Origin of the sequence: Cytobacillus sp. FSL R5-0569 (genome assembly GCF_038007265.1) — a bacterium.
In the GTDB taxonomy this organism is placed as follows: Bacteria; Bacillota; Bacilli; order Bacillales; family Cytobacillaceae; genus Cytobacillus; species Cytobacillus kochii.
Genome location: NZ_JBBOWW010000001.1, coordinates 3,056,586 through 3,114,256, shown reverse-complemented (window position 1 = coordinate 3,114,256; position 57,671 = coordinate 3,056,586). Strand labels below are relative to the sequence as shown.

The 57,671-nt window shown below is 37.1% G+C and carries 65 protein-coding genes and 1 other annotated feature (2 of these 66 cut by a window edge); of the genes, 54 read left to right on the top strand and 11 right to left on the bottom strand.

Annotated features, from left to right (window positions below):
- From meaB to MKX78_RS15760, 7 genes are all read left to right on the top strand, one after another.
- A protein-coding gene (gene meaB, locus MKX78_RS15790) for a methylmalonyl Co-A mutase-associated GTPase MeaB (RefSeq protein WP_095372652.1) crosses the window boundary here: on the top strand, positions 1–458 show its end. Its footprint begins 652 nt before the window's first position; 458 of the gene's 1,110 nt are visible here — the last part of the coding sequence; the start codon falls outside the window, past its left edge; the stop codon is at positions 456–458.
- 245 nt (positions 459–703) lie between these two features.
- On the top strand, positions 704–1,141 hold the full coding sequence (locus MKX78_RS15785; protein ID WP_307312956.1) for a BrxA/BrxB family bacilliredoxin: 438 nt from the start codon (positions 704–706) through the stop codon (positions 1,139–1,141).
- A gap of 307 nt (positions 1,142–1,448) precedes the next feature.
- Positions 1,449–2,222, top strand: a complete 774-nt coding sequence (locus MKX78_RS15780) for a transporter substrate-binding domain-containing protein (protein WP_095372654.1) — start codon at positions 1,449–1,451, stop codon at positions 2,220–2,222.
- A 106-nt stretch (positions 2,223–2,328) separates the two neighbouring features.
- Positions 2,329–2,988 carry an amino acid ABC transporter permease gene (locus tag MKX78_RS15775; protein ID WP_095372655.1) on the top strand — a complete coding sequence of 220 codons (660 nt, stop codon included), beginning with the start codon at positions 2,329–2,331 and terminating at the stop codon, positions 2,986–2,988.
- A complete protein-coding gene (locus MKX78_RS15770; protein WP_095372656.1) occupies positions 2,981–3,703 on the top strand; it encodes an amino acid ABC transporter ATP-binding protein in 723 nt (240 codons plus the stop codon). The genes MKX78_RS15775 and MKX78_RS15770 overlap by 8 nt, the downstream gene beginning before the upstream one ends.
- Positions 3,704–3,953: 250 nt before the next feature.
- The gene (locus tag MKX78_RS15765) at positions 3,954–4,949 is read left to right on the top strand and encodes an aromatic acid exporter family protein (protein WP_224936034.1); all 996 of its coding nucleotides are present in this window, start codon (positions 3,954–3,956) and stop codon (positions 4,947–4,949) included.
- 34 nt (positions 4,950–4,983) lie between these two features.
- Positions 4,984–5,481, top strand: coding sequence for a L,D-transpeptidase (locus MKX78_RS15760; RefSeq protein ID WP_095373650.1), 498 nt, complete (start codon positions 4,984–4,986; stop codon positions 5,479–5,481).
- 90 nt (positions 5,482–5,571) lie between these two features.
- On the opposite strand, the gene prli42 is transcribed toward MKX78_RS15760, so the two are convergent.
- Positions 5,572–5,649, bottom strand: coding sequence for a stressosome-associated protein Prli42 (gene prli42 / locus MKX78_RS15755; protein ID WP_218971988.1), 78 nt, complete (start codon positions 5,647–5,649; stop codon positions 5,572–5,574).
- A gap of 189 nt (positions 5,650–5,838) precedes the next feature.
- Between prli42 and mce the strand changes: the two genes are divergently transcribed.
- From mce to MKX78_RS15730, 5 genes are all read left to right on the top strand, one after another.
- The gene (gene mce, locus MKX78_RS15750) at positions 5,839–6,252 is read left to right on the top strand and encodes a methylmalonyl-CoA epimerase (RefSeq protein ID WP_328197499.1); all 414 of its coding nucleotides are present in this window, start codon (positions 5,839–5,841) and stop codon (positions 6,250–6,252) included.
- Positions 6,252–7,802, top strand: coding sequence for an acyl-CoA carboxylase subunit beta (locus MKX78_RS15745; RefSeq protein ID WP_307312961.1), 1,551 nt, complete (start codon positions 6,252–6,254; stop codon positions 7,800–7,802). Before mce ends, MKX78_RS15745 begins: the two co-directional genes overlap by 1 nt.
- A gap of 112 nt (positions 7,803–7,914) precedes the next feature.
- The gene (locus tag MKX78_RS15740) at positions 7,915–9,033 is read left to right on the top strand and encodes a M20/M25/M40 family metallo-hydrolase (protein ID WP_095372660.1); all 1,119 of its coding nucleotides are present in this window, start codon (positions 7,915–7,917) and stop codon (positions 9,031–9,033) included.
- 599 nt (positions 9,034–9,632) lie between these two features.
- The gene (locus tag MKX78_RS15735; RefSeq protein WP_157733941.1) at positions 9,633–10,109 is read left to right on the top strand and encodes a chemotaxis protein CheW; all 477 of its coding nucleotides are present in this window, start codon (positions 9,633–9,635) and stop codon (positions 10,107–10,109) included.
- A 47-nt stretch (positions 10,110–10,156) separates the two neighbouring features.
- Positions 10,157–11,431 (top strand): DNA polymerase IV, encoded by a 1,275-nt coding sequence (locus tag MKX78_RS15730; RefSeq protein WP_328197505.1) that lies wholly within the window; start codon positions 10,157–10,159, stop codon positions 11,429–11,431.
- Positions 11,432–11,559: 128 nt separating this feature from the next.
- Here MKX78_RS15730 and zwf read toward each other — a convergent pair whose 3' ends face one another.
- Positions 11,560–13,023, bottom strand: a complete 1,464-nt coding sequence (gene zwf / locus MKX78_RS15725) for a glucose-6-phosphate dehydrogenase (RefSeq protein WP_307313734.1) — start codon at positions 13,021–13,023, stop codon at positions 11,560–11,562.
- 236 nt (positions 13,024–13,259) lie between these two features.
- Between zwf and rnz the strand changes: the two genes are divergently transcribed.
- Positions 13,260–14,183: a ribonuclease Z gene (gene rnz / locus MKX78_RS15720; protein WP_340975431.1), complete on the top strand. Its 924-nt coding sequence runs from the start codon at positions 13,260–13,262 to the stop codon at positions 14,181–14,183.
- A gap of 160 nt (positions 14,184–14,343) precedes the next feature.
- Positions 14,344–14,570, top strand: a binding site (T-box leader).
- A 139-nt stretch (positions 14,571–14,709) separates the two neighbouring features.
- Complete coding sequence (locus tag MKX78_RS15715; RefSeq protein ID WP_095372664.1) at positions 14,710–16,062, top strand: sodium-dependent transporter; 1,353 nt, start codon at positions 14,710–14,712, stop codon at positions 16,060–16,062.
- Between the two features lie 174 nt (positions 16,063–16,236).
- Here MKX78_RS15715 and proC read toward each other — a convergent pair whose 3' ends face one another.
- Positions 16,237–17,064, bottom strand: a complete 828-nt coding sequence (gene proC, locus MKX78_RS15710; RefSeq protein ID WP_095372665.1) for a pyrroline-5-carboxylate reductase — start codon at positions 17,062–17,064, stop codon at positions 16,237–16,239.
- A gap of 509 nt (positions 17,065–17,573) precedes the next feature.
- On the opposite strand from proC, the gene MKX78_RS15705 reads away from it, so the two are divergent.
- From MKX78_RS15705 to MKX78_RS15685, 5 genes are all read left to right on the top strand, one after another.
- Positions 17,574–18,542: an MBL fold metallo-hydrolase gene (locus tag MKX78_RS15705; protein ID WP_095372666.1), complete on the top strand. Its 969-nt coding sequence runs from the start codon at positions 17,574–17,576 to the stop codon at positions 18,540–18,542.
- 4 nt (positions 18,543–18,546) lie between these two features.
- The gene (locus tag MKX78_RS15700; protein ID WP_307312967.1) at positions 18,547–19,341 is read left to right on the top strand and encodes an SDR family NAD(P)-dependent oxidoreductase; all 795 of its coding nucleotides are present in this window, start codon (positions 18,547–18,549) and stop codon (positions 19,339–19,341) included.
- Between the two features lie 85 nt (positions 19,342–19,426).
- Positions 19,427–20,542 carry an NADH-dependent flavin oxidoreductase gene (locus MKX78_RS15695; protein WP_095372668.1) on the top strand — a complete coding sequence of 372 codons (1,116 nt, stop codon included), beginning with the start codon at positions 19,427–19,429 and terminating at the stop codon, positions 20,540–20,542.
- 469 nt (positions 20,543–21,011) lie between these two features.
- Positions 21,012–22,271: a Y-family DNA polymerase gene (locus MKX78_RS15690; protein ID WP_095372669.1), complete on the top strand. Its 1,260-nt coding sequence runs from the start codon at positions 21,012–21,014 to the stop codon at positions 22,269–22,271.
- Positions 22,272–22,294: 23 nt separating this feature from the next.
- A complete protein-coding gene (locus tag MKX78_RS15685; RefSeq protein ID WP_095372670.1) occupies positions 22,295–22,624 on the top strand; it encodes a YolD-like family protein in 330 nt (109 codons plus the stop codon).
- 17 nt (positions 22,625–22,641) lie between these two features.
- Here the strand turns inward: MKX78_RS15685 and MKX78_RS15680 are convergent, their stop codons facing one another.
- Positions 22,642–23,556: a LysR family transcriptional regulator gene (locus MKX78_RS15680; protein ID WP_095372671.1), complete on the bottom strand. Its 915-nt coding sequence runs from the start codon at positions 23,554–23,556 to the stop codon at positions 22,642–22,644.
- A 153-nt stretch (positions 23,557–23,709) separates the two neighbouring features.
- Here MKX78_RS15680 and MKX78_RS15675 point away from each other — a divergent pair, with 153 nt between their 5' ends.
- From MKX78_RS15675 to MKX78_RS15645, 7 genes are all read left to right on the top strand, one after another.
- Positions 23,710–24,447, top strand: coding sequence for an SDR family NAD(P)-dependent oxidoreductase (locus tag MKX78_RS15675; RefSeq protein ID WP_095372672.1), 738 nt, complete (start codon positions 23,710–23,712; stop codon positions 24,445–24,447).
- A gap of 97 nt (positions 24,448–24,544) precedes the next feature.
- Positions 24,545–25,801, top strand: a complete 1,257-nt coding sequence (locus MKX78_RS15670; protein WP_095372673.1) for an L-lactate MFS transporter — start codon at positions 24,545–24,547, stop codon at positions 25,799–25,801.
- A 211-nt stretch (positions 25,802–26,012) separates the two neighbouring features.
- Complete coding sequence (locus MKX78_RS15665) at positions 26,013–26,342, top strand: PadR family transcriptional regulator (protein WP_095372674.1); 330 nt, start codon at positions 26,013–26,015, stop codon at positions 26,340–26,342.
- Positions 26,339–26,677 (top strand): DUF1048 domain-containing protein, encoded by a 339-nt coding sequence (locus MKX78_RS15660; protein ID WP_307312973.1) that lies wholly within the window; start codon positions 26,339–26,341, stop codon positions 26,675–26,677. Before MKX78_RS15665 ends, MKX78_RS15660 begins: the two co-directional genes overlap by 4 nt.
- 108 nt (positions 26,678–26,785) lie before the next feature.
- Positions 26,786–27,112, top strand: coding sequence for an iron-sulfur cluster biosynthesis family protein (locus MKX78_RS15655; protein WP_307312975.1), 327 nt, complete (start codon positions 26,786–26,788; stop codon positions 27,110–27,112).
- A gap of 86 nt (positions 27,113–27,198) precedes the next feature.
- Entirely contained in the window at positions 27,199–27,942 is a 744-nt protein-coding gene (locus MKX78_RS15650; RefSeq protein ID WP_095372677.1) for a DUF2087 domain-containing protein, read from the top strand.
- A 12-nt stretch (positions 27,943–27,954) separates the two neighbouring features.
- Complete coding sequence (locus MKX78_RS15645) at positions 27,955–28,314, top strand: GIY-YIG nuclease family protein (protein ID WP_322909571.1); 360 nt, start codon at positions 27,955–27,957, stop codon at positions 28,312–28,314.
- 170 nt (positions 28,315–28,484) lie between these two features.
- On the opposite strand, the gene MKX78_RS15640 is transcribed toward MKX78_RS15645, so the two are convergent.
- Complete coding sequence (locus tag MKX78_RS15640) at positions 28,485–29,432, bottom strand: alpha/beta hydrolase (protein ID WP_095372678.1); 948 nt, start codon at positions 29,430–29,432, stop codon at positions 28,485–28,487.
- Between the two features lie 96 nt (positions 29,433–29,528).
- Positions 29,529–30,422, bottom strand: coding sequence for a hydroxymethylglutaryl-CoA lyase (locus MKX78_RS15635; RefSeq protein WP_445662664.1), 894 nt, complete (start codon positions 30,420–30,422; stop codon positions 29,529–29,531).
- 133 nt (positions 30,423–30,555) lie between these two features.
- On the opposite strand from MKX78_RS15635, the gene MKX78_RS15630 reads away from it, so the two are divergent.
- Both MKX78_RS15630 and MKX78_RS15625 read left to right on the top strand, forming a co-directional pair.
- Positions 30,556–31,746, top strand: a complete 1,191-nt coding sequence (locus MKX78_RS15630; RefSeq protein WP_095372680.1) for an acetyl-CoA C-acetyltransferase — start codon at positions 30,556–30,558, stop codon at positions 31,744–31,746.
- Positions 31,747–31,820: 74 nt separating this feature from the next.
- A complete protein-coding gene (locus MKX78_RS15625; protein ID WP_341051563.1) occupies positions 31,821–32,072 on the top strand; it encodes a YqkE family protein in 252 nt (83 codons plus the stop codon).
- Positions 32,073–32,133: 61 nt separating this feature from the next.
- Here MKX78_RS15625 and MKX78_RS15620 read toward each other — a convergent pair whose 3' ends face one another.
- Positions 32,134–33,045: an aldo/keto reductase gene (locus MKX78_RS15620; protein ID WP_341051561.1), complete on the bottom strand. Its 912-nt coding sequence runs from the start codon at positions 33,043–33,045 to the stop codon at positions 32,134–32,136.
- Between the two features lie 93 nt (positions 33,046–33,138).
- On the bottom strand, positions 33,139–33,309 hold the full coding sequence (gene mciZ, locus MKX78_RS15615; protein WP_307312985.1) for a Z-ring formation inhibitor MciZ: 171 nt from the start codon (positions 33,307–33,309) through the stop codon (positions 33,139–33,141).
- Positions 33,310–33,385: 76 nt separating this feature from the next.
- Here mciZ and MKX78_RS15610 point away from each other — a divergent pair, with 76 nt between their 5' ends.
- The 3 genes from MKX78_RS15610 to MKX78_RS15600 all read left to right on the top strand — a co-directional run bounded on the left by MKX78_RS15610 (position 33,386) and on the right by MKX78_RS15600 (position 36,243).
- Positions 33,386–33,940, top strand: a complete 555-nt coding sequence (locus MKX78_RS15610) for an NUDIX hydrolase (RefSeq protein ID WP_095372684.1) — start codon at positions 33,386–33,388, stop codon at positions 33,938–33,940.
- Positions 33,937–35,109 (top strand): endonuclease Q family protein, encoded by a 1,173-nt coding sequence (locus MKX78_RS15605; RefSeq protein WP_341051559.1) that lies wholly within the window; start codon positions 33,937–33,939, stop codon positions 35,107–35,109. The genes MKX78_RS15610 and MKX78_RS15605 overlap by 4 nt, the downstream gene beginning before the upstream one ends.
- Before the next feature lie 225 nt (positions 35,110–35,334).
- Positions 35,335–36,243, top strand: coding sequence for an EamA family transporter (locus MKX78_RS15600; RefSeq protein WP_307312989.1), 909 nt, complete (start codon positions 35,335–35,337; stop codon positions 36,241–36,243).
- A 93-nt stretch (positions 36,244–36,336) separates the two neighbouring features.
- Here MKX78_RS15600 and MKX78_RS15595 read toward each other — a convergent pair whose 3' ends face one another.
- On the bottom strand, positions 36,337–36,906 hold the full coding sequence (locus MKX78_RS15595; protein WP_095372687.1) for a GNAT family N-acetyltransferase: 570 nt from the start codon (positions 36,904–36,906) through the stop codon (positions 36,337–36,339).
- A 217-nt stretch (positions 36,907–37,123) separates the two neighbouring features.
- Here MKX78_RS15595 and spoIIM point away from each other — a divergent pair, with 217 nt between their 5' ends.
- The 17 genes from spoIIM to MKX78_RS15510 all read left to right on the top strand — a co-directional run bounded on the left by spoIIM (position 37,124) and on the right by MKX78_RS15510 (position 52,089).
- Positions 37,124–37,765 (top strand): stage II sporulation protein M, encoded by a 642-nt coding sequence (spoIIM, locus tag MKX78_RS15590; RefSeq protein WP_307312990.1) that lies wholly within the window; start codon positions 37,124–37,126, stop codon positions 37,763–37,765.
- A 251-nt stretch (positions 37,766–38,016) separates the two neighbouring features.
- A complete protein-coding gene (fur, locus tag MKX78_RS15585) occupies positions 38,017–38,481 on the top strand; it encodes a ferric iron uptake transcriptional regulator (RefSeq protein WP_224936064.1) in 465 nt (154 codons plus the stop codon).
- Positions 38,482–38,676: 195 nt separating this feature from the next.
- Positions 38,677–38,904 (top strand): YqzK family protein, encoded by a 228-nt coding sequence (locus tag MKX78_RS15580; RefSeq protein ID WP_095372690.1) that lies wholly within the window; start codon positions 38,677–38,679, stop codon positions 38,902–38,904.
- Positions 38,905–38,911: 7 nt separating this feature from the next.
- Positions 38,912–39,805, top strand: coding sequence for a site-specific tyrosine recombinase XerD (gene xerD / locus MKX78_RS15575; RefSeq protein ID WP_095372691.1), 894 nt, complete (start codon positions 38,912–38,914; stop codon positions 39,803–39,805).
- A 249-nt stretch (positions 39,806–40,054) separates the two neighbouring features.
- The gene (gene deoB, locus MKX78_RS15570; protein WP_095372692.1) at positions 40,055–41,251 is read left to right on the top strand and encodes a phosphopentomutase; all 1,197 of its coding nucleotides are present in this window, start codon (positions 40,055–40,057) and stop codon (positions 41,249–41,251) included.
- Entirely contained in the window at positions 41,251–42,069 is an 819-nt protein-coding gene (locus MKX78_RS15565; protein ID WP_095372693.1) for a purine-nucleoside phosphorylase, read from the top strand. The genes deoB and MKX78_RS15565 overlap by 1 nt, the downstream gene beginning before the upstream one ends.
- Before the next feature lie 23 nt (positions 42,070–42,092).
- Positions 42,093–43,397: a pyrimidine-nucleoside phosphorylase gene (locus MKX78_RS15560; protein WP_095372694.1), complete on the top strand. Its 1,305-nt coding sequence runs from the start codon at positions 42,093–42,095 to the stop codon at positions 43,395–43,397.
- A 270-nt stretch (positions 43,398–43,667) separates the two neighbouring features.
- Positions 43,668–44,846 (top strand): D-alanyl-D-alanine carboxypeptidase family protein, encoded by a 1,179-nt coding sequence (locus MKX78_RS15555; protein WP_341051556.1) that lies wholly within the window; start codon positions 43,668–43,670, stop codon positions 44,844–44,846.
- A gap of 177 nt (positions 44,847–45,023) precedes the next feature.
- Positions 45,024–45,374, top strand: coding sequence for an anti-sigma F factor antagonist (gene spoIIAA / locus MKX78_RS15550; protein ID WP_095372696.1), 351 nt, complete (start codon positions 45,024–45,026; stop codon positions 45,372–45,374).
- Positions 45,375–45,815 (top strand): anti-sigma F factor, encoded by a 441-nt coding sequence (gene spoIIAB / locus MKX78_RS15545; RefSeq protein ID WP_095372697.1) that lies wholly within the window; start codon positions 45,375–45,377, stop codon positions 45,813–45,815. It begins immediately after the preceding gene.
- A gap of 11 nt (positions 45,816–45,826) precedes the next feature.
- A complete protein-coding gene (gene sigF / locus MKX78_RS15540) occupies positions 45,827–46,582 on the top strand; it encodes an RNA polymerase sporulation sigma factor SigF (protein WP_095372698.1) in 756 nt (251 codons plus the stop codon).
- Positions 46,583–46,749: 167 nt separating this feature from the next.
- Positions 46,750–47,370: a stage V sporulation protein AA gene (locus MKX78_RS15535; RefSeq protein ID WP_095372699.1), complete on the top strand. Its 621-nt coding sequence runs from the start codon at positions 46,750–46,752 to the stop codon at positions 47,368–47,370.
- A complete protein-coding gene (locus MKX78_RS15530; protein WP_095372700.1) occupies positions 47,360–47,782 on the top strand; it encodes a stage V sporulation protein AB in 423 nt (140 codons plus the stop codon). Before MKX78_RS15535 ends, MKX78_RS15530 begins: the two co-directional genes overlap by 11 nt.
- A 28-nt stretch (positions 47,783–47,810) precedes the next feature.
- Positions 47,811–48,377, top strand: a complete 567-nt coding sequence (locus MKX78_RS15525) for a stage V sporulation protein AE (RefSeq protein WP_307313000.1) — start codon at positions 47,811–47,813, stop codon at positions 48,375–48,377.
- Positions 48,374–49,855 (top strand): spore germination protein, encoded by a 1,482-nt coding sequence (locus MKX78_RS15520; RefSeq protein WP_095372702.1) that lies wholly within the window; start codon positions 48,374–48,376, stop codon positions 49,853–49,855. Before MKX78_RS15525 ends, MKX78_RS15520 begins: the two co-directional genes overlap by 4 nt.
- Before the next feature lie 182 nt (positions 49,856–50,037).
- A complete protein-coding gene (lysA, locus tag MKX78_RS15515) occupies positions 50,038–51,357 on the top strand; it encodes a diaminopimelate decarboxylase (RefSeq protein WP_307313001.1) in 1,320 nt (439 codons plus the stop codon).
- Positions 51,358–51,726: 369 nt separating this feature from the next.
- Entirely contained in the window at positions 51,727–52,089 is a 363-nt protein-coding gene (locus MKX78_RS15510; protein ID WP_095372704.1) for a GNAT family N-acetyltransferase, read from the top strand.
- 13 nt (positions 52,090–52,102) lie between these two features.
- On the opposite strand, the gene MKX78_RS15505 is transcribed toward MKX78_RS15510, so the two are convergent.
- Both MKX78_RS15505 and MKX78_RS15500 read right to left on the bottom strand, forming a co-directional pair.
- The gene (locus MKX78_RS15505; RefSeq protein ID WP_095372705.1) at positions 52,103–52,615 is read right to left on the bottom strand and encodes a DUF309 domain-containing protein; all 513 of its coding nucleotides are present in this window, start codon (positions 52,613–52,615) and stop codon (positions 52,103–52,105) included.
- Positions 52,616–52,726: 111 nt separating this feature from the next.
- Positions 52,727–52,861, bottom strand: coding sequence for a YjcZ family sporulation protein (locus tag MKX78_RS15500; protein WP_095372706.1), 135 nt, complete (start codon positions 52,859–52,861; stop codon positions 52,727–52,729).
- 216 nt (positions 52,862–53,077) lie between these two features.
- Here MKX78_RS15500 and MKX78_RS15495 point away from each other — a divergent pair, with 216 nt between their 5' ends.
- The 6 genes from MKX78_RS15495 to MKX78_RS15470 form a co-directional block, all read left to right on the top strand.
- Positions 53,078–53,830: a segregation/condensation protein A gene (locus MKX78_RS15495; protein ID WP_095372707.1), complete on the top strand. Its 753-nt coding sequence runs from the start codon at positions 53,078–53,080 to the stop codon at positions 53,828–53,830.
- A complete protein-coding gene (gene scpB, locus MKX78_RS15490; RefSeq protein ID WP_095372708.1) occupies positions 53,831–54,412 on the top strand; it encodes an SMC-Scp complex subunit ScpB in 582 nt (193 codons plus the stop codon). It begins immediately after the preceding gene.
- 223 nt (positions 54,413–54,635) lie between these two features.
- Positions 54,636–54,992 (top strand): hypothetical protein, encoded by a 357-nt coding sequence (locus MKX78_RS15485; protein WP_341051554.1) that lies wholly within the window; start codon positions 54,636–54,638, stop codon positions 54,990–54,992.
- Between the two features lie 72 nt (positions 54,993–55,064).
- On the top strand, positions 55,065–55,553 hold the full coding sequence (locus MKX78_RS15480) for a YpuI family protein (protein WP_095372710.1): 489 nt from the start codon (positions 55,065–55,067) through the stop codon (positions 55,551–55,553).
- A 171-nt stretch (positions 55,554–55,724) separates the two neighbouring features.
- A complete protein-coding gene (locus MKX78_RS15475) occupies positions 55,725–56,606 on the top strand; it encodes a superoxide dismutase (RefSeq protein WP_341052766.1) in 882 nt (293 codons plus the stop codon).
- 290 nt (positions 56,607–56,896) lie between these two features.
- Positions 56,897–57,671 carry the 5' portion of a D-alanyl-D-alanine carboxypeptidase family protein gene (locus MKX78_RS15470; protein WP_307313009.1) on the top strand. It continues 368 nt past the right edge of the window, so the window shows 775 of its 1,143 coding nt (coding positions 1–775); its start codon is at positions 56,897–56,899; its stop codon lies off the right edge, out of view.

Here is a 57,671-nt window from a genome sequence, read left to right as displayed (position 1 = left end):
CTGGAGCTGGTGACGAACTGCAAGGAATGAAAAAAGGAATTATGGAGTTAGCAGACACGATTATCGTTAATAAAGCAGATGGGGAAAATAAACATGCAGCCAAAAAAACGAAAGCTGAATATGAAAAGATTCTTCATTTCCTTCAACCTGCAACGAAAGGATGGCCATCTAGGGCTTATGTTTGTTCTTCCCTTTATGAAGAAGGTATAAAAGAAGTGTGGGAAGTGATTCAACAATTTATTGCCAATACACAAACTTCTGGTGTCTTCGAGCAGAGAAGAAGAGAACAAGCGAAAGAATGGATTTATTCCATGATCACAGATCAACTTCATTATCGTTTTTTTGGTTCACCTGTCGTGAAAGAAATGCTGCCTAAAATTGAAAATGATGTGATTGCAGGTAACCGAACCGTAACAGCGGTTGTCGAGGAACTTTTTAGGCGGTATACAAGAGAATAAAAAAAGCTGCCCCTTCACCGTGATAGGGGCAGTTCTAGTATATATAAGCCTGCTTTACTAGCAGGAACACCCAGGGGGAGGGTTATATATTGTATGTTACCCCAAAGTTTTTCTTTTAAAACTAAAAGATAAAAGTTTCTATACTGTTAAAAAACTCACGACCTTGGTATGATATAATTATACGTAAACGAATAAAACGTATAAGGACACTTTGATCCTAATTATTCTTTAGGGGGAATGAAATCATGAGTATGGATTTTAATTTGTTTATGAATGATGTTGTGCAACAAGCTCGTAAAGAAATCGTTCATGCAGGATATACAGAGTTAAGAACAGCAGACGATGTGAAACAAGCATTAGATAAAAAAGGAACAACGCTCGTAATGGTTAACTCTGTTTGTGGGTGTGCAGGGGGAATTGCTCGTCCTGCTGCAGCACACTCTATTCATTATGATAAGCGCCCTGATCATTTAGTAACAGTATTTGCTGGTCAGGATAAAGAAGCAACTGCTGAAGCACGTTCATATTTCACAGGTTTTCCACCATCTTCACCTTCCTTTGCTTTGTTAAAAGATGGAGAAATTATTACGATGGTTGAACGCCATGATATTGAGGGACACGATCCAATGGCAGTTGTTCAAAAGCTTCAAGCATCATTCGAAGAACATTGTGAAGAAGTATAATATCATTATTTTATCATGGAAAGAATAGCCGTTCCGTACGGTTATTCTTTTTTTTGCATTTAACACTTCTACCATTTTTTAATAGAGAATTGAAAACTAGTAAACTTTTTCTTTCCATATACAATTCCTTCCTTTATAATACTGAAAATTAGTTAGAAAAATCAAAAAAATATTATAAAAATATAATTATGCAAATATATCATTGCATATTCATGCGAATGTGTTAAAATACATCTAGATGAATAAATATTAATTGATTAAAAACGAAATTTATTTTCATACTATATAATTTTTAGGAGGAAAGATTGTGAAGAAACAATGGATACTTTTAAGTGCGTTATTGGTATTAATTGCAGGATTTTTAGCTGCATGTGGATCAAGTGAAGAAGCGGGTGGCGATAACGATAAAAAAACATTAGTAATGGGTACGTCAGCCGATTATCCACCATTTGAATATATCGATACAGCACAAGGAGAGGAAATTATTGGGATTGATGCTGATATCGCAAAAGCAGTGACTGAAAAGCTAGGATACAATTTAGAAATTAAAGATATGGATTTTGGTGGACTGATTCAAGCACTTAACTCCGAACAAGTTGATTTTGTTGCATCAGCCATGTCTGCAACGGATGAAAGAAAAGAGAATGTTGACTTTACTGAAATCTACTATACTTCTAAACATATGATTATCTCTAAAGAAGGTAGCGGTATTGAAACAGCTGAAGATTTAGAAGGAAAAACAGTTGGTGTACAATTAGGTTCTATTCAAGAGACAAAAGCAAATGATTTAGCTGAAGGGATAGATATGAAGGTTGAAAGCCGTAATCGTATTCCTGAGATCATTCAAGAGATTAAAGCAGGTCGCTTTGAAGCAGCCATTATTGAAGATACAGTTGCACAAGGCTTTCTTGAAAAAGAGAAAGATTTAGCTGGTGTAACGATTGAGGATGCTGACGGCGGCTATGCGATTGCTTTACCAAAAGGTAGTGAGCTAACAGAAGAATTTAATAAAGCCTTACAAGAAATGATTGATAACGGGGAAATCGAGGACATTATCACAAAGTGGTTCTCTGAGCAGTAAACCCAAATCAACGTTCAGAAGGGAAAAAACCTTCTGGGCGTTTTTTCCCTTCAATGGGTGGATCAAATGAATTTCAAATATTAATTACTGAGAGGAATGGCAATATATGAATTTAGATTTTACCTCTGTCCTCCCTTCTCTACCTTTCATTTTACAAGGGCTCGGTGTCACACTACAGATTGTTTGTTTAGCGGGTATTTTAGGGTTTTTATTAGGAATTATCCTTTCTTTATGTAAGATTAGTAAAATTAAGCTATTAAATTGGTTAGCGAATGCTTATACTTCCGTTTTTAGAGGTACGCCATTAATTTTACAATTGATGATTATTTATTTTGGCTCACCACAAGTACTAGGCTTTCAAATAGAGGGTGTAACAGCAGCCATTATCGGATTTGCATTGAACTCGGCCGCTTATATTTCTGAGATTATTCGAGCAGGCATACAAGCAATTGATAAAGGACAGCAAGAAGCGGCAATGGCTTTAGGCGTTCCGTATCGTCCGACAATGGTAAATATTATTCTCCCACAAGCAATGAAGAATATTTTACCTGCGCTTATGAATGAATTCATTACATTAACGAAAGAATCTGCCCTTGTGACGACAATTGGGGTAATGGATGTGATGAGACGAGCGTATCAAGTAGGAGCGAATCAGTATCAATTTATGGAACCACTCCTTCTTGCCGGAATTATTTACTATATCTTAGTAACGATACTCACATTCTTAGGCAAACTAGTTGAAGGGCGGTTGAGATCCAGTGATTAAAGTGGAAAAATTGCATAAATCCTTCGGGAAGAATGAAGTGCTAAAAGGTATTTCAACACAGATAAATAATGGTGAAGTTGTTGCTATTATTGGTCCATCCGGTTCAGGTAAATCCACTTTTTTGCGTTGTATTAATAAATTGGAAGAGCCAACAAACGGGAAGATATGGATTAAAGATGCGGATATTACCGATCGACAAACAGATATATTAAAAGTCCGACAAAATGTAGGGATGGTGTTTCAGCATTTCCACTTATTCCCTCATATGACCGTGTTGGAGAATTTAACTTATGCACCATTAAAGGTAAAAAAAATAACAAAATCAGAAGCGGAAAATAACGCTATGAAATTACTAGAAAAAGTCGGATTAGCTATAAAAGCACAGGAATATCCTAACAAATTATCAGGGGGTCAAAAGCAGCGGGTAGCGATTGCTCGCGCACTTGCGATGAATCCAGAAATTATGCTATTTGATGAACCAACCTCAGCACTTGATCCTGAAATGGTAAAAGAAGTGTTAGATGTAATGAAAACACTCGCACATTCAGGTATGACAATGGCTATTGTTACCCATGAAATGGGGTTTGCGCGTGAGGTGGCGGATCGAGTATTATTTCTAGATGGTGGCGTGCTAGTAGAAGATGCCCCGCCTAACGAATTCTTTTCCAACCCTAAGTCTTCGCGTGCGCAAGATTTCTTACAAAAAGTATTATAAAAGCGGAAAAAGATGGTCAAACTGATCATCTTTTTTTCATTATTGAAAAGTGAATATTGTATAATAATAAAACATAGCATTATATGAGGGATGAGAGGACAATCTCTGTTAAATGAATGGTTGATATGTTATAATCATATATTTTGTAGGGAATGGTTATGAAGGATGTTGAATGATACATTTCGCTTTAGAATACGAGACTGATTCGTTCTTAATGCACTAGCATGATGAACATACGAGGAGTAATAAGATGAAATTTAGAATAGGCTATAGAACAGTGAAAACGGCAGTCGGAGCAACTCTTGCTATTATGATTGCGCAAATGCTTGGTTTGGAGAATTATGTCTCCGCCGGTATTTTAACAATTTTATGTGTGAAGGTGACAAAAAAAGATTCCTTGCGTGCTTCATGGGATCGGATATTCGCGTGTTTCATTGCTATATTTGTTGCGTCTCTACTCTTTGAAATACTTGCCTATCATCCATTAGTTATTGGTATCGTCTTACTTGTGTTTATTCCATTAGCGGTGATGTTCAAAGCTAGCGATGGAATTGTTACAAGTTCCGTTATTATTCTACATATTTATTCAGCTGAACAAGTGACAGTGGGACTTATTTTAAATGAGGTAGGAATTATTATCATTGGGGTTGGAATTGCATTATTAGCCAATTTATACATGCCTAGCCTTGACGTGAAATTAAAGGAATATCAAGTAGAAATTGAACAAAATTTCAAACTGATTTTTGATGAGATTGTCATATATTTAAGAACAAATGAAAGTACTTGGGATGGTAAGGAAATCACGGAGACGTATCAATTAATTGAAGAAGCAAAAGCATTAGCATTCAGAGAAGTGGAAAATCATGTATTAAGGAACGAGAGTCTCTATTATAGTTATTTCAAAATGAGAGAGAAACAATTTGAAATCATTGAGCATGTTTTGCCAGTGGTGACAGCGATAGATGAAAATGTTGAGCAAGCAGAGATGATAGCTGATTTTATAGAGGATTTATCCGAACATATTCATCCAGGAAACACGGCCAGTCTCTTCATCGATAAGTTACAACAAATGCGGGCCCAATTCGCTGAAATGCCATTACCACAAACAAGAGAAGAATTTGAAGCACGCGCGGATTTACTTTATTTTATTAAAGAAATGGAAGAATATCTCTTTATCAAAAGTCAATTTGCGGGGTTAAAAGGAAGCAAGAGTTTGTATCAAAATACAGCCACTGGAGAACAATAAAGGGAAAAAGGATGTGATTCTATTGCTAAATGTGATGAGTCATCTTTTTCTAGTGTTAATGATTTCTCCACTTTGGCCCATTGGCCCAAACCCGTTACCGGGAGATCCTTTCGTGATTGTAAATAAGCGCACAAATGAGCTAACTTTTATTGATAATAGGGAGGTTCAACAGGTTGTTCATGTTGCTACAGGAAAGACTGATAGCTTAACACCAGAGGGTATGTTTACAATTATAGTAAAAGCGGAAAATCCTTATTATCGAAAAAAAGACATTCCAGGAGGAAAGAAAAATAATCCGTTAGGCACACGCTGGATGGGGTTTGATGCGAAGGAGACAGATGGCAGAATTTATGGCATTCACGGCACCAATGACCCAGAGTCGATAGGTCACTATGTCTCTAATGGTTGTATTCGTCTGAAGAATGACCATGTTGAAGCTTTATTTGAGAGAATTCCTATTGGAACGAAAATATTAATTGTTTCAACTGATGAAACCACAGAACAATTAGCGAAAAAATATGGCGCGTTATAAAAGGACGGCTCAACATTCGGAATTTCCGAGTGCTGAGCCGTCCTTTTTCTTGTTAAGCTTCAAGTAGTTCCATGCTTTTTTAATTTTATATTAGAAGAACATCGTTAGACCCATTAGAAGTGTTGATGCAAGCATAACGAAAATCATCAAATAGACTATGATCTTCATTGTTTTTTTCGGCAATTTCTTTCACCCTCTCCCTTGAGTGGTATTCCTCTTTATTTTACTAGGATTTTCTCATTTGAACAACATAGAGTTTTTTTCTCGTATATTCGACATATTCGTGGAAAATTATTATAATTATATATAGTTAGAAAATAATGATATTTTTAAATAGATAGAATAGGGGGGATTTCGTTGATCAAAAAAATTGATCATATTGGTATCGCTGTTCGATCATTAGCGCAATCATTACCTTTTTATACGGAAACATTGCAATTACCTTTGTTAGGAATTGAAGAAGTGAAGAGTGAAGGCATTAAAGTAGCCTTTATTCAAATTGGGGAGACGAAACTTGAGTTATTAGAGCCGCAAACAGATGAAAGCGCTGTAGCGAAGTTTATCGCTAAAAGGGGAGAAGGTCTTCATCATGTGGCATTTGGCGTCCATTCTATTCAAGAGAGAATCGAAGAAATGAAAACAAAAGGCATTCAAATGATTCAAGATCAGCCAAAATTGGGTGCAGGTGGAGCGAGTGTAGCCTTCATGCATCCTAAATCAACTGGCAGTGTTTTATATGAATTATGTGAAAAGAAGGGAATGACAAGCTAATGGCAGACATCTATGAAAAAATTAACGAACTTTATGATCGTAGAAGAGAAGTAGAGCTTGGTGGCGGAGACGAAAGAATTGAAAAACAACATGAAAAAGGAAAACTAACAGCAAGAGAAAGAATTGCTTTATTAGTCGATGATGGTACATTTGTGGAATTAAACCCGTTTATTGAACACCGTAGCAATGATTTTGGTTTAGATAAACAAAAAGGGCCTGGTGATGGGGTTATTACTGGATATGGAAAAGTGAACGGGCGTCCGATCTTTCTTTTCTCACAGGATTTTACCGTTTTTGGTGGTGCACTAGGGGAAATGCATGCAAAAAAAATTGTGAATGTTATGGACTTAGCCGCAGAGAACGGAGCTCCGTTTATTGGCTTAAATGATTCTGGTGGTGCCCGTATACAAGAAGGTGTCGTTTCTTTAGATGGATATGGACAGATTTTTTATAGAAATTCAATTTATTCAGGTGTTATCCCACAAATATCTGTTATTTTAGGTCCGTGTGCAGGTGGGGCTGTTTATTCGCCAGCTATTACTGACTTTGTTTTTATGGTCGAGAATACGAGCCAAATGTTCATTACAGGACCAAAAGTGATTGAGACCGTTACTGGAGAAAAAATTACGGCAGAAGATTTAGGTGGAGCAAACGTACATAATACGATAAGTGGCAATGCTCACTTTAAAGGAAAGACAGAGGAAGAGGTCATTGCGCAAGTTCGGGATTTATTAAGTTATCTCCCGCAAAACAATGAAGAACGCACACCAAGAAAAGCAGATGAATCAACAGATGATTATCGACCAGATTTAACGGATATCATTCCATTTGATGCAATTAGACCTTATGATGTTCGTAAAGTAATTGATCAAGTGGTGGATGCTGATTCTTTCTTAGAGGTGCAACCTGATTTTGCCAAGAATATTGTTGTTGGCTTAGCTAGGATAAAGGGAGAATCAATTGGACTTGTTTGTAATCAACCTAAAGTGATGGCTGGCGGGTTAGATATTGATTCATCTGATAAAGCAGCCCGCTTTATTCGTTTCTGTGACTCATTTAATATCCCATTAGTGACTTTTGAGGACGTAACTGGGTTCTTTCCTGGGATTAAGCAAGAACATGGGGGAATTATTCGTCATGGCGCAAAAATTCTTTATGCCTATTCAGAAGCAACGGTACCTAAGTTAACCGTCATACTGCGAAAAGCGTTCGGAGGGGCTTATGTAGCGCTGAATAGTAAATCTATTGGGGCAGACTTGGTTTTTGCTTGGCCAAACGCTGAGGTGGCTGTCATGGGCCCTCAAGGGGCAGCTAATATTATTTTTGCTAAGGAGATTGCCACGAGTGAAAATCCTGAACAAACGAGAGCGCAAAAAATAGAAGAGTATCGTGAAAAATTTGCCAACCCATATGTCGCAGCCAGTCGGGGTATGGTAGATGATGTCATTGATCCAAGAGAAACAAGAATAAAAATCATCCAGGCGTTAGATATGTTAAAAAATAAAAAGGAAACACGCCCGTTTAAAAAGCATGGGAATATGCCTTTATAGAATAAAACATTCTTTATTTGCTGATAAGTTTCGTTAGGAGTATACTAATTAGTGTTGAAGAGAACTGTTTAAAAGCATAATAAGGCTCGTGATATTTGGAGGTTATTGACGGATGATTAATGAAGAAAGACTGTTAAATGAGTTTTTAGAACTTGTGCAAATTGATTCTGAAACAAAGGATGAAGCACAGATTGCAAAAGTATTAAAAAAGAAATTCCGTGACATTGGAGTAGAAGTATTTGAAGATGATACGACTGCGGTGACAGGGCATGGAGCGGGCAACTTAATTTGTACACTTCAAGGAAATAAAGAAGGCGTTGACCCTATTTATTTCACATCTCATATGGATACGGTTGTGCCTGGTATCGGGGTCAAACCTTCAATTCAGGATGGTTATGTAGTTACAGATGGCACAACGATTTTAGGTGCTGATGATAAGACTGGGTTAGCGGTAATGCTTGAAATCGTCAAAGTACTTAAAGAGCAAAATATTGCTCACGGTACAATCCAATTTATAATTACTGTCGGTGAAGAATCTGGACTAGTTGGTGCAAAAGCATTAGACTCTTCTCTCATTCAAGCAAAATTCGGCTATGCTCTTGATAGCGATGGAAAAGTAGGTAATATTATTGTTGCTGCGCCGACACAAGCGAAAGTGAGAGCAACGATGATTGGCAAAACGGCACATGCTGGAGTAGCACCAGAAAAAGGTATTTCTGCAATTACGATGGCATCAAAAGCGATTTCTAGAATGCCTTTAGGTAGAATTGATGAAGAAACAACAGCCAATATCGGTCGCTTTGAAGGCGGAAAACAAACAAATATCGTATGTGATCATGTCGACGTTCTTGCGGAAGCACGCTCTCTCATTGCTGAAAAAATGGAAGCGCAAGTTGAGAAAATGAAAGTGGCATTTGAAAGTGCAGCAGAAGAAATGGGTGGCAGAGCAGAAGTTAATATTGAAGTGATGTACCCAGGATTCAAATTTGCAGACGGTGACCATGTTGTCGAAGTTGCCAAAAAGGCGGCGGAAAAAGTAGGGCGTAAACCGGAATTATTGCATAGCGGTGGTGGCAGTGATGCCAACATTATTGCTGGATTTGATATTCCTACAGTAAACTTGGCAGTAGGTTATGAAGAAATTCACACAACGAATGAAAGAATGTCTATCGAAGAGCTCAATAAGTTAGCTGAAATGGTAATAGCAATTATCGAGGAAGTAGCAGCTTAAATCCTCACGATAGAGCATAGCTACAGCTCAAGTAAGGCCAACCTTGAAAGTCGCAGAGCACATTTTAATTTGTGCTAGCGGCTTTCTTTTTTGTTGATGAAAAATTATTCTTAGAGTGGTTTTGGTGAACATAAATGAGAAGAAAAGTAGGAGAATGAGTTGGACGGATAACCTTCATACACAGCGAATCTTTGCTAATTATTAGAAAGGTATATGAGCAAATGGGGTGTGCTCGTTCAATTCAAAAAGAAGAAAGTTTGGAAGTACATCATGTTAACGTGCAAAAGACAAAAGGATAAGTCAGAGGGTTGCACAAGTCACGTTTTCGTACAAAAAGCACTAGAAAATAGATGAATTTGCGATTATTTATTCCCGTAGTACATATTTGTACGTTCTTAAATAACCAAAATTGTACATCGTTAGAATTGACATTTACATAAATGATCCCAATAGAATTCAGTGGAAATGTTGTGAAGAACATGATAGAACCCTATCAAAGATATATTTCTCCATTAGGAAAATAGTCCCTACTCTTCTCTCTTCTTTTTTACTAATTATATGATATATTTTTACTATGAACAAAAGAAGGAGTGAATCTTTTGGATAAATATATTGTGTTTCGATGTAGGCAGGAAGAGTATGCGATTACTATTGATCAGGTCATTGCTATAGAACGGGCAGAAGGTTTTACATCAGTCCCACAACTCCCGCATTATGTAAAAGGTATGATACGTTCTCGGGGCCACCTTGTCCCGGTTCTTGATATTGAAATGATATTTTATGATCGAGCGATTGAAGAAAGTAACGATAGAAGAATCATCATCATTCAAGGAGAAGAATTTGAATACGGTTTACTTGTTGCGGAAACGAAGGAGATTATTGATATAGCGGAAGGTCTTATTGAAAAGCCAGGACTTCTTTTACATATTCGTCTAGACTACTTAAAAGGGATTGCTAATTTTAAAAATAGATTAATTTCTATCATTGACAGCCATCGCTTCTTAAGCTCATTGGATGGTAATGTTTCCATTGCTGAATATATTACAGAATCTAAAGAAGCAGAGGCAGCTTTATAATCTATTTGCTATAATTGGAGGATACAAACCTAAAGGATGTGCTTTAAGTGAATTCAATGTATCCTAAAGCAGGCCGAGTGATTTTACATGTTGATATGAATAGTTTTTATGCATCTGTAGAAATGGCCTATGATCCGACATTAAAGGGGAAGCCTATTGCTATTGCTGGAAATCCTGAGGAGCGTAGAGGGATTATTGTTACTTGCAGCTATGAAGCAAGGAGATTTGGCGTAAAAACAACGATGCCATTGTGGGAAGCGAAAAAGTTATGTCCGCAATTAATTATTTTACGCCCTAATTTTGAAAGGTATCGTGCAGCGTCAATTGGTATGTTTGAGGTGCTTAATCATTATTCAGATCTTGTAGAGCCTGTCTCTATTGATGAAGGGTATATGGATATTACTGCTAGCGAACAGTTTGGCACTCCTATTGAAGTGGCTTCAATTATTCAGAACCGTATAAAAGAGCAGTTAGATTTACCTTGTAGTATTGGCATTGCACCAAATAAATTTTTAGCCAAAATGGCCTCTGATATGAAGAAGCCTCTTGGCATTACAATATTAAGAAAAAGGGATGTGCCTAGTAAATTGTGGCCTCTTCCTGTAAAAGAAATGCATGGTGTTGGTCAGAAGACAAGTGAGAAGCTTGATAGTATGCGTATTTATACGATTGGTGATTTAGCGAAGGCAGACACGTTCATGATAAAATCTTCATTAGGCATTAATGGTGAGCGTTTAAAAGATAGAGCAAATGGCATAGATTCACGTCCGGTTGATCCAGAAGCTGCCGAGGAATTTAAAAGTATCGGTAACTCAACGACACTCCCTCGGGATATGAGTAAGCAGAAAGAACTTTTTGAAGTGTTGAATCAACTCGCTTTTAAAGTGTCTACGAGGCTAAAACGAAAAAAAGTCTATGCTACTGGTATAAGCGTGATGATCCGTTATAAAAACCGCCATACGATTACGAGAAGCAAAAAAATTGGTTTTGCTATTCAGTCAGTGGAAGAAATCTATAATCAGGCTCAGCATCTCTTTATGAAACACTGGAGTGGTGATGCTGTGAGGTTGCTTGGCATAACTGGTACGGATCTTGTCGAAAAAGGACAAGCTGTGAAACAATTAGATTTATTTCATTATGAAGAAGACGCCAAAAAAGAGCCTCTTTACCAAACCATTGAAAGTTTGAGGAAAAAGTATGGCCCATCGATTGTTGATCAGGCAGCGTCTCTTGAGTCTATACAAAAGAAAAAAGCCAATATCGGTACATCAACCAGCTTTAATAAAGATTTTTTACAGCGATTAAAAAAAGAGAAAGAATAAGCGAAAACATGTACACCACAAACTATCTTGTTGTGGTGTTTTTTAAATCTTAAAAATTGAACCTAAAAATAAAAGCAAGGCATAAGTTTTTTTTCCCTTATGCCATGCTTTTATATTGTACATTCATATTAACGATAGTCGCCACTTTCTACCGGCCACCAGTGGAAGCCGTCTTTTTCTAATAACTCGTCAGCCGCTTTTGGACCCATTGTTCCCGCTTCGTAGTTTGGAAATTGCTCTGCTTGTTGGTTTTCCCAAACTTGTGAGATCTTATCGACGAAGCTCCAAGATAAAGCTACTTCATCCCAATGAGCAAAGTTGGTTGCGTCTCCGCGCATACAGTCATAAAGGAGTCGCTCATAAGCTTCAGGTGTGTTCATGTGATCGACACTATTGTTGGAGAAGTTGAGCTTTACTGGTGTGGCATTCATTGTGTCACCAGATTTTTGTGCGTTTAAGTAAAGACTAATTCCTTCATCTGGTTGGATATGAATGACGAGTAAATTAGGGTTTAACGTCTTTTCATGCTGATAGTATAAATTCATTGGAATATCCTTGAATTGAACGACTATTTTTGTTGATTTCGTTGCCATCTTTTTTCCTGTACGGATGTAAATAGGAACACCGGCCCAACGGAAATTGTCAATTATCAGTTTTCCGGCAACGAAAGTTTCGGTATTGGAGTCAGCTTTGACCATCGGTTCTTGACGATAACCGTTAATTGGCTCATTATTTTTGTTGCTTGGTCCATATTGGCCACGAACAAAATTCTCCTTTACAGCCTCTCCTTCAAGTGATTTCAAAGCACGGAACACTTTTACTTTTTCAGAACGGATTTCCTCGTCTGTCAGTTTAATTGGTGGTTCCATAGCAAGTAAGGCAACCATTTGCAGCATATGGTTTTGCACCATATCCCTAAGGGCACCGCTATTCTCATAATATCTCCCACGTTCTTCAACACCTAATACTTCACTTGATGTCACTTGGATATTAGATATGTAGCGATTATTCCATAGTGGTTCAAATATGGCGTTGGCGAAGCGAATGACCTCTATATTTTGGACCATTTCTTTTCCTAAATAATGATCTATCCGATAAACTTCTTCCTCAGCAAACGCTTGGCGAAGGCGATTGTTCAATTCTATTGCTGAAGGTAGATCATGACCAAATGGTTTTTCAATCACTAAACGTTTAAAACCGTCAACATCTGTTAGTCCATCTGATTTTAAATGATCGGCAATTGTGCCAAAGAATTCTGGTGCCATCGCTAAATAGAAAATGCGATTACCTTCTAATTGATAATGTGTATCTAAGTCATTTGCTAGTGTTTTTAACGCTAAATAAGAACTGGAATCTGTAACATCATGGGAATGATAATAAAAGTGTGTGATAAACTCATTAAGGTCATCATGATGCCCCTCAGCTTCTTCAATAGATTGTCGCACACTTTCTTGAAAAGCACTGTTCGTTAGTTCTCGTCTAGCAACGCCAATGATACAATAGCGTTCAGATAGTTTTCCTCTTTTAAACAATCGGTAAAGTGATGGAAATAGTTTACGTTTCGCTAAGTCACCTGTTGCACCGAATATCATAATCAAAGCAGTTGGATTTTCTGAATTATTCACAATGATATTCCTTTCTATGTAAAAAAGTTCTATTTTTTAGGTTCATCTCAACGATGAAATATATACCCACTCAAGTATAAAATTTTATCGCTTAAAGTGAAAAACAGCAACCTTTTTTAAAAGGAAATAACTGTAGCGCTTTAGCTTTATGGTGTTTTTCTGTATGATGATAATAATGAATGAGGAGAAAGGAAGAAAAGGCAGTGAAAGTTTTTTTCTTAGGAACAGGTGCGGGTGTCCCTGCGAAAGCAAGGAATGTTACGAGTATCGCTTTAAAGCTTTTAGATGAAAGAAGAGCCATATGGTTGTTCGATTGTGGAGAAGCCACACAACATCAAATTTTACATACAACAATCAAGCCAAGAAGAATAGAGAAAGTTTTTATTACTCATCTTCATGGCGATCATATATATGGTTTGCCGGGATTTTTAGCTAGTCGTTCACATCAAGGCGGCAAAGAAAAGCTAACAGTGTATGGTCCAAAGGGAATAAAAGAATATATCGAAGTGTCTCTTTCGGTTAGTCAAACTTACTTGCAGTACCCTCTGGAGATTATTGAAATAGACGAGGGGGTCGTTTGTTGTGATGATCAATTCATAGTGACAGCGAAGAAACTTGACCATGGTATACCATCTTTCGGTTATCGGGTTGTAGAGAAAGATTTGCCGGGAACTTTAATGGCTGATCAATTGATAGAAGATGGTGTAAGGCCAGGTCCTATTTTTAAAAGAATTAAAGAGGGTGAGACAATTACTCTTGAGGATGGTCGCATAATTAATCCTAAAGATTATGTTGGGCCACCACAAATGGGGAGAATCGTGACTATTTTAGGTGACACGCGTTTTTGTTCGGCGGCAATTGAATTAGCACGCAATGCAAATTTACTTGTTCATGAGGCAACCTTTGCGAATGGTGAGGAACAGCTCGCACATGATTATTACCATTCAACAATTGCCCAAGCAGCTGCTGTAGCCCAGCAAGCGGGTGTAGAACAATTATGTCTCACACATATTAGTTCACGCTATGAACGTAGTGAGTGGTCACAGCTAGAAGAGCAGGCAAAGGTAGATTTTCCTGCAGCAGTCCTTGCTGAAGATTTTAAAGAAATAGATATCCCTAGGAAATAATTGCGTAGTTTATCGGTTTAACCAAATGCGACAGTAGGACCAACTCAGGACATAGGGAGAAATATCTGTTTCATTTTATCTTAAAAATTTAAAAAAACAGTTATTGACTTATAGATAGTAATCGTACTATAATCACATTTATACTTTTAAAATTATATTTTATAAAGCAATGAAGAGAAACTAGTAAACCTTATTTCCCTAGTAAAGAGAGTCAGCGGTTGGTGTGAGCTGAACTATAAATAAGATGAATTTCATTCTTGGAGCTTTTTCTTTGCTGTCATGTTCGGCCGAAGACAGTAAGGACGGTTATCAATACCGTTATGAATTCGAGTGGAAAGTCGCAAGCTTTCAAAAAGGGTGGTACCGCGTGAGTCACACGTCCCTTTATGAGCTTTGCGGCTTTTTTGTTTTATTTTCAATAAGGAATAGAGGATTTTTATAGCAAAATTCACGTAGACAAATGTCCTAATTTCCAGGGATGAAATAATGGGGAAGATATAGATAAAGGTTAAAAAAGGAGGAAAAAATCATGCAAAACGAACAATGGTCTTCTAAGCTTGGATTTATTCTTGCTTCTGCAGGTTCAGCAATTGGCTTAGGCGCGATATGGAAGCTACCCTATGTGACTGGGGAAAGTGGTGGTGGCGCTTTTATTTTATTATTCATTTTGTTCTCTTTATTTATTGGTTTTCCATTACTGCTGGCTGAGTTTGTTATCGGACGCAGTACAGGAAAAGAAGCGATTACTGCCTATAAAACGATTGCACCTAAAACAAAGTGGCATTGGGTTGGTTACTTAGGCGTATTTACTTCTTTCTTATTACTCTCTTTTTATAGTGTAATCGGTGGCTGGGTTATTCAATATTTATTTTATGGAGTAACAAGTGATAAAGGTGTAGGGATGTCGGGGTATGAGAGTCTGTTTAATGAAACTGTATCTAATCCGTATATTTCTTTAGGTGCACAGGCGTTATTCCTCATCATTACAATTTTCGTTGTTGCCAAGGGTGTACAGCAAGGGATTGAAAAGGTAAGTAAATTTATGATGCCAGCATTATTTATCTTGTTTATTATTATTATTATTCGTTCTGTTACATTAGAAGGCGCCTCAGAGGGAATAAAGTTCTTCTTGCAACCCAATTTCTCTTTATTAAACTCTGAAAGTTTATTATATGCGATGGGGCAATCATTCTTTTCTCTTAGTGTAGGGATTTCTGTAATGGTGACGTATAGTTCTTACTTATCAAAGAAAGAAAGTTTGTTACAACCGGCACTTTCTGTTGTCGCAATGAACTTATTCATTTCTATACTGGCTGGTTTGGCCATCTTTCCAGCCGTCTTTTCATTAGGGTTTGAGCCAACTGCTGGCCCTGGCCTACTATTCATCGTCTTACCAGCTGTATTTGATCAAATTATTTTTGGAAAAGTTTTCTTGTTGTTATTCTTAGCTTTGTTCTTATTCGCGACACTGACTTCTGCCTTTTCAATGCTTGAAATTGCAGTAGCTTCGGTTACGAAAGGAGCGACAAAAAATAGGGGTAAAATCGCTTGGTTATTTGGTTTGGCGATATTCATTGTCGGAATTCCTTCTAATCTTTCTTATAGCTTACTATCTGACATAACTATTTTTGGTAAATCTATTTTTGATAGTGCTGATTTCTTAGTGAGTAATATTCTTTTACCTTTTGGTGCTTTGTTGATTGCTCTATTCGTATCATATCGAATGAAAAAAGACTTATTAAAAAGCGAAATTATCATGAACTCTACGGCGCTGACAGGGGTATTTAATGTTTGGTTCTTTTTGATGAGATATATCGTACCAATCATTATTGTAATTGTGTTCTTAGATTCTTCTGGTTTATTTAATCTATTCAAGTAACAATTGAAAGACTGAGACAATATCAAGATGCTAATCGAGTGATAGAAATACGAGCAAATGGTGGTAATCCTGTTTGTTCGTATTTTTTTGTCCCAGTCCCTATCTATAATCAAGAAAGAATGCAAAAAAATGATGAATGTGCAGCAGTGTAAATATTGATACCAATTTATTAGGTTAAACTTTCATGTTATTAGCAAAAATCTCACCAAGCTTTTTAGACTGTGCTGTCGCTGCTTTAATGCATTCTACAAATGCTTCTTGTACCGCATGTGCTTCGAGTACCTTTAATCCTGCCTCTGTTGTTCCTCCAGGGCTAGTGACCTCTTTTCGTAATTGTGCAGATTCCTTTGACGATCTCTCAAGCATTTCTGCAGCACCTATTAAGGTTTGAATAATAAACTTTTTCGCTACCTCTTTTTCGAGCCCTATTTCTACTGCACTTTTTTCCATCGCTTCAACTAGATAATAAATATAGGCTGGACCACTTCCAGATAATCCTGTAACCGCATCTAAGTCTTCCTCTTTTACGATGGTCGTTAAACCAACTGTTTCAAACATTCCTTTAACTGTTTCTAATTGTAAATGGTTTACATTATGATTGATGGCTAATGCACTGGCAGATTTACCAATTGTTGCTGAAGTATTAGGCATGGCTCGAACAATAGCTAGGTCTGTGTCTACCATTTCTTCAATAGAAGTAATGGATACCCCTGCTAAGACGGAGACGATTAACATGTCTTTACGTAAATAAGCTCGAATACTTTGAATCGCTTCTCCAACATCCTTTGGTTTCATAGCTAAGCAGACGATATTGACATGAGAGAGGATGTCTTTTATGTCATAAGATATGTTGACACCATAAGATTGTTGTAATTCATAGAGTTTTTCTTGATTGCATTTGTTTGTTACCCATACATTGTTTCCACTTACTAATTTTTGCGTAATGATGCCAGATATTAGAGCTTCAGCCATCGAACCTGCGCCAATAAATGCGATTTTCATTTTTTTTTCCTCCTTGATAATGTTGATAAGGTTCGTACTTGCAAACTCCGTCAAGGTCAATAAAAAAAGCCCCTTCATCCTGTAAAGGACGAAAGGACGTGCTTCCGTGGTACCACCTTCATTTGTCATGTTCTTTAAATTAGAACAGACAATCTCGAATCCGTTAACGCCGGCTACGGTTAGTTTTGCTAACACTCATAAGGTAGGTTCGATGGACTAGTGGACGGTGAAACCTTTCAGCCTAATTGAGTTTCACTCTCTTTTCGTCTTATGTTCATCTACTATTCTTATTCATCGCGTTAAATCATTAATTTATTGTGATTATGAGGGATAACAAGGGAAATTGTCAATAACATTTTCATTCGTTTTTAGAGATAATTTGTTAAAAGTTATGTGAAAATAATGACATTGTTGAGAAATAAAGCTAAGATTAAATATATATATGTTTAAAGATTAGATTGTTCTACACATATTTTATTTAAATATAATGATTGTTGGAGGGAATGAAAATGGCACAATGGATTAATGATATCGGTCGACTCGTGATTCCTACTCCTTTTCCTGTAGGTGATGTTAACCTTTATGTCATCAAAGGAGAGAAGCTAACCCTTATAGATGCTGGACCTAAAACAGAGGAAGCTTGGGTAGCGTTGCAGTCAGAACTAAATGAATTAGGCTTAACACTGTCAGATATTGAGCAAGTGATTCTTACTCATCATCATCCAGATCACGTTGGTCTGCTTGATTATTTTCCGGCTGATATGCAAATTATTGGTCATCCTTTAAATGAGCGATGGCTCAATCGGACAGAGGATTTCCTACAGCAAAATAATGATTTTTATCAGCATGTTCTCACTGAGTTTGGCTTGATTCAGTATTACGATAAAGTAATGACAAGACTACATAGTGAGCTTGCCTACTTCTGTGATCGCTCATTAGCTCAAGAGATTTGTGAGGGAGACGAACCTCCAGGGTTAAAGGGATGGCGTGTTATTGAAACGCCGGGTCATGCGCAAAGTCATATTGGTTTATTGCGAGAAAGTGACGGAATTTATATTGGTGGTGACCATCTGCTGGCTCATATTTCTCCGAATCCGTTAATGGAGCCACCTTTACCGGGGCAATCTGAGCGTCCTAAATCATTATTGCAATATAACGAATCACTTGATAAATTAAGCCGTTATCCGCTTGCACTTGTATTGCCAGGTCATGGAGAAGTCTTCACAAATGTAAATGAAATCATTCCTCAACGAAAAAAAGCACAGCATGAACGTGCGATGAAGGTCAAGAAATGGCTCATGGAAGAATCAATGACGGTCTTTGATATATGTAAACGCCTTTTTCCGAAAGCTTACAAAATGCAATTACCTCTTACGGTATCTGAAACAATCGGTCAGCTCGACTATTTGCTTGCGATGGGGGAAGTAAATGAGTATAAGAAGGACGGTGTGTCTTTCTATAGTAGCCAAATGAGGTGATAAAATGGTAAAAGATTTACATGGAAAGAACATTATTATTACAGGTGCATCAGGTGGGATAGGTGAAAAGATGGCAAGGCTTTGTGCGGAAAGAGGAGCCAATCTTGCTTTAGTGGCTAGAAGGACAGATAAGTTAGCTGCAATGAAAGAAGAGCTTGAGCAACGCTATTCTATTGATATTTATACATTTTCTTTAGATGTCTCTAATATGGAAAAGGTAGAGGAAGTTTTCCCATTGATTCTCGAACGGTTTAAGGTAATCGACGTCCTTGTGAATAATGCGGGATACGGCATTTTCACTTATGCTCATGATGCAGATATGAAAGAAGTAAAAAGCATGTTCGATGTGAATGTACTGGGTTTAATTGCTTGCACTCAGCAAGTATTGCCAAAAATGTTAGCGACCAAAAGCGGGCATATTATCAATATCGCTTCACAAGCTGGAAAAATTGCCACGCCGAAATCAAGTACCTATTCTGCAACCAAACATGCAGTATTAGGTTATTCTAATAGCCTAAGGATGGAAGTTGCTTCTCAAGGTGTGTATATTACAACAGTGAACCCAGGTCCAATTGAGACGAATTTTTTTGATATTGCCGATAAAGAAGGCACATATGTGAAAAATGTTCAGCGATATATGTTAAAGCCGGAGTATGTTGCGCGAAAAGTTGTTGATGTGATGTTGACGCCAACAAGAGAGGTCAATCTCCCAAGTTGGATGAATTTAGGAAGTAAAGTATTTGCCATTGCTCCCAGATTATTTGAATGGGCTGGACGCGGTGTGTTTAATAAAAAATAATGTTTCAAGTTGAATGGTTTGCATCGGGCTGTTTTTATCTATATGGTGAAATCGTGAAGATATTTATAGAGAAAAGGTGATAGATATGAAAGCAAAATTTGAACCATTATTTGAATCCTATACATTTCCTAACGGTGTGACAGTTAAAAATCGACTTGCACTCGCACCAATGACACATTATTCTTCTAATGAAGATGGCTCTATTTCGGAAGAAGAATTAGTCTTTATTAAGGCCCGTGCAAAGGATTTAGGTACAGTTATTACTGCTTGCGCCAATGTAACACCAAATGGTAAAGCTTTTCCTGGTCAACCGGCTATTTACGATGACCAATTTATTCCTGGTTTAAAAAAACTAGCCGAGACGGTTCAACAAGAAGGGGCAAAAGCGGTGATACAAATTCATCACGGCGGCATTTCATGTCCCTCTGAACTTGTTCCCGATGGTGATGTTGTATCTGCATCAAATATCGATCGTGATAACCAAAAGGCTCGTGCCCTATCGACAGGGGAAATTGAAGAAATCATCGAAGCTTTTGGAGAAGCAACGAGAAGAGCAATTGAAGCAGGTTTTGATGGAGTAGAAATTCATGGTGCAAACGGGTATTTAGTACAGCAGTTTTATTCCCCTTATACGAATAACCGTACGGATGAATGGGGTGGATCCGTAGAAAATCGGATGAAGTTTCCATTGGCTGTTGCGGAAGCTTGCCAAAAAGCGATTGATAAGCATGCAAAGAGACCATTTATTTTCGGTTATCGCTTCTCACCTGAAGAGCCGTCGACACCTGGTTTAACAATGACTGAAACCTTTCAACTAGTGGATGCCTTATCAAATCTTCCATTCGATTATTTGCACATTTCCCTTATGCATGCACTATCTACTCCTCACCGCGGGGCGGATACAGAGCGCACAAGAATTGAGCTGGTGAATGAAGTAATTAACGGACGCGTTCCGTTGATGGCCGTTGGAAAAGTGAATTCACCTGATGATGCATTAGCTGTTAGAGAACGAAATATCCCGCTTATTGCTATAGGTAGAGAATTGCTCATTTCACCAAGATGGGCTGCATATATTCAAGAAGATCGTCTTGAGAAAATAGAATATGCCCTGAATTTAAAAGAAAGAGATAAATATGACATTCCGAACGGATTATGGGAAGTGATCCTAGCTGCAGAAGGTTGGGTCCCATTTACTCGCTAGGAATCTATAGAAAACAGGAACATGAACAATTTGTTCATGTTTTTTTTTGTGTCTTATTTTGGTTACAAAAGAGATTTGCTCGTACAAACCGCCAAAGAAGCGGAGCAACACTGATTTTTTCGACTATCCATTAAACATTCCCGTTAAATAACAGGCATGTCAAATAAAAGAGGAAAAGCTGGGACTTTTTTTGATTATAGATTTAGGTAAAATATCATAATATGTCGAATATTTATACATAGAATAATGGAAGGAGCGGCCTTCTGCTGTACAAGAGTTTGTTTTACCCATAGTCCATCTCATCTAATGATAGAGCTATTCTTATTTAATCCCAGGTTTTGTCTAGGCAGTCGAATATAAGAAATTCGTCGTAAAATTTCCATTGAAAGAGAACGTATATTCGGTTAATATTATGGGTATAAATAAACGGAACATAAGTTCTTATTTTATAGTGAGAAGAGGCAATCTAATGGTTGATTATAGTGTAATGCCAAAACAACAAATTTTATGTATAGATATGAAGAGCTTCTATGCCAGTTGTTCAGCTGTTATACGGGGATTAGATCCAATGGAATGCTATCTTGTAGTGGCGGGAAATCATGATCGTAAAGGTAGTGTCATTCTTGCTGCTTCACCGAGAATGAAGAAAGAATTTGGCATAAAAACAGGGTCGCGGCTATTTGAAGTACCCAATGACCCGCGCATTATTATTGAAGAGCCAAAGATGGCTACGTATTTACGTGTCTCTATGGAAATTACACGTGTATTTCATCGCTATGTACCAAAAGAGGCTGTGCACACTTATAGTGTCGATGAAAGTTTTATTCGTATTGACGGAACAGAACATATATGGGGTGACGCCTATACGATTGCCCAAAAGATAAAAGATGATATCGAAAGGGAATTTCAACTACCTTCATCTGTTGGAATTGGTCCTAATATGTTAATGGCAAAGCTTTGTCTTGATTTAGAAGCAAAGAAGGCTGGTATTGCTGAGTGGACTTATGAGCAGATAGAAGAAAAGCTTTGGCCGATTTCTCCATTAAGTCAAATGTGGGGTATAGGCAGTAGAATGGAGAAAAATTTGAACAGTATGGGCATTTTCACGGTTGGTCAGCTTGCCCATTTTAATCTAACTACACTAGAAAAAAAGTTTGGTATTATGGGCAATCAGCTATATTATCACGCATGGGGAATAGATTTGTCAGAAATCGGTGCTCCGATTTTACAAGGTCAAATTAGCTTTGGGAAAAGTCAAATCTTGCTTCGAGATTATACTGATAAAGAAGAAATCAAGCATGTTGTTTTAGAAATGTGTGAGGAGGTTGCAAGAAGGGCGCGCACACATCGTAAGGCTGGAAGAACCGTTCATTTTGGGCTTGGATATAGCAAGGATGAGTTTGGTGGTGGATTTTATCGTTCTCGGACAATGGAGGAGCCGACAAATGTAACAATGACCATTTATCATGTTTGTTTAGCTTTATTAGATGAACATTATAACGGCAAAACGGTTCGGAAGATTACTATTTCTCTTGGACAAATAACCGATGATCACGAGTATCAGCTTAGTTTATTTGATCAAAACGGCTTTAACAAGCGCAAGCTCGGCTATACCGTCGATCGCATTCGTGCCCGCTTCGGATCTGCTTCCTTATTGCGAGCGGTTTCTTATACCGATGCAGGTACAGCGAGACATAGAGCAACACTTGTCGGTGGCCATAAAAAATAGTAATGAGAAAGAAGGAATAAGTGATGCTTCGTGATCGTGGGAATAAGAAATGGGTTTCAATGATGCTACCGGAACATGTCAAGCTTTTAAGAGAGTATGATGAAAGTCACCATAAACAAACTAAACCTCAGTTAGATGAACAACAATATGAACAGTTCGATGAGGTGATTAGCGAGGCCATGGCGTTTCATACTTTGTTAACATTTACCTTGTTCCGTCGAGGAGAACAAGTGACTATTTCCGGTCGCATTCATTATGTAGATACATTCAAACAATCGCTTCGAGTAGTAAAGGAGGATGACAGTATTGATATCATTTTCCTACCAGAAATCATTCATATAGAAGAAAGTTAAGTTAACTATACCCCGTATCAATCGCCAACACTCTGATCGTCAAAATAAGTAAGAGCGATGTGTTTGAAAAAACGCACCGTAAATTGATGGAGATCAGTCGCAGCCTGAGAGAAATAACGTCCTTTATGCCAGGCGAGTCCAATATTACGTCGACAACGAGGAGCAGTGATCGGGAGTTGCACTGTTTTCGGTAAATTCTCTTGCAATAATGATAACTGTGGTGTAAAAGAAATCCCTAAACCGAGCTCAATCAATCGTAAAATAGCCCCTGCTTCTTCAAGTTCAAGCGGAGTATGGGGAGTGAAGCCTGCTTCAGAGCAAAACTGATCCGTTAAATCTCTAAAATCATAGCCCATCGGACGATTAATAAATACCTCGTTACATACTTCATTTAAATGAACCGAAGATCGGTGGGCAAGGTGGTGATCAGGTGGAACAGATAAAAAGATTTCCTCATCAAGGAGGGTCATCCACTCAATTTCTGTCCCTTCGATAGGCCTCATAGAAATACAAAAATCAATATCTCCATCCTCTAATTGCTTTTTCATCGCTGCTGCTGTGCCGGTGTATTGTTTAATATGAACATTAGGATGCTCCTTCATAAACTCTCCAATAAAGAAGGGTAAGATATGTGGCAGGGCAATGGAAACCGAAGTGATACGATGTTGTGTCGTTACCATTTCTTCTATTTCACGCTCGCCTTCCTCCAATTCAAAAAACACACGATTGATTCTATTTAAATAAGAGCGACCAAAATCATTTAAGCGAATGGTTCGTCCTTGACGATCGAAAAGAGATGCCCCCAAATCATGTTCAAGTCTTGCAATCATTTTACTCAATGCTGGTTGAGATACATGTAATTCATTCGCTGCTTTTGTGATGCTTTCTAAATGAGCTACTTTTTGAAAATAGCGTAACTGTAAAAGCTCCAAAACTATCCACCTCTTTCATAACTTCAAAGTTATAAATTATAGATAAATATGTATTATACGTTATTAAAAGACTATTTTACAATAGTAAACGTAGGACAAAGGAATAGGCAATCACTTATCCTAATTTAATTTACTTTCAAAGGGGAGACAGTTATGAGATTACAAAATAAAGTAGCTATTATTACAGGGGCAGCATCTGGTATGGGCAAGGCTGAAGCCCTTCGTTTTGCTAGTGAAGGAGCGAAAGTAATTGTTGCTGACTTAAATATGGAAGGTGCTGAAGCAGTAGTAACAGAAATAAAGGAAAACAACGGGGAAGCTTTAGCGGTAAAAGTCAATGTAACAGAACAAGCTGATTTAGAAAATATGGTAAAAACAGCTATGGATAACTACGGTCAGATTGATGTTGTTATCAATAATGCTGGAATTTTTGATAAATACACGAACAGTTTAGAAACAACAGAGCAACAATGGGATTTAATATTTGATATTAACGTGAAAGCCATTTATAAAATTACAAACCTTGTATTACCAAATATGATAAAGCGCGGTGAAGGAACAATCGTCAATATTGCTTCCATTGCAGGTCTTGTTGCACAAATGGGTGGAGCCGCTTACACGGCGTCAAAACATGCGGTAGTCGGTTATACGAAGCATATTGCTGCAGTCTATGGTTCAAAAGGTATCAAAATTAATGCGATTGCACCGGGAACAATCCGTACGCCATTAACAGCAGATATGTTAAAAACACGTCCAACAAATAAAATACCGTTAGACCGTTTCGGTAATGACTATGAAGTGGCTGATCTAGCCGTATTTTTAGCATCAGATGAATCGAAATTTATGAACGGTGCAGTCGTACCAATTGATGGCGGCTACACAATCGTATAATTACTTTTTGAAGATAGTCATTAAGCAGTAAAGGCTTAATGGCTATCTTTCTTTAAAGATAAGAAATGAAGCGATTGTTCGAAAAAGGGGGATAAACATGTCAAAATCAAAGAAAGTACCAAATCGCTGGTTTATTTTCACTAGTGCCTGGATCATTATTTTTCTCGTCGCCTCTATTGCGATTTTTAGTGTTTTTTCGGAACCGATGACAAAATTACATGGATGGTCAAGTGCGGACTATAACTTAGCTTACTCATTGTACACTTTAATTTTTGCTATTGTTGCCATATTTGCCGGCATGATTACTGACCGCTATGGGGTCAAGTGGCTGATGTATATTGGTGGGTTATTCTTTGGGTTAGGATGGTTTTTAACCGCTTCAGTGACAACCATTCCTATGCTTTATGTAACCTTCAGCCTAATCGCTGGGAGTGGAGCGGGGATGATGTATAATTCGGCCTTAGTCACAGCCATGCGCTGGTTCCCTGATAAGGGTGGAAAGATTTCAGGGTTATTATTATCAAGTGCAGCAATTGGTCCATTTATATTGTCTCCGATTGCGGCGATGATTATTGAACGTTTCGGTGTGCTAGTATCATTTCGTATACTGGGGATCGTCTTTTTTATCGGTGTTTGGGCTGTGGGTTGGTTAATGTACACTGCACCAGCTAACTTCCGTCCTAAAGGCTGGAAATTACCATCGGAAAAAGAACAAAGTCAAAAGAAAAAGGCGGCAATCATCAATCTAAATTGGAAGGAAATGCTTGCTACGCCACTGTTTTATCTATTATTTTTAACTTTAGTGGCAGCGAGTACGGCAGGAACAATGATGGTATCTTCTGCTTCTGTAATCGCTCAAGACCAAGTTGGGTTAACAGCGACAGTTGGTGCAGTCATTGTCAGTATTAGCACATTATCGAACTTTGTTGGACGCTTAGCGTTTGGTGTTATTTATGATAAATTCGGTTCCTATATCGCTCTATTAATTAATTTAGTTATGACGATTGCAGCATTATTACTATTAACGATGGCGACATCACTTGTGTACTTCACCATTTGTATTATTATTCTCGGTTTTGCTTTTGGTGGTTTACTTGTTGTGTTTCCGCCTTTAACTAGTCAGTCATTTGGTCAAAAGAATTTCGGTATGAACTATGCAATCGTTTTTCTTGGCTATTCTGGGGGCGCTTTTGTAGGTCCACGTATCGCTTCCTACTTCAAGGAAACAACAGGAAGCTTTACGACTGCTTATATCGCAGCAGCAATCTTAACAGCTATCGGTATTGGGCTTGTAGGTTTAGTGTTATTTTTAAATAAAAAGAAAGAAAAGAAACAGCAAGCAATCATTGCGTAAGCATAAGTGCTTCCCACCTGAACCTTTTAAGAAAAGAAGTTCAGGTGGTTTTTTATTTTTTTAAACCATTGACAATTTATCTACTTAGTCATATTATGTAGTAGTACTTAGTTTTACTATATAGTTAATATCGTTTATGTTAAAGAACAAGTTGTTTATGTATGCTACCTAGTATTACTACTTAGTTAAGAATGAAAGAGGGGTTTAACGAGTGAAAGGGTTAACAGAGTTATTGAAAGGTGTGTTAGAAGGAATTGTGCTTCAGAAAATAGGGCAGGGGGAGACTTATGGCTATGAAATCACACAGTATTTACAAAACATAGGCTTTGAAGATATTGCAGAAGGAACTGTGTACACTGTGTTGCTTAGACTTGAAAAGAAAGAGCTGTTACATGTTGAAAAAAGAAAATCGGAGCTTGGTCCACCAAGGAAGTTTTATACGTTAAATGATTCCGGAAAGTATGAGCTCGATAAGTTTTGGGAGAAATGGTTTTTTCTCTCTAGAAAATTAAATGACATAAAGGAGAATGATAGTAAATGAAAAACCTATTTGAAAAATTAATTGGCAGTAAAAAGCGGTATAACGATTATAAAGCTGAAAAAGAGCAGTTGCCACAAAGTTACAAGGACGCCCTTCATGCGTTAGAACAGTATATGTGGAATTTCGCCAAAGGAGAAAATTTTATGGAAGTGTTAGAAAATATGCTTCAATTATTTAAAGAAAGTTCAATTGAGCAACTTCCATTACAGGATATTATGGGTAATGATCCTGTTGAATTTGCAAATGCCATTATGGCGCAATATCCAGAGGAACTTTGGTTTATTAAAAGCCAAGAAAAGCTCAGATTGGAAATAGAAAGATTAAATAATAATTAGATAATGGCAGTTGGATGGTTGTCAAATGGTACCTAATGGACTGAAGCTGTTATTCAATCATTTTCGTTGTTATAATCATGATTAACATAGGAAGAAAGGGCGGTAAAGTTGAAGATAACAATTACACCAAGAGCCATAATGAAACTAACAGAAAAATTAAAAAATAAAGATGGTTATTTAAAATTAAAATATGATACTGAAGGTTGTGGCTGTGTTGTAAGCGGTGTAACTGCTTTGTGGCTTGTGAAAGAACTAGAGCCAGATGACAGCGAAGTACAAACAGATTTCATGTCTATTTATATCGAGCCTTCTAAGGAAGTCTTTTTATCAGAAGAGGTAACGATTGATTATAGTTATAAGGCAAGATGCTTTCAATTAAAAAATAATTATGAATACTTGAATCCACGTATGGCTTTTATGGATTATACGAAATGAGAAAGAGAAGAAACAGAAATCTTCTCTTTTTTTTGTTGACTAATTTAGTAAACATATTTAAAATTTGTTTATATAAGGAGGGTAATATGGACTTTCAATCATTAACTGTCACTGAACTAAAGCAAGGATATCAATATCGATCACAAGAAGCTGTTTACGTATGTAATTATTGCCAACAGACTTTTGAAACAGGGCGGGTTTATCAATTTGCCGAAGAAATGTTTTTAGGAAAACAAGCAGTAGAGTGGCATATATCCGAAGAGCACGGAGGGAATTTTCTGCAGCTACTTTCAAACGAGAGTAAATATAATACGCTAACAGATAAACAAAAGCAGTTGTTAAGCGCCTTTCAATCGGGTAAAAAAGATGCCCAAATTGCAGAAGAGATGAATGTATCTCACTCAACGATTCGCCATCAAAAGTTTTCATTTCGTGAAAAGGCAAAGCAAGCAAAGCTATACTTAGCCATATATGAAAATGCGTTTCTAGGTCATCTTCAGGAAGAAATCATCCCTATTCATAACGGTGCGACTATGGTGGATGAACGCTACTTTATGACAATAGAAGAACGAGAGCAAATCATAAATGAAAATTTCGAGAGCCTCCATCCGCTCAAGTTAAAACGATTACCGAAAAAAGAGAAAAAGAAAATCGCGATTTTAAGTCGCATCATCAAAGAATTTGTTACTGGGCGCACATACGGAGAAGATGAAATAAAAGAAATACTAGTAGGCATATACGATGATTATGTCACTATAAGAAGGTATTTAATCGATTATGGATATATGAACAGGACGCCAGATGGCAAAGCCTATTGGGTAAATGATTAAGGAGGAATACTATTGAAACCCGATCGTAAGAAAGAATTAAAACAACAGTATAAAGAGATGAAAACCTATTATGGTGTGATTAGAATAAAAAACGAAAGCAATGGAAAAAAATTTATTGATGCTGTACCAAATGTGAAAAATCGTTGGCTTACTTCTAAAATGATCTTAAATGATGGTCGTCATATGAACAAAGAATTACAAGAAGATTGGCATAAATACGGTGAAGAAGTGTTTAGTTATGAAGTACTCTGGCAGAAGGATAAAAGTGAGATCAACGATATGAAGTTCGAACTGCAAAAAAAGAGAAAAGAATGGATTCTTAAAGAAGAGGCTTATGATGACAAAGGCTATCACCATAAACCCGAGGAATAATAGGTTAGAAAAGTTATGCTAAGCAAATTTGATTTTCTATGCCTTGGTTGAGGGCATCTATAAAGAGCTGTGTGCGCTAAAAAGAGAAATGAGCAACAAGTAAAAACAAAAGCTTCAGTCTAGTCAATGATAGAGGGTGGGAATTTGGTTAAAAATCAGCTTATGGTAGGCTATCGCTCAAATTTATGGGCAGGTGAATCTTCCACTTGAAAGGGGATTCCATTATCCGTAAAGAAAGAGTCGATGGCTGCTTCATAGGCTTCTTTATTTTCATTGTATGATTGAGCATGTGCGCCATTTTTAGCAATGAACAGTTTTTTGGGTTCATTTTTTTGTTCATACAGCATTTCCGTCATAACAGGTGGGATAAATGTATCATCTTTACTATGGATAAAAAGAACAGGCTTACTGATATAAGATACGACAGCGAGTGGTGACACGTCATGGATGGAATATTTGTCACGCAATCTAAGAAAAACGTTACTTATTGGCAAGATTACTTTAGGTGGTAATTTAAAGGTCGTACGCAAATGATGAGTAAGTTGACCAGATAAATCAGAAAAAGGACAATCAGCAATATAAAAATCAGCATCATCAGCAAGGCTCCCAGCGTATAAGAGCATTGTCGCTGCCCCCATTGATTCACCATGAATACCTAAGAGTACATCAGGACCTTTCTGCCTTTTGAGCCAATCTACCACAGCTTTAAGATCATATTTCTCATAATAGCCATAGCTCGTTGTCTTCCCGCCAGATTCACCATGTCTTCGGTGATCATAAATAACAACATTGAACCCGCGAGATAAAAACAAGTTCATATATTTTATAGAGTTCGTTTTATTCTCTGTCACCCCATGAGAAATGATGACGTATCTATTACTAGGATAAGGTGCGGCAACGACAACTTTAAGAGAGTATCCTAAAGGAGAATGGATAAAATGTTCTTCCTTTTCTAATTGATCATAGGCTGAGACATTTAATCTGCCAGCGATGCTTTCTCTTTCAACGATAACCGCGTTATCTTTTTTACGAATATACATTAATTTATTTGTGAAATAGGTGCCAATAGAGAGAATAACAGTTAGCAGTAATAAACTATAGCGCAGGATTCTTTTCATTTTTTCCCTCCATGGTGTTTTCCTTTATTTTACCATTTGGACAAAAGAAATATCCATCTTAAAACACCGGTTCGTGTCATAAGATGGACGGATTGTTTAAGCATTTAGTTGAAAATAACTACTTTCAATTGTCCTTGTCATATGTGGCTTAACGAGATGAATGGCTTCAACTAGCTTTTGCAAGTCTATATTGGTTGAGATACCCATTCTCTCTAACATATATACCACATCTTCCGTAGCAGCGTTCCCAGCTGCACCTGGAGCGAAAGGGCAGCCGCCAAGCCCACCAGCAGAAGTATCAAAACGGTCGACACCAGCTTGAAGAGCAGCAAGGATGTTAGGAAGAGCTAATTTTCGTGTATCATGAAAATGAGCGGTAATGAGTGTTTCAGGAAAAGCATCTTTTAACTTTTTAAATACATCAAATGATTCATGCGGAGCCGCCATTCCGATGGTATCAGCAACACTTAACTCATCTGCTCCTGCATTGACAAAGGCTTGGCATAATTTTAATGTATCATTTACATCTACTTTTCCTTCGTACGGACAATAAAAAGCTGTGGAAATACAAGCACGTACAGAATATCCATTTCCTTTTAATTCTTTGATTATTGGCACAATTTCAGCGACACTTTCTTCGGTTGTTTTATTAATATTCTTTTTGTTGAACGTTTGACTAACACCAACAAAAGTAGCAACGGCCTGGCAATCAGTAGCATAAACACGATCAATCCCTTTTCGGTTGGGAGCAAGCACCATATCTCGCGTATGTGATGTGAGGGTATCAGCAACAATTTCAGCTGCATCACTCATTTGCGGTACCCATTTTGGCGAAACAAATGAGGTAAGTTCCATTTCTTTTACACCAGCACTTTTTAATTTTTGAATAAATTGTTTTTTGATATCTGTTGGAACGAAGTTTTTTTCATTCTGTAGTCCATCTCTCGGGCCCACTTCAATAATCGTCACTTCTTTTGGCAGTGTAAACATTATATTCCTCCTTTTATAGAAAGCGTTTACTTTATTGTAGTGGTTTAATATTCAGAAATGCAAGAATTAAGTAAAGTGTGGCATAATAGAGAGGTAGATTCATAACAAGGTAACCATGGAGGGGAAAAACAGTATGGAACGAGCAGAAGTCGTTATTGTAAGCGCTACAAGAACAGCGTTAGGAACATTTAATGGGAGTTTAAAAGGGGTATCAGCGATAGATCTAGGAGCAGTAGTTATTAAGGAAGCATTAAAAAAAGCAGGGGTAGAAGCATCGGCAGTTGACGAAATTATTATGGGGAATGTGCTGCAAGCAGGATTAGGCCAAAACCCAGCAAGACAAGCAGCTATAAAAGCAGGTGTACCTGAAAGTGTTTCTTCAATGACTATTAATAAAGTGTGTGGCTCTGGCTTGAAAGCCGTTCATTTAGCAACGCAAGCAATTGTCGCTGGAGATGCAGACATTATTGTCGCTGGTGGCATGGAAAATATGAGCCAAGCACCTTATATTCTAAAAGGTGCACGTGATGGGTTTAAAATGGGTAATACTACTTTATATGACTCCCTTATTGATGATGGGCTAACATGTGCATTTAATCAATATCATATGGGTGTAACTGCTGAAAACTTATGTGATAAATATGAGATTTCTAGAGCGGAACAAGATCAATTTGCGGCTGAGAGCCAAGAGAAAGCAACGCAAGCAATCGAATCTGGTCGCTTTAAAGATGAAATCGTTCCGGTAGAGATTCCGCAGCGAAAAGGAGAGCCAATCATTTTTGATCAAGATGAACATCCAAAAGCAGGTACAACGGCAGAAAAATTAGGTAAACTCCGCCCAGCATTTAGAAAAGAAGGAAGTGTGACAGCAGGCAATGCATCTGGTATCAATGATGGTGCAGCGGCAGTGGTAGTAATGAGTAAACAAAAAGCGGAAGAGTTAGGAATTAAGCCACTTGTTACAATTAAAGGAAATGGGAATGCTGGTGTTGACCCAAGTATTATGGGAATTGGTCCAGTAGAAGCGGTGAAGAAAGCATTAACGAAAGCAAATACTACATTGGAAGAATTAGAGTTAATTGAAGCAAACGAAGCTTTTGCGGCCCAGTCCCTAGCGGTTGATCGTGAATTGAACTTTAAGAAAGACATCTTAAATGTAAACGGTGGCGCAATTGCTCTAGGGCACCCAATTGGTGCAAGTGGCGCACGAATTTTAGTTACTCTCATCCATGAAATGCAAAAACGCCAAGCGAAGAAAGGTTTAGCAACATTGTGTATTGGTGGCGGCCAAGGTGTGGCAACTGTAATAGAGCTTGCAGAATAATTTATGGTGAGAGGGTTCTATGCTATAATAACCATACATTCTATACAAAAGAATGAGGGGGTAGGACACCAGTCATGAAGCAGAAAAAACAGCGAGCACAATCAAAGAAAATAAGTGAAGATAAGCCGCTTACTTTAGGAGATATGTTAAATCCTGAGCTTGTCAGAGGGTTGCAAGTGAAGAAAAATGAGCTAAAAAAAGCGGAAGAAATAAAGTTTGAGGTAGAATCACGTAGAAAAGCAGAAGAGCGTAAATTACGTGAGAAAAATAAAAGCTTTGAAGAGCTTTTAGGCGAAAGTAACTTAAATTGGAAAGAATTTAAATAATAGATTACGAGAAAAGATGACGTATCCAAAGGTACGTCATCCTTTTTGATTTAAGTAAGTGTTAACGATGTGCCTCGTACTTATTCATTTTAGCTAATTGTTCCATGAAAGTTAATTCTGACTTAGATAATGGCTCTGCACGAACGGCGGCAACATTCTCTTTAACCTGCTCCATAGAAGAGGCACCGGCAATAATAGAAGTAACCTCTTTATGTGCCAAGTTATATTGTATAGCCGCTTCTTGTAGATGGCGTGTTTCAGTAAACTTTGCTTTAAGCTCAGTCAGAAGAGCGCGCAATTCAGTTTCACTATAATCTAAATATCCTTGTTCCGATAGTTTATCAATCCAGTTTTCACTTAATAAACCTTTAGCGAGTGGACCTCTCGTAACGACACTAATGTTATTTTCAGCTAATAGTGGTAAAACTTCTTCCTCTGGACGACGATCAAGTAAACTATATTGCATCATTACTGAATCAATAGAGGCATGCTTAACATATTCGCGAATCACATTAGGACGAATGGAGGAGATACCATATGCCTTAATAAAACCTTCTTGTTTAAGCTCTTCAAACGCGTCAATTGTTTCTAGTATATTATCTTCTAGCGTCCCGCCATGCAATTGATATAAGTCAATATATTCTACACTTAATCGTTTCAAGCTTTGTTTTACGGCTTCTTTTATATAAGCTTTTGACGGATCCCAGCGCCAGCCTTCTTTTCCTTCAGTCCACCGATTACCTACTTTTGTGGCAATAACGACATCCTCTCGTACGCGTTTTAACGCTTCTCCAACTAGCTGTTCATTCAAACCAAAGTCGTATAAGTCGGCTGTATCAAAATAATTAATACCTTCTTCTAGTGCTGTTTCAATAATCGCTTGTGCCTTTCGTTTATCTGTTCCAAGTGACATACAACCAAGACCAAGTGGAGTAACCATTAATGGTGATTTACCTAACTGTACTTTTTTCATTTGTGAACCTCCGCTCTCCTCTGAGTATTTTTTATCTATTTTACCGATACTGAGAGAGGTTAAACAAATCTTTTGATTCATTGCATGGAGAATTTATGAGTCACGTTCGCTATTCTTGGGCTCCTTGTAATAATCATCATTTGTTGTTCCATCTATCCATTCTCTAACATAAGTAAATGACTTCTGATAAACCTTTAGTTTTTCTTTAATTTCCCATGCCTTACCAACAAAGGTAATACCCTTTTCATGAACGTAAATTTTCATCAAAAGCTCTCCTAAACATAAGTATGTTAAAATGTATGAGCAGAATAATCGGATAGAACAGGAGTGACGAGAGAAAATGAGTCGCCTAGAAGAAAAAACGTTAAAAACGGAAAAAATCTTTGACGGTAGGATTATTCGACTCCAAGTAGAGGAAGTTGAACTACCGAACGGACAATTGTCGAAAAGAGAAGTAGTCAAGCACCCAGGTGCAGTAGCAATATTAGCACTAACAGATGAAGGAAAAATGGTTATGGTTGAACAATACCGTAAAGCACTTGAGAAGACGATAATTGAAATACCAGCAGGTAAATTAGAAGGAAACGAAGATCCCCTACAATGTGCAAAAAGAGAATTAGAAGAAGAAACAGGGTATGGGTGTGATGAGATAGAGTGGCTTATTTCTTTTTATACCTCTCCTGGTTTTGCTGATGAAATTGTTCATTTGTATATGGCAAAAGGTTTACATGTGATAGAAAATTCGGCCAATCTTGATGAAGATGAATTTGTTAATCTGAAAGAAGTCACTGTTCAAGAAGCTGTCCAATTAATAGGAGAGCAAAAAATCTATGATGCGAAAACCGCTTATGCAGTTCAATATATGCAACTAAAAGAAGCATTGCAGGAAAAATGAAATCTTATTATGCAGATTTGCATATTCATATTGGGAGAACCGCTACTGGAAAGCCGGTTAAAATCACAGGTTCAAAAAACTTGACTTTTACAAACATTATTCATCATGCAAAAAATCAAAAAGGGTTAGACATCATTGGGATTATCGATTGTCATTCTCCAGAAGTGATAAATGAAATAGAGGCTTTACTTCAGGAGGGTGAGTTACAAGAACATGAGGATGGCGGATTATTATTTGATGATATGATGATTATTCTTGGTTCAGAGCTCGAGATTTATGATCAATATTGTCATGGGCCCATCCATGTTCTATCGTTTTTCCCAACACTTAGCCACATGAAAGATTTTTCAAACTGGTTGTCAGTTTTAATGAAGAATATTCAACTGAGTTCACAGCGTGTTTATATAGAAGGACGTATGCTTCAACAAAAGGTAAAGGAATTAGAAGGTTTGTTTATTCCTGCCCATGTGTTTACACCTTTTAAAAGCTTATATGGAAAGGGCGTAAAGCATTCACTTAAGGAAGTATTTGACCCTCATTCGATTGATGCAATTGAATTAGGATTGAGCGCTAATACAGAAATGGCCGACAGGATAGCTGAGTTACATGACTATCCATTTATAACAAACTCTGATGCGCATTCATTAGCGAAAATTGCAAGAGAATACCAAAAAATCTCCCTCCAAGAATTAAGTTTTAAGGAGTTAACTATGGCACTGCAACAAATGGATGGAAGAGCAGTTGAAGCTAATTATGGATTAGATCCGCTTCTGGGTAAATATCATGAGACGGTCTGTGTTCAATGTGGTGTGGCCCAGCCACAAGGGACAGTACTATGCAGTAACTGTGCTAGTAAGAAAATCATTAAAGGGGTAAAAAATCGTATTCAAGAGTTAGCAAATGTAACTTCAATGGCTCAAGGGAGGAAACGACCACCATATATCCATCAAATCCCTTTAGAGTTTATTCCCGGAATCGGGGTAAAGACATTAGAAAAGCTACTTCTTCATTATGGCACAGAAATGGCCATCATCCATGATGTTCCTCTTGCCTCATTGCAACAAGTCATACCTGAACAAGCAGCGCTTCTGATTGAGCAGGCGAGATCAGGGAGCTTACAATTTGACGTAGGTGGCGGAGGAAGATATGGTAGAATTCGCATTGATTAAATACTAGACTTGACAGACTACCCATGTCGGGGATAAGATACAGTGGTATAAATAATTGAATGCCAAAACCGGTACGGATTTGTGGACTTTTTAAGAGTAGACACTCTTTTTTCGCCACACATTGATGCAAGTAGCATCGATGTGTGGCTTTTTGTATTTTAAAAAAATGCTCTTATCTTTATTAAAACGATATTTGTCAACCGGTAGATTGAGGAGGAAATACGGATGAAACAATCAATGTATCCTTTAGCAGTCCTTATCGGAGGTGCTTGCTTTGGTGTATTATCAACCTTTGTCAAGCTTGCCTACGGTGAGGGGTTCGAACTTGCTGAAGTTTCTGGAAGCCAATTTTTAGCTGGGACGTTACTGATTTGGCTTATATTCTTGTTTACAAAAAAACAGAAGATAAGCTTCAAGCGTTTTAGCTTTCTCGTATTATGTGGTGTGCCAACTGGTTTAACGGGAATATTTTATTATCAATCCTTACAGTCTTTAAATGCGTCGTTAGCCATCATTTTCTTATTTCAGTTTGTTTGGATTGGTACGGCTATTGAGTTTATTGTTGATAGAAAAAAACCAGGAATGAAAAAATTACGTGCGATTTTGCTGTTACTTATTGGCTCTTTCTTGGCAACAGGTATTTTGTCACAAGGATTTAATGACTTTTCTCTAGTTGGTGCAGGATGGGGTATGCTTGCGGCATTATCCTTCTCCATCTTCGCCTATATTAGTAGCACGGTAGGGAAAGAAGTACCGCCGATCCAAAGAAGCGCTGTCTTTGCCATTGGTGGATTACTCATTACTTTTGTCATCTTCCCGCCAGTTTTCTTAGCTGATGCAGCAACTGTAACGGCACTTATGCCGTACGGATTGTTTTTAGGTCTTTTTGGTGTCACTTTACCACCATTGTTATTTGCAATCGGAATGCCTCATGTGGGTGCTGGGTTAGGTACAATATTGACATCGTCAGAATTACCAGTTGCTTTACTAATGTCTGTACTGGTTTTACAGGAAGAACTTGTCCCGCTTCAGTGGTTAGGGGTTTGTATTATCATTTTAGGGATTATTTATGGTAATGTGGCTCATAAAACAAAAAAGGACCACGACCTCATTCAGTCGTCAAAGGCGAGTTAATTAATCGGGGATATGTTTATTTTTTTCTTGAGATGGTGGGGGCTTTGTTTAAGATTTTGACAAGGCCCTCACCTTTTTGTATGAGGATATCAATTAGTCATCAACTTTTACTTTTGCATACACACATGTACTTCTTAGGGATATGTTATCGGTTGCTAAGCTATCGTTACGCAATATGCCCTCTAATGGGAAACCGAGACGTTCCGCTATTCGCCGACTATCTATATTTTTTTCATCACAGCGGATTTCAACTCTATTCGCTTTGAAATGCTCAAAACAGAAAGCTGTCAAAGCTTCTGCAGCTTCTGTTATATAGCCATTCTTAATTTGGCGGCTATCACACCAATAACCAATTTCAAATTTTTTAATATCCCAATTTATCCGGTGAAGGCCGATTGAGCCAACAAAAAGATGATTCTCCTTCAGATAGATATGTAGACGGAAATCGCTTCGGTTAATAAATTCGGCAAAAGATGCGCGTATTCCAGCTTCTACTTCTTCAACAGTCTCTTCTTTTACAGCAAAAGGCAACCACTTTTTTAGAGAATCTCGCGACACTGCAATGGCTTCATGCACTATCTTGCCGTCACCAGGCAAACATGGTCTAAAATACAAACGTGTTGTTTCTATTTTCTCTGGAAAATCTACTAAGATGGGATTCATTCTTTATTCTCCTTTTTAATTTAATAGCGCCTATCGCCGGTCTATCATACCCTTTTACATATAGTAAATGTAACTTTCTTAAAGTGTAAATAAATAACATCTTATTGACAATAAAAATTTTAATAGATTAGTTATATTATTTCGTATCTTTCTGTCATGATCTCAGCAAGTCTAGCATACATTCTAGTAAGTGAAATCATTTTCAGGAGGAAGAGCAATGATAAAAAAAATGTACCAGAACGTCGTAGCAAATCATTTCCGTGAGCATTCCTCAATCTACTTGTTTGTTATTATATTGTTTTTGATGGGTGTCATATTTGGAGCGGTGGTCGTAAACAGTTTAAGTTTGACGCAAAAAGAGGATTTATTTCAATACTTGACTCAGTTTTTTGGTCATGTTTCAAATGAAGAAATGGCGACACCGGCTAACATATTTGAACAAAGCTTACTTCATAATGGTAAATATATAGGCGTGATATGGCTATTGGGGATATCTATTATTGGATTACCGCTTATTTTAGTTTTATTATTTGTGAAAGGGATGGTCGTTGGATTTACTGTCGGTTTTTTAGTAAGTCAATTAAAGTGGCATGGGTTTTTACTATCTTTTGTGTCCATTTTGCCACAAAATATGATTATCATTCCAATTTTTATTATTACATCTACTTTTGCGATTTCATTTTCAATGAAGATGATTCGTCGGTTGTTTATGAAGAAAGTAAATAATCCATTTATGCCGTTGCTAGGTAAATACTTAATTTCTTTCCTTATTGCCATTATTATATTAGCTGGTGCATCAGCTATTGAGGCGTATATTTCACCGGTGTTAATGAAGTCAGTCATTGATTCAGTCCTCTAAACTCAACGATTGCTTATATAAGATTTGAATGCTATAATTCTTTTATCATATGAGTTTAGTAATAATGACTACTTGGATAAATTATCATGTACAGAGCCTACGTTAGGTTCTGTACTTTTATGTTGTTTTAGCTATTATAACAATTCTAATATAAGAGTTATTATAAAGGTCTCTTTATAATGATTTTAGTTTGATTCTATACATCTATCTGTTATAATGAGAATGTTAGTGGTGAGGGAGGGACTTTCGGTATGGAAAGCAGAATTGACAGAATCAAAAAACAGTTGCATTCATCCAGTTATAAGCTAACACCACAACGTGAAGCCACGGTTCGCGTTTTGTTAGAACATGAAGAGGACCATTTGAGTGCGGAAGATGTATACCTCCTTGTTAAAGAAAAGTCGCCAGAAATCGGTTTAGCAACTGTTTATCGAACACTTGAATTACTAACTGAATTAAAAATTGTTGATAAAATTAATTTTGGTGATGGCGTTTCCCGATATGACTTACGTCAAGAAGGTGCTGCTCACTTCCATCATCATCTTGTATGCATAGAATGCGGTGCAGTAGATGAAATTCAAGAAGATCTACTAGAAGATGTGGAAGAAGTTGTTGAGAAGCGTTGGCATTTCAAAATAAAAGACCATCGTCTTACTTTTCATGGCATCTGCTATCGATGTCAAGATAAAAAAAATGATGAAGAGCCAGAAGCATAAGGCAAAACCCTTTTCTAATTTCATTGGAAAGGGTTTTCTTATTTTTCTCTAATTCTGTCTCAAGCTGCGAACGAAATTAAGGTTTTTGTTCGATAGAAGCTCACAGAACTTAAATGATTCCTCGTTGGAAACAGGTATAAATCTTGTCCAAAATGGCATACCCTCTAATAAGACGTTTTATTTGGGGGAGAAATGATGAGTGCATGGATCAAACTAGTCTATCAAACCATTAAGGTTTTTGTTCTTTTTACAGGAAGCACAATTCTTTTTTATTATGGTATTATGTGGTTAAATGAAGAGTATCAGGATTATCATCGTTATGATGAACCGAGTGGGGCAGCCGTGAAGGTAGCAGCAAGTGCGAATGCAACGGACTCTTCTTGGTTGGATCGGTTGATTCTGTTTTATTTAAATGGGGAGTAATGATTTTATGAATGATCATCTGCAGGATTTTATCCACTATTTAATGATTGAAAAAGGGCTAGCCAGAAATACGATAATGTCATATGAAAGAGACTTAAGAAGTTATATATTGTTTATTGAGAAGAAGATGATGAAGCAATCGATGAATGAGATTGAACGTGTTCATATTGTTCAGTTTCTAGCTCAGCTTAAGGATGATGGTAAGTCTGCTAAAACAATTGCAAGGCATATAGCGTCTATTCGTTCCTTTCACCAATTTGCACTTCGTGAAAAAATAGCAGATCACGATCCTTCTATTCATATTGAAACACCGCAAGCTGAAAAATCTTTGCCAAAGGTTTTAAATATGAAGGAAGTTGAGAGATTGCTAGACCTCCCGAACAATGGCAGCCGCTTTTATTTAAGGGACAAAGCCATGCTAGAAGTACTCTATGCAACAGGAATCCGCGTCAGTGAATTAATCCATTTAACAATAAATGATGTTCATCTAACCATGGGTTTTTTAAGATGTATTGGTAAGGGAAATAAGGAAAGAATCATTCCATTAGGAAAAACAGCACAAGCAGCTATTCAAGATTATTTAGATAAGGGTAGACAACAGTTGTTATCACCAAAACACCCGACAGAATACTTATTTTTAAATCATCACGGTAAAGGGTTATCACGGCAAGGGTTTTGGAAAAACTTAAAAAAAACAGCACAAGTAGCTGGTATTCAAAAAGAGTTAACGCCTCATACTTTAAGGCATTCATTTGCCACCCATTTACTTGAAAATGGAGCAGATTTAAGAGCTGTACAAGAAATGCTTGGCCATGCAGATATTTCTACGACACAAATATATACACATGTGTCAAAAACGAGATTAAAAGATGTATATAAACAATTCCATCCGAGGGCTTAACAGGAAATATGTAGAAAAACAGTGAAAAGTGATATAAAAGACTGTTTTTCTTTTTTTATTTTCAGTACAATATAGATGTCAGACTTCTGACGAAAGAAATCTTTCTTAAAGGTGAAGTATATTCATGACATTCCTCTTTGGTAGGTTCTAGACGTTTTACACTATCCTTCGCTGTTGATGAAAGCCTTTTTGGGGTATGATAAGTAAGGATTTCTGTAGTAAAGAAATAGTTAGAAAGGAGTGTTAATTGTGAACACATTTACATATAAACGTATTTTCCTTATTGTAATGGACTCTGTTGGAATAGGAGAAGCACCTGATGCGAAAAATTTCGGTGATGAAGGTTCTCATACGTTAGGCCATATTGCCGAGAAAATGGGCGGTTTGCATATGCCACATATGGAACGTCTCGGATTAAGTAATATCAATGAAATAAAAGGGATAGCAAAAGTCGCACAACCTGAGGCTTATTATACAAAGCTTCAAGAAGCTTCTGTTGGGAAAGATACCATGACAGGACATTGGGAAATAATGGGCCTTCATATTCAAAAACCCTTTCAAGTATTTCCTAATGGATTTCCAGAGGAGTTAATTCAAGAACTAGAAGAAAAGACAGGTCGAAAAGTGATTGGTAATAAACCTGCGAGTGGAACAGTGATTTTAGACGAATTAGGGGAAGAGCATATGGAGACAGGTTCTCTTATTGTTTATACGTCGGCTGATTCGGTGCTACAAATCGCCGCCCATGAGGAAATCATACCAATTGAAGAACAGTATCGTATTTGTGAAATTGCTAGAGAATTGACTTTAAATGAAAAATACATGGTAGGTAGAGTCATTGCTAGACCATTTGTTGGTAAAGCTGGGGCATTTATAAGAACAGCGAATAGACATGATTATGCATTAAAGCCATTTGGCAGAACAGTAATGAATGAGTTAAAAGATGCCAATCTAGATGTCATAGCCATCGGAAAAATTAATGATATATATGATGGAGAAGGCGTAACAGAAGCAATTAGAACCACTTCAAATATGGATGGCATGGACAAGATGGTAGCTATAGCAAAAAAAGACTTTACAGGCATGAGCTTTTTGAATTTAGTAGACTTCGATGCCCTTTATGGACATAGAAGAGATCCACTTGGATACGGTCAAGCATTAGAAGAATACGATGCTCGTTTACCTGAACTGTTCGAGCAGTTAAATGAAAATGATCTTCTGATTATTACAGCGGATCATGGTAATGACCCAATCCATCATGGTACAGACCATACGAGAGAATATGTGCCATTACTTGTTTATTCTAAGCGCTTATCTCATGGAGAAGAACTGCCTCAAGGCAAGACATTTGCTAACATTGGCGCGACTATTGCAGAGAATTTCCAAGTAAAGAAGCCATTGATTGGAGAGAGCTTTCTTAAAAATGTCAAGGGAGTAGGGAAATAATGACTAGTTTACATGAGGTAAAAGCAGCGAAAGAATTAATTCAATCTAGAATAGACCAAACACCAACAGTAGGACTTATATTAGGTTCTGGACTTGGGGTTCTTGCTGAAGAGATAACAAATGCGATAAAAATACCTTATAGAGATATACCGGGTTTCCCGCAATCAACAGTAGCCGGTCATGCAGGTCAACTCGTTATTGGCCGATTAAACGGTGTAGCGGTTGTTGCGATGCAAGGAAGATTTCATTATTACGAAGGCTATACTATGCAGCAAGTTACGTTTCCGATCCGTGTAATGAAGGAGTTGGGAGTACAGAAATTAATCGTAACCAACGCTGCTGGAGGCGTTAATGAAACTTTCTCACCAGGTGATTTAATGATCATCACAGACCATATTAACAATATGGGGGTAAACCCACTTATAGGTCCTAATGACGACCATTTTGGTGTGCGTTTTCAAGATTTGTCATCAGCGTACAATAAAGAAATGATACAAGTCGCAAAAGAGGTCGCAGAACACCAACAATTAAACATACAAACTGGTGTATACGTAGCTAATACAGGGCCAGTTTATGAAACACCTGCAGAAGTAAAAATGCTTAGAATTTGTGGTGGAGATGCAGTTGGTATGTCAACTGTTCCGGAAGTTATTGTTGCGAATCATGCTGGTATGAATGTACTTGGAATCTCTTGTATTTCTAATATGGCTGCAGGTATTTTAGACCAACCATTAAATCATGAAGAAGTGATAGAAACAACGGAGAAAGTAAAACAACAATTTTTAAGCTTTGTCAAAGGAATCGTGACAAAAATTTAAATTTAGTGGGGGGGAACGATACGATGAGAATGGTGGACATCATTGAGAAAAAAAGGGATGGTCATTGCTTAACGACAGAGGAAATTAACTATTTTATTCAAGGCTACACAAATGAAACAATCCCTGATTATCAAGCAAGTGCACTTGCTATGGCGATTTATTTTCAAGGAATGGATGAAAGAGAAACAGCTGATTTAACAACGGCAATGGTTAAATCAGGCGATGAAATTAATCTTTCAAACATTGATGGAATCAAAGTCGATAAGCATTCTACTGGGGGTGTAGGAGATACAACCACGCTCGTATTAGGGCCGCTAGTAGCTGCTGTAGGTGTACCAGTTGCAAAGATGAGCGGAAGAGGTCTGGGCCATACGGGTGGGACCATTGATAAATTAGAGGCTATAGATGGATTTCATGTAGAGATTGATAATGATGAATTTATGAATTTAGTCAATCGTAATAAATTAGCAGTCATAGGTCAAAGTGGAAACTTGACACCAGCTGATAAGAAGCTTTATGCGTTAAGAGATGTGACCGCTTCTGTTAATAGCATCCCATTAATTGCATCAAGTATCATGAGTAAAAAAATTGCTGCGGGTGCAGATGCAATTGTTTTAGACGTGAAAACGGGTTCAGGTGCATTTATGAAAACGATTGAAGAAGCAATTGCTTTAGCAAAAACAATGGTGAAAATCGGGAATCATGTTGGTAGACAGACAATGGCTGTCATCTCAGATATGAGCCAACCCCTTGGCCTAGCAATCGGTAATGCTTTAGAAGTAGAAGAAGCGATAAATACTTTAAAAGGAGAAGGCCCGGAAGATTTGACTGATTTATGTTTAACTCTTGGAAGTCAAATGGTCGTATTAGCGAAAAAGGCCGATACGTTAGAAAGTGCGCGCACGCTATTACAAGAAGCAATCAGTAGTGGTAAAGCGTTAGAGACTTTTAAAACATTTATCCAATCTCAAGGAGGAGATGTTGCAGTCGTTGATGACCCATCTCTACTTCCACAGGCAAAATATCAAATAAAGGTAGAAGCTGCACAAAGTGGATATATTTCTGAAATTGCTGCAGAAAAACTTGGTACTGCTGCAATGATGCTTGGTGCGGGTAGAGCAACAAAAGATTCTATTATAGATCTCGCAGCAGGCCTCCTTCTTCATAAAAAAGTTGGCGATTCTGTCCAAAAAGGAGAAGCGTTGTTAACGATTCATAGCAATATGGAAGATGTGGAAGAAGTAAAAGATATCCTTATTAATCATATTAAAATAGTGTCAGAAGAAGTAACAGCACCAACATTGATACATCAAGTCATCACAGAATAAAAATACTAGAAAAAGCTTAAAGGAAATAAAACCTTTAAGCTTTTTTAGTACAATTTAACTGAAAGATGCTCATTCTTAAAATATTTCCTTCGAATAATTCCCACATCAAAGCATAGAAGGTCTCATTTCATACCTCTCACCTTCCCGATCTTTTTTCAAAGTAAAACACGGAATTTCTCATTTATAAAATGTAGTTTATGGTATTTTCATTGGTATAAATTATCAACAAATGGTAATCATGGAAACTATAAAGAATGGAGGGTTTGTGCGATGAAGCGAATAGTTAGTGTATTTTTTATATGTATTCTCATGGTTTCTACCATAGCACCACAAGTATTTGCACGTGAAAGTGAAAAAATGACTGAAGAAGAAGTTGTGAAAAATGTAAAGTCAGCTATTTTAATTGAGCGAGATACAGGCAAAGTTCTGTATGAAAAAAATAGTGATGTTCAATTACCACCCGCAAGTATGACGAAGATTATGACGATGCTTTTAATTATGGAAGCAATCGATGAAGGCAAACTTAAATGGGATGAAAAGATTAAGACAAGTGAATATGCTGCTTCTATGGGTGGTTCACAAATTTTTCTTGAGCCTGGAGAAGAAATGACAACAAAAGAAATGTTACAAGGAATTGCAATCGGTTCTGGAAATGACGCTTCTGTTGCTGTAGCAGAAAGATTAGCGGGTACGGTAGATGACTTTGTCAATAGGATGAATGCAAAAGCAAAAGAGCTAGGTTTAAAGGACACTGTATTCAAAAATCCTACAGGCCTCCCGGTAACGGATCATTTTAGTACGGCTCATGATATGGCGATGATGGCAAAGGAATTACTGAAGTATGAAGATATTACAAACTTTACCGGTACTTACGAGGCTTATTTGCGTGAAGACACCGATAAAAAGTTCTGGTTAGTAAATACGAATAAATTAGTGCGTTTTTATCCAGGGGTAGATGGTCTTAAGACTGGATTTACTCAAGAAGCAAAGTATTGTTTAACGGCGACAGCTGAGAAAAACGGCATGCGTGTCATTGCGGTTGTTTTCGGTGCACCTAGCTCAAAAGAGAGAAATGCAGAAGTGACGAAAATGCTAGACTATGCTTTTAATAAATATGAAACTCATGCCATGTATAAAAGGAATCAAGCGGTGGCAAAAGTGAAAGTGTCAAAAGGTGAAAAGAAACAAGTAGAAGCATTAACAAGCGAACCCATTTCAATATTAGCTAAAAAAGGTGAAGATATTAAAAACGTGAAACAAACGGTTGTACTCGATGAAAATATGAAGGCTCCTGTTAAAAAAGGTGATGAAGTCGGCAAGATTATTTTTGAAAAAGACGGAAAAACAATGGTTGAAAGTCCTTTAGTCGCAAGTCAAGATAGTAAAAAAGCCAACGTATGGACATTGTTTAAGCGTTCAATGGGAATGTTTACGAAAGTCTCAGAGTAATATGTCGAATCGAGTGAAGACAAGTCCTGTTTTAGCGAATAAACACTAGTTTTGTCTTCATGAAGGAAAAACAGTTCATAGTATAGAATTGGACTCACTAAAGGCAGGTTGATATTCTATTGGTGTCAATCCTGTCTAATCCATAGAGACAACTGATTACAAAGGAGGCTATGGTTAGTGAGTCTAGCAATTAATTTAGAAATAAAAAACAACGTATTATGTATTCGTTTAAGCGGGGAGCTTGATCATCACTCTGCGGATGAATTAAGAGCAAAAGCAACAAAAACGATTGAGGAACACGATATCCACCATATTATTCTTAATCTGGAACAATTAACATTCATGGATAGTTCTGGACTTGGAGTAATTCTTGGCAGATATAAACAAGTGAAACAAAAAAATGGAGAAATGGTTGTATGTGCAATTTCTCCATCTGTAAAAAGACTTTTTGATATGTCTGGTTTATTTAAAATTATTCGCTTAGAACCTACTGAAGCGTTTGCCCTGCAACGATTGGGGGTGGCGTAAGTGAAAAATGTTATGCAAATGCAGTTTACTGCTCTCAGTCAAAATGAATCATTTGCTCGAGTGACAGTGGCAGCTTTTATTGCTCAGCTTGATCCAACAATGGATGAATTAACAGAAATTAAGACCGTTGTCTCAGAAGCTGTAACGAACGCTATTATTCACGGCTATGATATGAGCCCAGATGGCATAGTACACATTTCAGTAACCATTGAGGAAGGAATAGTCGAACTGTCCATTAAAGACGAAGGTCTCGGTATTATGGATATAGAAGAGGCAAGACAGCCTCTTTATACAACAAAGCCAGAGCTAGAGAGATCAGGCATGGGCTTTACGATTATGGAAAATTTTATGGACGAAATTAGTATTGTATCACACCCAGGTGAAGGCACAGAGGTTCGTTTAAAGAAGCATTTATCAAATAGTAAAATGCTATGTAATTAAGGAGTCTTGCTATGGATGTGGAGGTTAAAACAGGAAAGACGCAATATTTAAAAGATCATGAAGTTAAAGAGCTCATTGGTAAAAGTCAAAATGGTGATCAAGCGTCTAGAGATTTGATTGTCCAAAAGAATATGCGCTTAGTATGGTCAGTTGTCCAGCGCTTCCTCAATCGAGGATACGAACCAGATGACTTATTTCAAATTGGCTGTATTGGATTGTTGAAATCGGTTGATAAATTTGATTTGAGTTATGATGTGAAATTTTCTACTTACGCTGTTCCTATGATTATTGGTGAGATCCAACGTTTTATAAGAGACGATGGAACAGTTAAAGTCAGTCGTTCACTTAAAGAACTCGGAAATAAAATTCGAAAAGCAAAAGATGAGTTATCGAAATCATTAGGTAGGGTACCAACCGTATCAGAGATTTCAGAATTCCTTGATATCCCAACAGAGGATATTATCATGGCCCAAGATGCTAGTCGACTCCCCTCGTCAATTCATGAAACCGTGTATGAAAATGATGGTGACCCTATTACATTACTTGACCAAATAGATGATGGGGATGAGGGGAGATGGTTTGATAAAATCGCATTAAAAGAAGCGATAAATGAATTAGATGAAAGAGAGAGACTGATTGTTTATTTGCGCTATTACAAAGACCAAACACAATCAGAAGTAGCAGTCAGGCTTGGCATTTCACAAGTACAAGTCTCGAGGCTTGAGAAGAAAATATTGAAGCAAATGAAAGAGCATATGGACTTATAGTCTATATGCTCTTTCATTTGCTTCTTTTAAGCGAAGAAAGTCGACGTTTATGTATTTACTAATAACCAAGAAAGTAATATCAGTGTGAGGAAATTATTGGATTTCATGAAGTGAAATACCTTTACTCATACTATATGCAAGGAAATCTTTGTGTGGGAAGTGAAAGGATGGAACGTATCGTTTATTTACGCTTGCGACATCGATTGCAGGTTAAACCGCACGAAACTATTGTTTTATCGGATGTTGCGCAGTTGATTGCAGATGACGAAGTTTATGATAAATTAGCTAATCTCCTGTTATACCGTGTGTCTAAGGAAGATAAAAATATTATCATTATTGATGTTATGCAGGTAATTAAGCATATTACAAAATGTTTTCCGAGTTTGGAAATCCAAACGGTTGGGCCGACACAGATTATTGTTGAAGTTGCCGTGAAAAGAAGAAAAGTCTCACTTCCATTGTTTATGCTAATATGGTTTTTATTATTTTTTGGTGCTGCTCTCACCATCATGAATTTTCATGAAGACGTTAGTATGCAAGAAGTTCAACAAAAGATTTATACATTGATTACAGGTGAAGTAGATAGTCGGCCATTGATTTTTCAAATCCCATACTCAATTGGATTAGGCTTAGGAATGATTCTCTTCTTCAATCATGTATTTAAAAAGCGTTTAAATGAAGAGCCTAGTCCTTTAGAGGTAGAGATGTTTAATTATCAAATGGATTTGGATAACTATGTTTCCCTACACGAAAACAAAGAGAGTATGAAGAATATTGATGAGCGGTAAAATTATCTTTGCCATCTTTATAGGCTTAGCGAGTGGTATAGCTGTAGGTGGTGGAGTAGTTGCATTCTTATCTGTCTTAGGAATTATTCCAAGGCTTACACAACTAACAAAAACAATGAAGATGATCCATGCTTATGAATGGGCAGCGGTGTGCGGGGTGATTGCTGGAGCTGTAGCTTCCATGTGGGAGCCAGTACTACAAGCACCGCCCTTTATACTTATTCCGATTGGCCTGTTATGTGGAATCTTTGTAGGAATGCTTGCAGCTGCACTTACGGAAGTTCTAAATGTCTTCCCGATATTAGCTAAACGCATTGGTGTAGAAGGGAAAATTGTCTATTTATTAATGGCTTTTGTTTTTGGGAAAATTATCGGATCTTTATTTCAATGGATATATTATGTCAATCTGTAGGTTTGCTCACTTAGAAAGGGAAATGGCGATGAAAGAACGGAGAAAAGTCATATTGATTACAGATGGAGATGAGTTTGCAAAGCGAACAATAGAGCTCATTGCTCATGATATTGGTGGTAGTTGTATTTCTGCTTCTCAAGGAAATCCAACTATACTGTCTGGTGAAGAGATGGTGCATTTAATTAAAAAAGCTCATTCAGATCCTGTTTATATCATGTTTGATGATAGTGGTTATATCGGAGAAGGTCCAGGAGAGAAAGCGATGACTTTCGTTGCCAATCACCCTGATATTGAAGTCATTGGTGCAATAGCTGTAGCATCAAGGACTCACCACGAGGAATGGACAAAAGTAGATGTAAGCATTGATCGCTTTGGTGAATTGACAGAATATGGTGTTGATAAATCTGGGATAGCAGATATGGATGAAGGCAGAATAGTAGGTGATACCGTTTATTGTCTTGAGATGTTAAATATCCCTTTTATCGTCGGTATTGGTGATATTGGTAAAATGGCAAGAATTGATTCAATAGAAGCCGGTTCACCCATTACGAAACAAGCTGTTGAACTTATACTGGAAAGGAGCGGTATGTTATGAGCGAAAAAGAAAAAATAAGAAAGAGACCATTACCCACATCCGTCAAGGAAGTTGAAGCGTACATGCAGGACCATGTAGGTCTTGGAACAAGTTTTGACCTTGGAGTGAGAAAGCTTAAAGTATTAAAAAAGGATGTTCATTTATACTTTATTAATGGTTTAACAGAGACACAATTTATCATTGAAATTGTTGAAGAGCTTGTAGGGATTAATGATAAAGAAAAATTATCGACCCATCTCTTTGATATTGTAGAGAACCGTATCGTTCATCAAGCAGTTGATCGCATTAAGACAATTGATGAGCTCGTTGACCAAGTATTATCAGGGCTTATTGTTATTGTGATGGAAGGTGAAGGTACCGCTTTAGTAATAGACGTAAGAAGTTATCCAGGACGAACACCACAAGAGCCTGATACGGAGAAGGTAATTAGAGGTTCTCGTGATGGTTACGTAGAAAATATAATTGTCAATACAGCTCTAACAAGAAGAAGAATTCGTGATGAACGTTTAAGGTTTGAAATGCTCCATGTTGGTGTAAGGTCAAAAACTGATATTTCCTTAGGCTATATTGAAGGGTTAGCTGATCCCAACCTAGTAGAAGTGTTACGTAAAGAAATTAATGAAATCGATATCGATGGGCTACCCATGGCAGATAAAACGGTAGAAGAATTCATCCTTCATCAAAGTTATAATCCATTTCCACTTGTAAGGTACACTGAAAGAGCGGATGTAGCGGCCACTCACTTGATGGAAGGTCATGTCGTGGTTTTTGTGGATACATCGCCCAGTGTAATCATCGCCCCAACGACTTTATTTCATCATTTGCAGCATGTAGAGGAATATAGGCAAGCCCCAGCTGTCGGTACTTTTGTTAGATTTATGAGGTTTATCGGACTTGCTGCTTCTTTATTTTTTCTACCATTGTGGTTTTTATTTGTCTTAGAACCGTCTTTGCTTCCGGATGCCATTGATTATATCGGGCCGAATGAACAATCAAATATACCTATTCTTATTCAATTATTATTAGCGGATTTAGGGATAGAGTTTTTAAGATTAGCTGCTATCCATACACCGACCCCATTATCAACGGCAATGGGACTAATAGCTGCAATACTAATAGGAGAAATTGCAATCACTGTTGGATTGTTTGTACCTGAAGTTATTCTCTATGTTTCTGTTGCGGCAATTGGAACTTTTGCTACTCCGAGCTATGAATTAAGTGTGGCAAATAAACTTATTCGTATGCTCTTGTTAATATTAGTTGCAATTTTTCATACACCAGGTTTAGTTGTCGGAATTACGCTATTTATTCTTTTTCTTGTATCCATGCGTTCATTTAGAACACCATATTTATGGCCATTCATTCCATTTTGCCCTGGCGCTATCGTTCATATTATTTTTAGAAGAGCCGTCCCAGGGTCAAAAATCCGACCAAGTATTACCCATTCTCGCAATCGTTTTAAGCAGCCACCAAAATAATTGGGTAAATGGCGATTGCAGGCATATGGGAATTATGGTAAAGTATGTTCAACTGAATAAAGGGTTAAAGGATAACAGAATAGACAGTTTCTTAAGGATTCTGTCTATTTCTTCATTTTAGTCCGATAAAAATAAGCATCAATTCTTTGATTAGAGAAGTAATGGACGAAAGAGGGGAAAGCATGTTTTTTCACGGTACATCAAAGGTAAATGACAAAGGACACTTAGAAATTGGCGGTGTTGATACAGTAAAATTAGCTAGTAAATATGGCACGCCTGTTTATATTTATGATGTAGAGTTAATAAGAAGAAGAGCACGTGGATTTAAGAAAATGTTTCAGGAAAATAATATAAAGGCACAAGTAGCCTATGCAAGTAAGGCTTTCTCTTCTGTAGCGATGATTCAGTTAGTGGAAGAAGAAGGATTGTCTTTAGATGTTGTTTCTGGAGGAGAACTATACACTGCCATTAGGGCGGATTTTCCAGTTGAACGTATTCATTTTCATGGGAATAATAAAAGCCGTGAAGAATTAGAAATGGCGCTTTCCTATAATATTGGTTGTATCGTCATAGATAATTTCCATGAAATGAACTTATTAGAAGAAGTAGCTATATCAATGAATAAGCGCGTCGATGTGTTACTAAGGATTACTCCAGGAATAGAAGCGCATACACATGATTATATTTTAACTGGGCAAGAAGACTCTAAATTTGGTTTCGATTTACAAAATGGACAGGCAGAGGAAGCATTAAAAATCGCCCTTAATTCCCAACACATCCATTTACTTGGGTTCCATTGTCATATTGGTTCACAAATCTTTGAACCAACTGGATTTATCCTTGCCACACAAAAAATCTTTGCCAAATTGAAAACGTGGAGCCAAAAATATGATTATGAATCTGAAGTTCTTAATTTAGGTGGAGGATTTGGGATTAGATATACAGAGGAAGATGAACCACTCGCCCCAGAAACGTATGTAGAGGAAATTATCAAGGAAGTAAAAAAACAAACAAGCCATCACGGGATGACTTTACCTGAAATATGGATTGAACCTGGAAGATCACTTGTCGGTGATGCTGGCACAACCATCTACCAAATTGGCTCATCAAAAGATGTTCCGAATGTAAGAAAATACTTGGCTATTGATGGAGGAATGAGTGATAATATCCGTCCTGCTCTCTATCAGGCACAATATGAAGCTGTTCTTGCTAATCGTGTCCTAGATGATATAGAGGAAAAAGTCTCTATCGCAGGTAAATGTTGTGAATCCGGAGATATGCTTATTTGGGATTTGCCACTTCCGAAGGCTGGAAACAACGATTTGTTAGCTGTTTTTTGTACAGGTGCATATGGTTATTCAATGGCAAATAATTATAATCGTATCCCTCGTCCACCTGTTGTGTTTGTGGAAGATGGAGAAGATCGATTGGTCATTAAAAGAGAATCATTTGAAGATATGGCACGGCTAGATTTACCTTTAAAAAACAAGGTTAATCAGTAATTAACATGAACCAAGAAACTTAGGTGGGTTTCAGAATCTTCATAAGGGACTCACCTATTATTCTACTTATTTGGCGAACTCCTTCTTTTAACATATTGGAATGTAGAAACCTTTCATGTACAATAAAGATGAATGTATATCAAAAGGGGAGCTACTGAAGAAAGTATGGATAAAAAAAGTAATATTATGTTATTTGTCTTTATTTTAGGTATAGCTTTTATATGGGGGCTTATTTATTGGTTATTTATTGCCCCGCAATCATAACTAGTTCCATTTCAATCTATAGATACATATGATAAAATAGTTTATGTTAGTTGTGAAATGGAAATAATAGCAAATAAACGGTTTTACTAATAATGAGGGGTTATCATGTTAATACGCTATAAAAAGTCTTTTGAGAAGATTGCTATGGGACTTTTATCTTTTATGCCAAAAGAAAAAGTATTAAAGCAGTTGTTACAGACGATTAAAGAGTATGAAAGTGAAGAAAATCTGCAATTGTTTTTGTGGAAAGAAGACGAAGATATTATTGGGCTAGTTGGTGTATGCTTATCTGATCATCATATTGAAGTTCGTCATATATCAGTCAACCCTTCTCATCGTCAGCAAGGAGTCGGTAAGTCGATGATAAAAGCATTAAATGACACTTATCCACATAAAGAACTAACAGCGGACAATGTTACAGAAGCCTTTTTACAGAAATGTGAAGAGATAAATAAAGGCAGCGAATAATTTTCGCTGCCTTTTAGCGATGTCTTTGGAGGGCTTTCTCTCTTTCTGCGATGACATTTGACCGATCTCTTTTCATATGTCGATGAACAATTTCTTCGTTTTCAAGATTGCTTTCCTGTCCCCATCGGAATCCTTTAGAATTACATGTCTTTTTGACCTCATCTAATAAGGAAACATCGTTTATAGGGAAGTAATAGCTTTTATAAGGAAAGGCCTTATCAATTTCTTCTTGCATTGTGTGTATATCATTTAACAGTTGTTGATGGTCAATACCAAGTTGTTTTACTTCTTTTGGATATGACGAAAGAATAAATGCTGCTTTTTGCAATGTTTTTTTAGCACCATGAAAATTCCCTCTACGATGATGATAATTAGACACGGCGACTTGAATCAAGCCAACCCAGATGGATTGCTTGTTTCGATTGTCTACTTCTTTCCAATATTCCTCTAAAATTTCGTGGCATTCAAAATAATCACGATCGCCGTGATAATGAGCTAAATAGTCAATAAAAGCTTGGGGATGCAAAGTTACACTCCTCCTTCAAACATACAGTTGATTAATTTCATGGTATCATATAATAATGATGGAAAAAAGAAATGCCTGGCAAATTACAATGCCAGGCAATGTCTATTTACATTAAAATAACCAAGAAGCGCCTACGATAATAAGTAGGATGAAGAGAACAACGATTAAAGCAAAGCCTGCACCGAAACCGCCACCATAGCACTCTTCTTCTCTATGATGATTGTCACCATAATTTTCTCTGGACATATTTATACCTCCATTAGTACCTAATTGTCATTACCTTCTCATTGTATGTGCGTAGTTTGTCTCATGTTTGGGCTTAGGATAAAATAAAAAGTAAGTTTCTAAAAGTTGAAAAAAGAGTCCGTTGTTGAAGGAAAGAATTATGTTGGATTCGCTACGTTGAATCATCTATACTGTATAGAGTAAAGAAATAATTTTATAGAAATTTTGGTGGAACATATGGAGCATTATAATGTAAAGATTAACGCCTTCGAAGGGCCGCTCGATTTATTACTGCATTTAATTAATCGGCTCGAGATTGATATATATGATATTCCAGTAGCAGAAATTACTGAACAGTATTTAATCTATATACATACTATGCAAGAATTAGAGCTGGATATAGCAAGTGAGTATTTGGTTATGGCTGCCACGTTACTCGCTATCAAGAGTCAAATGCTACTCCCAAAGCACGAAGAAGATAACTATGACGAAGATATTGATATGGAAATGGAAGAAGATCCACGAGATGAACTCGTTGAAAGATTAATAGAGTATCGTCGTTTTAAAGAAGCAGCCGAGGACTTAAAGGAACTTGAACAAGAAAGAAGCTTATTATACACAAAAGCACCGAGTGACCTTTCTGACATGGCAAAAGAAGTGAAAATGGAACAGACCCAAGTCGACGTATCGCTTTACGATATGTTAGGTGCGCTGCAAAAGTTATTAAGAAGAAAAAAATGGAAAGAACCACTTGCAACGAAAGTAGCCAGGCAGGAAATTCCGATTGAAAAAAGAATAGACGAAGTTATACGTACACTTAGAAAAAGTAATGGCCGTAAAAACTTTAATGATTTATTTACTGCACATTCTAGAGAAGAAGTTGTTGTAACCTTTCTAGCTGTTCTAGAGTTAATGAAAAGACAGGCTGTGCTCGTTACACAAGATAATAACTTTGCAGAATTGTATGTAGAAGTAGCGGAGGGAAAGTAAGTGAGTAAGAAAGAAAATTGGAAAGCCATTTTAGAAGGGCTTTTATTTGCAGCAGGAGATGAAGGACTTAATTTGAAATCGATTGCTTCGGTATTTGAAGTGAGTGATCAAGAGGCAAGTGAAAGAATGAATCAATTAATGACTGAGTTAGCAAATAACCAAGGACGGGGATTACAAATCATTGAAATTGGTGGGTCGTATCAATTAACGACTAAAAAGGAATTAGCTGACTATTTAAAGAAACTCGTGGAAGCTCCTTCCTCCCATTCTTTATCGCAAGCTTCTTTAGAGACATTAGCAATTATTGCTTACAAGCAGCCCATTACAAGAATTGAAATCGAGGAAATTCGTGGAGTGAAGACAGAAAGACCATTACAAACACTTGTGGCAAAAGCATTAATCAAAGAAGTAGGAAGAGCTGAAGGTAATGGTCGTGCATATTTGTATGGCACGACAAAGGGTTTCTTAGATACATTTGGATTAAAAAGTTTAAAAGAGCTGCCAAAGCTACCTGATCAAGGAGACGAAGAGTTTGAGCAAACAGAAGCAGATTTGTTCTTTGATACATTAAATAATGTATAAGTGAAATAATTCTGAACAATCAACAGCTCATTTATGTTAATATAAAAACATTAAGGGTGATTTACTTGTTTAGCATAATTAAACACCAAAGGCATATATACATAATGTCAGATGGTACAAAAGAAAATTATTTCCCTTAATAAATTTATGTCATCAGCAAACTTCATTATTATCAATCACGATGCTTATCAAAAAGTAGATTGAATCTGAAGGAGGGTTCTGATTGTTCATTCTGCAATCGAAAGGATGGTCGCTTGAAAAAACTCTTCCTAATTCCTTCGAAGATTTTTTTAATAAAAGTGAAGTCATTTATGAGGAAGATGGAGAGGAAAGAAAATTCACATTAACTTATTTGCAGTACTTTGAAGAAAAGCTTGATCAATTGACATCATATGAACAGTCAGTAAGTGATAGAACTTTTAAGGATATTGCAGCGCTAGCTTCTCTTCTCAATCATCCGGAATTGAAGCTGAGAAAACGGTTATTTATAAGTGATGAGTCCGCTTTTATACGGTTATTTGAGGGATTTGATTTTAAGCAAATATCTAACATAATAGAAACAATGATGCAGAATAAATGAAGAGCTGATATAAACAAATTGGCTGAAGAACGAAATGGATAAAAGAGTAGCTAAATATACGGGAGGAAAATGATGGGAAATTCTATAGTTGAATCACAAATGGAAGATGTGCAACAATTCCTTAGTAATACGGTAAGCACTTTTGAGAACTTCTTAAATGAAACAACCTTGTCGGTACTTAAAGAGGAAGGACAGGGTGATGAGCGATATTATAAAAGCATTTTATCGAATTTGAGAAAGCTTCTAGTGTTTTGCGAGGAAGGTCATGAAGCATGTCGCATCATACTCATGAGTGATCAATTTCAGCGGGGAGCAGCTGAGCAAACATTGTATAAACTTTACCATCATTGTATTGAAGAGTTTTTCTCACCTAAAAATGATGCGTGGTATGAGAATAGTCGTTCAGCGTATACAGGAAAGAATTCAATTCGTTTTCATCACGAAGTACCCGTTCGCCTTGAGAACCTATTTAGAGGATTAGAAAGCGATTTCCAAAAGATAAGAGAAGAACTAGAATACTACGAAACAGATTATCGTACAAAAATGATGCAATCAAAATAAATATTGAAATACTTTAGAATGAGCTAAGGCACGGACAAATTTGTTCGTGCTTTTTTGTGTCTATAGCGTTCAAAATGATAAGCATCATGTAGAATGGCTAAAAAACGATATTATTTATCATTACTATACATATGATGTAGTGAAGAGGAGGGATTTAGCTTGAATCATCGTATGAATGAATACTTAAAGAATGTGTTTCAATGGAATGAAGATATGAGGGCTTTTTTGGAGAGTGAAAATATTGAAGAGAGCAACGAGCTATGGGATAAACTTGATCATATGACAGCCATTATGGAGACAATTGATCATAGTATGGGAGACAAGGAAATAGAAGAAATTCACGAAAAAGTAGAAGAACTTCACGGTGAGATGGAACAGTATTTCAATCACCGATTATCACTTGGACAAATTTATGTTAATGAAGTAAGTGTACAAGCTGGAAAGCATGAACTTCCACCTTTACCTTATGGATATAATGCTTTAGAACCGTATATCTCAGAAGAAATCATGAGATTACATCATGATAAGCATCACAAAAGTTATGTGGATGGACTGAATAAAGCAGAAAAAGAATTAGAAAAGGCGAGAAATTCGGGCGATTTTTCTCTAGTTAAACATTGGTCAAGAGAATTGGCTTTTAATGGATCAGGCCATTATTTGCATACGATATTTTGGGGAAATATGAGTCCGCAAGGTGGTGGAGAACCTACGGGGGAATTAAAAAAAGAAATAGTCAAATACTTTGGTAGCTTTGAAGCTTTTAAAAAACATTTTACAGAAGCGGCAAAGCAAGTAGAAGGTTCAGGTTGGACCATTCTTGTTTGGTCTCCGAGAGCTAGACATTTAGAAGTATTACAATCTGAAAAACATCAAAACTTAACACAATGGGACACGATCCCGTTACTAGTGTTAGATGTATGGGAGCATGCCTATTATTTACAATATAAAAATGACAAAGGTGCTTATATTGAAAGTTGGTGGAATATTGTAAACTGGGACAATGTTTCAAGAAGGTTTCAAAAAGCACATGAAATGAAATGGCAGCCTTTTTAAGAAAATAGTACAAGAAAACAGGCAGTTGCTTATGTTTTTTACACCCCGCAAGAGTATTGAGCTCTCATCTCTTGCGGAACCTCAATCATAGTCAGTCAACAAAGTCCAAGTGATCCAACAGTTTACAATACCCGTATCCTTACCCCAATTTGAATGAAGTTCAACTCCTTTCGATGAAGGTTGATAAAATACAGACTACTAATTTATGAACCGATCGCCATGAATCTGTCATAACAAAACTTGTCCTGCATAGAATTGTACAAACCATAAAATGAGACGGGGTTTGTGCGATGAAGAAATGGAAAAACCTAATCACTATTCTCATAATGTCCACCTTATTGCTTAGTTTAAGTCCACAACTAGTAGAGGCGAAGCCCTCTGTTAGTGCTAGAAATGCAGTATTAATCGAACAGGAATCAGGTAGAATTATTTATGATAAGGCAGCCAATGATCGAAACCGGATTGCTAGTATAACAAAAATTATGACAGCAATATTGGCGATTGAATCAAATAAGCTAGAAGAAGATGTGAAAGTAACTGATACGATTTTAAAAGCAGAAGGCTCATCCATTTATTTGAAACCGGGGGAAGAAATCAAACTAGAAGATTTGGTTTATGGCTTAATGCTTCGCTCGGGTAATGATGCGGCAGTTGCGATTGCAGAGTATGTAGGCGGAAGCTTAGATGGCTTTGTGTATTTAATGAATCAGAAGGCTGAAGAAATAGGCATGACAAATACGCATTTTGAAAATCCACATGGGCTTGACGATCATGAAAATCACTATTCAACTGCCTATGATATGGCGTTACTTACTCGCTATGCAATGAAAAATGAGACGTATCAAAAAATAGCAGGGACAAAATCTTATCGATCTGAAAACAGAGATTACAGCTGGAATAATAAAAATCGTTTATTGACCCAGCTTTATAAATATACAACTGGTGGAAAGACTGGTTATACAAAAAGAGCAAAAAGGACTTTAGTAACAACAGCGACAAAAAACAATCTTGATCTAATTGCTGTTACGTTAAATGGACCGGATGATTGGAATGATCATATTGCTA

Coding starts and splice junctions, on each gene's coding strand:
- MKX78_RS15785 (WP_307312956.1), top strand. CDS start 704: ATGAGTATGGATTTTAATTTGTTTATGAATGATGTTGTGCAACAAGCT.
- MKX78_RS15775 (WP_095372655.1), top strand. CDS start 2,329: ATGAATTTAGATTTTACCTCTGTCCTCCCTTCTCTACCTTTCATTTTA.
- MKX78_RS15765 (WP_224936034.1), top strand. CDS start 3,954: ATGAAATTTAGAATAGGCTATAGAACAGTGAAAACGGCAGTCGGAGCA.
- MKX78_RS15760 (WP_095373650.1), top strand. CDS start 4,984: ATGAGTCATCTTTTTCTAGTGTTAATGATTTCTCCACTTTGGCCCATT.
- prli42 (WP_218971988.1), bottom strand. CDS start 5,649: ATGAAGATCATAGTCTATTTGATGATTTTCGTTATGCTTGCATCAACA.
- MKX78_RS15745 (WP_307312961.1), top strand. CDS start 6,252: ATGGCAGACATCTATGAAAAAATTAACGAACTTTATGATCGTAGAAGA.
- MKX78_RS15740 (WP_095372660.1), top strand. CDS start 7,915: ATGATTAATGAAGAAAGACTGTTAAATGAGTTTTTAGAACTTGTGCAA.
- zwf (WP_307313734.1), bottom strand. CDS start 13,023: ATGATATTCGGTGCAACAGGTGACTTAGCGAAACGTAAACTATTTCCA.
- proC (WP_095372665.1), bottom strand. CDS start 17,064: ATGAAAATCGCATTTATTGGCGCAGGTTCGATGGCTGAAGCTCTAATA.
- MKX78_RS15705 (WP_095372666.1), top strand. CDS start 17,574: ATGGCACAATGGATTAATGATATCGGTCGACTCGTGATTCCTACTCCT.
- MKX78_RS15700 (WP_307312967.1), top strand. CDS start 18,547: ATGGTAAAAGATTTACATGGAAAGAACATTATTATTACAGGTGCATCA.
- MKX78_RS15695 (WP_095372668.1), top strand. CDS start 19,427: ATGAAAGCAAAATTTGAACCATTATTTGAATCCTATACATTTCCTAAC.
- MKX78_RS15690 (WP_095372669.1), top strand. CDS start 21,012: ATGGTTGATTATAGTGTAATGCCAAAACAACAAATTTTATGTATAGAT.
- MKX78_RS15685 (WP_095372670.1), top strand. CDS start 22,295: ATGCTTCGTGATCGTGGGAATAAGAAATGGGTTTCAATGATGCTACCG.
- MKX78_RS15675 (WP_095372672.1), top strand. CDS start 23,710: ATGAGATTACAAAATAAAGTAGCTATTATTACAGGGGCAGCATCTGGT.
- MKX78_RS15670 (WP_095372673.1), top strand. CDS start 24,545: ATGTCAAAATCAAAGAAAGTACCAAATCGCTGGTTTATTTTCACTAGT.
- MKX78_RS15660 (WP_307312973.1), top strand. CDS start 26,339: ATGAAAAACCTATTTGAAAAATTAATTGGCAGTAAAAAGCGGTATAAC.
- MKX78_RS15650 (WP_095372677.1), top strand. CDS start 27,199: ATGGACTTTCAATCATTAACTGTCACTGAACTAAAGCAAGGATATCAA.
- MKX78_RS15640 (WP_095372678.1), bottom strand. CDS start 29,432: ATGAAAAGAATCCTGCGCTATAGTTTATTACTGCTAACTGTTATTCTC.
- MKX78_RS15635 (WP_445662664.1), bottom strand. CDS start 30,422: ATGTTTACACTGCCAAAAGAAGTGACGATTATTGAAGTGGGCCCGAGA.
- MKX78_RS15630 (WP_095372680.1), top strand. CDS start 30,556: ATGGAACGAGCAGAAGTCGTTATTGTAAGCGCTACAAGAACAGCGTTA.
- MKX78_RS15625 (WP_341051563.1), top strand. CDS start 31,821: ATGAAGCAGAAAAAACAGCGAGCACAATCAAAGAAAATAAGTGAAGAT.
- MKX78_RS15620 (WP_341051561.1), bottom strand. CDS start 33,045: ATGAAAAAAGTACAGTTAGGTAAATCACCATTAATGGTTACTCCACTT.
- mciZ (WP_307312985.1), bottom strand. CDS start 33,309: ATGAAAATTTACGTTCATGAAAAGGGTATTACCTTTGTTGGTAAGGCA.
- MKX78_RS15610 (WP_095372684.1), top strand. CDS start 33,386: ATGAGTCGCCTAGAAGAAAAAACGTTAAAAACGGAAAAAATCTTTGAC.
- MKX78_RS15605 (WP_341051559.1), top strand. CDS start 33,937: ATGAAATCTTATTATGCAGATTTGCATATTCATATTGGGAGAACCGCT.
- MKX78_RS15600 (WP_307312989.1), top strand. CDS start 35,335: ATGAAACAATCAATGTATCCTTTAGCAGTCCTTATCGGAGGTGCTTGC.
- MKX78_RS15595 (WP_095372687.1), bottom strand. CDS start 36,906: ATGAATCCCATCTTAGTAGATTTTCCAGAGAAAATAGAAACAACACGT.
- spoIIM (WP_307312990.1), top strand. CDS start 37,124: ATGATAAAAAAAATGTACCAGAACGTCGTAGCAAATCATTTCCGTGAG.
- fur (WP_224936064.1), top strand. CDS start 38,017: ATGGAAAGCAGAATTGACAGAATCAAAAAACAGTTGCATTCATCCAGT.
- MKX78_RS15580 (WP_095372690.1), top strand. CDS start 38,677: ATGAGTGCATGGATCAAACTAGTCTATCAAACCATTAAGGTTTTTGTT.
- xerD (WP_095372691.1), top strand. CDS start 38,912: ATGAATGATCATCTGCAGGATTTTATCCACTATTTAATGATTGAAAAA.
- MKX78_RS15565 (WP_095372693.1), top strand. CDS start 41,251: ATGACTAGTTTACATGAGGTAAAAGCAGCGAAAGAATTAATTCAATCT.
- MKX78_RS15560 (WP_095372694.1), top strand. CDS start 42,093: ATGAGAATGGTGGACATCATTGAGAAAAAAAGGGATGGTCATTGCTTA.
- MKX78_RS15555 (WP_341051556.1), top strand. CDS start 43,668: ATGAAGCGAATAGTTAGTGTATTTTTTATATGTATTCTCATGGTTTCT.
- sigF (WP_095372698.1), top strand. CDS start 45,827: ATGGATGTGGAGGTTAAAACAGGAAAGACGCAATATTTAAAAGATCAT.
- MKX78_RS15535 (WP_095372699.1), top strand. CDS start 46,750: ATGGAACGTATCGTTTATTTACGCTTGCGACATCGATTGCAGGTTAAA.
- MKX78_RS15530 (WP_095372700.1), top strand. CDS start 47,360: ATGAGCGGTAAAATTATCTTTGCCATCTTTATAGGCTTAGCGAGTGGT.
- MKX78_RS15525 (WP_307313000.1), top strand. CDS start 47,811: ATGAAAGAACGGAGAAAAGTCATATTGATTACAGATGGAGATGAGTTT.
- MKX78_RS15520 (WP_095372702.1), top strand. CDS start 48,374: ATGAGCGAAAAAGAAAAAATAAGAAAGAGACCATTACCCACATCCGTC.
- lysA (WP_307313001.1), top strand. CDS start 50,038: ATGTTTTTTCACGGTACATCAAAGGTAAATGACAAAGGACACTTAGAA.
- MKX78_RS15510 (WP_095372704.1), top strand. CDS start 51,727: ATGTTAATACGCTATAAAAAGTCTTTTGAGAAGATTGCTATGGGACTT.
- MKX78_RS15500 (WP_095372706.1), bottom strand. CDS start 52,861: ATGTCCAGAGAAAATTATGGTGACAATCATCATAGAGAAGAAGAGTGC.
- MKX78_RS15495 (WP_095372707.1), top strand. CDS start 53,078: ATGGAGCATTATAATGTAAAGATTAACGCCTTCGAAGGGCCGCTCGAT.
- MKX78_RS15480 (WP_095372710.1), top strand. CDS start 55,065: ATGGGAAATTCTATAGTTGAATCACAAATGGAAGATGTGCAACAATTC.
- MKX78_RS15475 (WP_341052766.1), top strand. CDS start 55,725: ATGAATGAATACTTAAAGAATGTGTTTCAATGGAATGAAGATATGAGG.